The sequence below is a fragment of the Streptomyces sp. NPDC059897 genome (assembly GCF_042730865.1).
Taxonomy (GTDB): Bacteria; Actinomycetota; Actinomycetes; order Streptomycetales; family Streptomycetaceae; genus Streptomyces.
The window spans coordinates 133881-191551 of record NZ_JBHWKQ010000003.1 but is presented as its reverse complement, the minus strand read 5'-3'; the positions used below and the strand labels follow the sequence as shown (position 1 = coordinate 191551).

Below are 57671 nucleotides of genomic sequence, written 5' to 3'. Positions count from 1 at the left end.
CGGCTGAGGCCGTCAGCGGGCTTGAACGCGCCGAACAGGGCGAGCATTTCGCCCCAGAATCCGGCGAGCCCCGGCAGCCCGAGCGAGGCGACGGCGGCGAACGCGAGGAGGCCGCCGAGCCGCGGCGCCTTGCCGTACAGGGCCATGCCGCCCTGCTCGGCGAGGGCGTCGAGGTCGCTGGTGCCGGCCCGGTCCTTGAGGGCGCCGACGAGGAAGAAGAGCAGGCCGGTGATGAGGCCGTGGGCGATGTTGGCGAACAGCGCGCCGTTCACGCCGGTCGGGCTCATCGACGCGATGCCGAGCAGCACGAAGCCCATGTGGCCGACGGAGGAGTACGCGATGAGGCGCTTGAGGTCGCCCCTCGCGCCCTGCTTGGCCAGGTTCAGGCAGGCCAGGGACCCGTAGATGATGCCGATGACGGCGAGGGCCGCGAGGTAGGGCGCGAAGGTCCGCATTCCGTCGGGCGCGATGGGGAGCAGGATCCGGACGAACCCGTACGTACCCATCTTCAGCAGGACACCGGCGAGGAGGACCGAGCCGACGGTCGGGGCGGCGGTGTGCGCATCGGGCAGCCAGCTGTGCAGCGGCCACATCGGGGTCTTCACCGCGAGCCCGATCCCGATCGCCAGAACGGCGATGACCTGCACGGATGTGGTCAGACCCCGGCCGTTGTCAGTGGCGAGTGCCATCATGTCGAACGTGCCCGACTTAACGCCGATAAGGAGGAGGCCGAGCAGCATCACGACCGAGCCGAGCAGCGTGAACAGGATGAACTTCCAGGCCGCCTGCGTCCGTTGCTCGCCGCCCCAGCGGGCGATGAGGAAGTACATCGGGATGAGGACCATCTCGAACGCGAGGAAGAAGAGGAGGAGGTCAAGCACGGCGAAGGTCGCGAGCGTGCCCGATTCCAGGACGAGGATCAGGGCCACGAACGCCTTGGGGGACGGCCCGGCCGGCATGTGGAAGTAGGAGTACAGCGCGCACAGGAACGTGAGCAGTGCGGTCAGGACCAGGAGGGGGAGGGAGATGCCGTCGATGCCGAGGTGGATACGCACGTCGAGCGCGGGGATCCAGCTGATGTCGGTCGTGGCCTGCATCCTCGACGGCTGGTCGTGGTCGAAGCCGAGCGTGAGGACGATCGCGGCGATGAGGATCACGCCGGTCACGGTCACACCGTGGCGGAGCACGGCCTGGTCGGGCGACTTCCCCTTCAGCCCGGGCGGGGCGGGGAGAAAAGCGGCGACGGCGCCGATGAGCGGGCCGACGACGATCAATGCGAGAAGGAACTGCATCACGGATTCGCTGATATCGATCACGGCTGCTCACGCTCCGGCGGTGGCGACGAGGACGACGGCGACCACCAGGACGACGGTGCCTGCGAGCAGTGCGCTGAGGTAGGTCTGCACGTTGCCGGTCTGGGCCCTGCGCACGGCCCAGCCCAGCGCCTTGGGGGCCTCGGCCGCTCCGCGTACGTAGGTGTCGACGACGGCGCGGTCGAGGAAGCGGACCAGCGTGGCGCCGGCCTGTACGGGACGGACGAAGAGCGCCGCGTAGACGGCGTCGAGGTGGAAGCCGACGGCCGCGTGGCGGTGCAGCGGGCCGAGCAGCAGACGGCTCGGGTCGGCCGGGTCGGGGGCGCTCGCGATGTCGCCGTACGCGGCGGCGTGCGTCGCGATGGCCTCGGCCTCGACCAGGCCCGCGTCCCCGGACTCGGTGTCGATCGCGACGGCGCCGATCGGGGTGCGGCGGGCGGCCATCGCGGTGCTGTGCCGCCAGGCCGCGTAGGTGACCAGGCCGCCGACGAGCGCGAAGCCGGTGCCGAGGACGGAGGTGGTCAGTGTCGGGGTGAGGGAGCGGCCGTCGAACCAGTCGGGGAGCACACCCGCGAGCAGTCCGAAGCCGAGGGAGGGGATCGCGAGGACCCACAGGACGACGTTCATCGTGACCGGCTGCTTGCCGTGGTCCGGGGCCTCGCTGCCGCGGCCGTTGAACGCGAGGAGCCACAGGCGGGTCGCGTAGGCGGCGGTGAGGAGGGCCGCGAACAGGCCCGCGACGAGGACGATCCAGCCGGAAGCGGTCGGTGCGGTCAGGGCGCCGTTCTCATGGCCGGTGGCGGTGTGCTCGGCGGCACCGAGGACGGCCTCCTTGGAGAAGAAGCCGCTGAACGGCGGGATCGCGGCGAGCGCGAGCAGCGCCACGGTCATCGTCCAGAAGGCGTCGGGCACGCGGTCGCGCAGGTCCTTCATGCGGGACATCGCGGCCAGTGAGTTGGTGCCGGCGGCGTGGATGATCACGCCCGCCGCGAGGAACAGCAGCGCCTTGAAGGCGCCGTGCGACAGGAGGTGGAAGACGGCGGCGTCACGGTTTCCGACGGCGAGGGCGCCGGTCATGTAGCCGAGCTGGCCGACGGTCGAGTACGCGAGGACCCGCTTGATGTCGTCCTGGGCGAGCGCGGCGAGCGCCGAGCCGAGCATCGTCACGGCGGCCATGACAGCGAGCACGATCAGCGCCGCCTGCGAGGCGGCGAAGACCGGGAGGAGGCGGGCGACGAAGTAGACGCCCGCGGCGACCATCGTCGCGGCGTGGATCAGCGCGGAGACGGGTGTGGGGCCCGCCATCGCGTCGGGCAGCCAGGTGTGCAGCGGGAACTGCGCGGACTTGCCCGCCACTCCGGCCAGCAGCAGGAGGGCGATCAGGGTCGGGTGGTCGAGGCCCGCGTCGCTCGTGACCTTGCCCAGGATCGTCGTGATGCGGAACGAGCCCGTGTCGACGGCGAGCGCGAACAGGCCGATGAGGAAGGGGACGTCGCCGAGCTTCGTGACCAGGAACGCCTTGAGGGAGGCGGCCCGCGCCTCGGGGGTCTCCCAGTAGTGGCCGACGAGGAAGTACGAGCAGATGCCCATGACTTCCCAGCCGACCAGCAGGACCATCAGGTCGCCCGAGTAGACGACCAGGAGCATCGCGGAGGTGAAGAGCGAGACGAGGGCGGCGTACGAGGGGTAGCGCGGGTCGTCGCGCAGATAGCCCGTCGAGTAGATCTGCACGCAGGTCGCGACCAGGCCGACGAGGACGGCGACGAGGGCGGCGAAGCCGTCGATGTGCAGGGCGAGTTCGATCGGCACGGAGCCGGTCGGGGCGAGCTGGGTGTGCGCGTCGAGGGCGGCCGTGCCATTGCCCGTGCCGCCGCCCTGGTCGAGGGCGACGACGGCGGCGAGGGCCAGCGCGGCCAGCGTCGGCAGGACGGCCAGCGGGCGGACGAAGCCGGGGGCCGTGCGGCCGAGGAGCAGTCCCGCGACGGCGCCGAGGAACGGCAGGAGGGGGACGAGGACGGCGAGGTTCGTCGTGGTCACGCGGTGGCCTCGGCCTTCTCGTCCGTGGTGCCGGCGGTGGCTGCCGCCGGGGTCTCGGACGGGTCGTGCGGGTCGTCGTCCGGGTCGTGGGGCTCGGCGGAGTCGCGGAGCTTGTCGATGTCCGACGTGCCGCGGCTGCGGTAGACGGCCAGGACGATCGCCAGGCCGATGCCGATCTCGGCGGCGGCGATGGCGATGGTGAACAGGGTGAGGGCCTGGCCCGCGTGGAGGGTGTCGCGCAGCCAGACGTCGAAGGCGACGAGGTTCAGGTTGACGGCGTTGAGCATCAGCTCGACCGACATCAGGACCAGGATCGCGTTGCGGCGGGCCAGTACGCCGTACAGGCCCGTGCAGAAGAGGAGGGAGGAGAGGACGGCGGGGTAGGCGAGGTGCATCAGCGGGTTCCCTCGCCTTCGGGCGCGCCGGGCTTGCCGGGCTTGCCGGGCGCGTCGGCTGCCGGGGCGGCTTCGGCGTTCTTCTTGCGGGACAGGACGATCGCGCCGACCAGGGCGGCGAGCAGCAGGACCGAGAGGGCCTCGAACGGCAGGACCCAGTGCTTGAAGAGGATCGAGCCGGTCACGGCCGTGCTGCCCTGGACCTCGTCGAGATCGATCCAGGTCGTGCGGAACGCGTCGACGACGACCCACACCAGGGCGGCGGCGGAGGCGACGGCCACGGTCAGGGCGGCCCAGCGGTTGGGGCTGTCCGCGTCCGGTGAGCGGCCGATGGGCGCGCGGGTCAGCATCAGGCCGAACAGGAGGAGGACCACGACGGAACCGACGTAGATGAGGACCTGCACCCAGGCGATGAACTCGGCGGTGAGCAGGAGGTACTCGACGGCGAGGCCGCCGAGGGCGACGACCAGCCACAGGGCGGCGTGCACGAGCTGCTTCGTGGTGACGGTGACGATCGCGGCGGCGAAGGTCACCAGCCCCACGAGCACGAAGGCGATCTCGACGCCCGACGGGGAGAGGAACCCGGGACTGTCGGCTGCCGCTGCCGTGGCGACGACCGCCGGTACGGCGAGGGTCATGCGGTGGGCTCCTCTCCGGTCTCGGTCGGGGCGGGGTTCGGGGGTTCCTGAGCGGCTGCCAGCTTGTCCGCGGTCTTGCGGGCCGCCGCGAGTTCCTTGGGGTCCTCGGCGGCCGGGTCGAGGGCGGGTGGGGACGGGACCGTCCACATCCACTCGCGGAGCTTGTCGCGCTCGTGGGTGAGCTCGCGGATGTCGGTCTCGGCGTACTCGAACTCCGGGGACCAGAACAGCGCGTCGAAGGGGCACACCTCGATGCAGATACCGCAGTACATGCAGAGGGAGAAGTCGATGGCGAAACGGTCGAGGACGTTGCGGCTGCGCTCGCGGCCGCCGGGTGCGGCGGGCGGCACCGTCTCCTTGTGGGAGTCGATGTAGATGCACCAGTCGGGGCACTCGCGGGCGCACAGCATGCAGACCGTGCAGTTCTCCTCGAACAGACCGATCACGCCGCGGGTGCGGGGCGGGAGTTCGGGCTGGGCCTCGGGGTACTGCTCGGTGACGGTCTTGCGCGTCATGGTGCGGAGGGTGACGGCGAGGCCCTTGGCCAGGCCGCTGCCAGGGATCGGAGGCATCAGTTGATCGCCACCTTCACGATTCCGGTGAGCGCGATCTGCGCGAGGGCGAGGGGCACGAGGGTGGTCCAGGCGAGCTTCTGGAGCTGGTCCTCGCGCAGTCGGGGGTACGTGACGCGGAGCCAGATCACGATGAAGGCGAGGACCGCCGTCTTGAGGAGGGTCCAGACCCAGCCGAGGCCGTCCGCGCCCCACGGGCCGTGCCAGCCGCCGAGGAACAGCACCGTGGTCAGGCCGCAGAGCACCACGATGCCCGCGTACTCGGCGAGCAGGAACAGGGCGAAGCGCAGGCCCGTGTACTCGGTGTACGCGCCGAAGATGATCTCGGAGTCGGCGACGGGCATGTCGAAGGGAGGGCGCTGGAGTTCGGCGAGGCCGGCCACGAAGAAGACGAGGGCGCCGACGATCTGCCAGGGCAGCCACCACCACTCGAAGGCGTCGAGGATGCCGGGAAGGGAGACCGTTCCCGCGGCCATCGCGACCGAGGCCGCGGCGAGCAGCATCGGGAGCTCGTACGCCAGGAGCTGGGCCGCCGTGCGCAGGCCGCCCAGGAGGGAGAACTTGTTGGCGCTCGCCCAGCCCGCCATCAGCGAGCCGAGCACGCCGACGCCCATGACCGCGAGGACGAAGAAGATGCCCGCGTCGACGACCGCGCCGACCGCGCCGTCGCCGGGTCCGACCGGGATGGCGAGCAGCACGAGGAGGTACGGGAGGAGGGCGACCGCGGGGGCGAGTTGGAAGACGCGGCGGTCGGCGTCGGCCGGGACCACGTCCTCCTTCTGCGCGAACTTGACGCCGTCGGCCACCAGTTGGGCCCAGCCGTGGAATCCGCCCGCGTACATGGGGCCGAGGCGGCCCTGCATGTGGGCCATGACCTTGTGTTCGGTCTGGCCGACGATCAGGGGCAGCACCAGGAAGGCGACGAAGACGACGACGAGGCGCAGGGCGACGTCGAGGGCGTCGTTCACTCGTTGCCTCCGTTGGTGTCTGTCGGGTTCTCGTCCGGGGTGGCTTCCGGAGCGGTGTCCGGGGTGGTGTCCGGCTTCTTCGGTTCCTCGAGTTCCTCGTCGAACGCGGGCTTGGCGTGGTGCCAAGGTGCGTCGCTCGAACGAGGAGACGGAGCCGGGGCCGGTGCCGGTGTCGGCTCTTGGGGTTCAGTGGGCGTGGCGCGTTGTTGCGAGGCCGAGCCCTGGGAGGCGCTGCGGGAACGCCGTACCGGACGCGGCGCCGCTTCCGGAGCCTGCTCGGCCTCGCCCGCAGGCGCGGCCGCCTGGCTCGCCGAGCCCTGGCTCACGGACCTGGTGCGCCGCGCGGGCCGCTCCCCCGCGGCACCCGTCGCACCCGCCGCACCGGCGCCCGCCGCTCGCGCGCCACGCGCCGGCCGTGCCGGGGCGGGCGGCAACTGCCCCTTCAGCGGGCCCCATTCGTTCGGGTCGGGGACGCCGGGCGGCAGCATCTGGCGGCGCTTGGGGCCGCCGTGCTCGGACTCCCCCGGCTCCTTCGCGCCGGGCCACGCCTTCGCGACGCGGGCCGCGAGCACGAAGTCCTTGCGCAGCGGGTGCCCTTCGAAGCCGTCGGGCAGGAGCAGCGGGTCGAGGCCCGGGTGGTCGGTGAAGTCGACGCCGAACATCTCGTGCGTCTCGCGCTCGTGCCAGGCCGCGCCCGCGTACACGTCGACCGCCGACGCGAGCACGGGGGCCGCGTGCGGAACGGTCGTGCGCAGCAGCAGACGGCGTACGGAACCGGGGGCGACGGCCGCGACGTGCGCGCACACACGGAAGCCGTCGGCCGGTTCGTCGACGGCGCTCAGCCAGTCGAAGTACGTGCACCCCAGGGTCGTACGGGCCGTCTCCAGAGCCTGGATCCACTGCGCGGCCGGGACGTCGACGGTCAGCAGGTCGTACGCCTCCTCGACCGTCGCCTCCGCGCCGAACAGCTCGTCGACGGGTGCCGGGAGCCAGCTCATCGCGCACCTCCGGAGGGCGCGGGCGGCTGGACGAGGCCGCTGCTCAGCGCCGCCGCCGAGGGCCGGCCGGCCGCAGCGTCGGCGGAGGCGTACCGCTCGCCGAGGGACTCGCGGGCGATCTTCTCCTGGAGCTTGAGGATGCCCTGGAGCAGCGCCTCCGGACGGGGTGGGCAGCCGGGCACGTAGACGTCGACGGGGATGATCTGGTCGACGCCCTTGGTCACCGAGTACGAATCCCAGTACGGGCCGCCGCAGTTGGAGCAGGCGCCGAACGAGATGACGTACTTCGGCTCGGGCATCTGCTCGTAGAGCCGCTTGACCGCCGGGGCCATCTTGTCGGTCACCGTGCCGGACACGACCATCAGGTCGGCCTGGCGCGGGCCCGGTGCGAACGGGATGACGCCGAGCCGGATGAAGTCGTGGCGCGCCATGGACGCGGCGATGAACTCGATGGCGCAGCAGGCGAGGCCGAAGTTGAAGACCCACAGGCTGTAGCGGCGGCCCCAGTTGAGGACCACCTTCATCGGCTCGGGGGCGAGCCGCGAGAGCACGCCCAGCTTCTTCGGTTCGGGCAGGAACACCGGCTCCGGCGTCGGCTCCTGCTCCGCGGGGGTCACAGCGCTCACGTCCACGTCACTCACGCCCACGTAAGGACGCCCTTCTTGTATGCGTACAGCAGGCCCACGGTGAGGAAGCCGAGGAAGATGAACATCTCGACGAGGGTCGTCGCGCCGTATCCCGGCGCGGCGAAGACCGTGGCCCAGGGGAAGAGGAAGATCGAGTCGACCGCGAAGATCACGTAGAGGAAGGCGTACACGTAGTAGCGGACCTGGGTGTGCGCCCAGCCGTCCCCGACGGGGTCGACCCCGCATTCGTACGTGAGGAACTTTTCCCTGGTGGGGACCACCGGGCGCAGCAACTTGCCCGAGCCGAAGGCGACGGCGACGAAGAGCACGCCGACGACGGCGAGCAGCCCGACGACCGAGTACGACTGGAAGTAGTCCGCCGCGATGACGGTCCCGTCCGATCCCGTCACGTACCTGCGCCCCTCGCGAGTTCGTTGTGTTCGACGATCTGTACGCACGGGAGTCTAGGCCCTGTTAAAGGGACGGTAAGCAGCCCGGGGCCGAGGGGTTGGGCGAGGCCGGGTTCGTGGCGGGGCTCGTGGTGGGACTCGTGGTGGGGTTAACCCCCGCTCAAGTTGGCGGCCGTCCTCATGGCGCCCCGCCCCGGGCCAGGGCACTCTTGCCGCTATGACCGACCCACTCGACACCTCCGAAGACCAGCCGGTGCTGCCCCCGCCGCGACTCGGGTACGACAGCGCCACGTGGAAGGAGATCGCCTATCTCCTGAGCAGCTTCCCGCTGTCCATCTTCGGATTCGTGTACGCCGTCACGATGGTGGCGCTCGGCGCGGGGCTCACGGTCACGGTGATCGGGCTGCCGCTGATCGCGGGCGGGCTGCGGGGCGCGCGGCTGCTCGGCAAGGCGGAGCGCGGGCGGGCGCGGGCGCTGCTCGGCGTGCGCATCGAGGAGCCGAGCCCGCTGCCGGTCAAGCGCGCGGGCGGCTTCTTCGGCTGGCTGTGGACCGGGCTCAAGGACCCGGTGGGCTGGCGCACGGTGCTGTACGAGGTGATCCGGTTGCCGTGGGCCGTACTGACGTTCGCGATCACGCTGGTCGGGCTTTTCGTGCTGTGGCCGGTGCTGCCGTTCATCGCGCGGGGTCTCGGCAACGCGGACCGGGCGATGGTGCGGGCGCTGCTCTCCCCCTCCGACGAGTTGGAGCGGCGGATCGTGGAGCTGGAGTCGGACCGCGGCGTCGTCGTCGACACGGCCGCCGCCGACCTGCGGCGCATCGAGCGCGATCTGCACGACGGAGCGCAGGCCCGCCTGGTCAATCTGGCCATGGGGCTCGGTCTCGCGAAGGAGAAGCTCCTGGAGGGGCAGGCCGACGACGCGGTGGCGGCGATGGTCGACGAGGCGCACGGCGAGGTCAAGCTCGCGCTGCAGGAACTGCGGGACCTGGCGCGCGGCATCCATCCGGCGGTCCTCACCGACCGCGGGCTCGACGCGGCCCTGTCGTCGGTGGCCTCGCGCTGCACGGTGCCGGTGAAGGTGACGACCGAGCTGCCGGCCCGGCCCGCGGAGGCGATCGAGGGCATCGCGTACTTCACGGTCTCCGAGCTGCTCCAGAACGTGAGCAAGCACAGTGGCGCGCGGTTGGCGTCGGTGGACGTGTGGCGCTCGAAGGACCGGCTGCTCATCCAGGTGTACGACGACGGGCGGGGCGGCGCGAGCGTCCACAAGGGCACCGGCATGGCGGGCCTCGCGGACCGGCTGGGCGCGGTGGACGGCCTGTTCGTCGTGATCTCCCCGGAGGGCGGCCCGACCACGGTCACGGCGGAACTGCCGTGGCGCGATCGGACCGAGCCGATCCGGCAGAGGTAGGGAAAACCCCCGGTCGAAGACGCCGACCCGCCACATGGTCGCGGACCCGCCTCGCGAGGAGGCTTGAAGCAGCACCACAGCTCCCCCGGCAGACCCGAGCAGAACGGACGGACACCGATGGCCACGCACCAGTACGGATACGGCGAGGAACGTGACACGCACGCGTACTCGTCCCCGTCCTCGTCCTCCTCTCCGTCCCCGTACTCGTACTCGTACTCCTACGAAGAGGACCGTCGCGGCGGCGGTCCGCGTCCGCCGCGCGGACTGAACCGGCTGCCGGCCGGGCTGCGGGCGCCGATCGAGGGCCGGGCGTGGCGGGAGTTCGGGTATCTGATGCTCAGCCTGCCGCTCAGCATCATCGGGTTCGTGTGGGCCGTGACGATGACCTCGCTCGGTGTGGGCCTGCTGATCACGTTCATCGGGGTTCCGGTGCTCGCGGCGGCGCTCGCCGGGGCACGCGGGCTCGGGGCGCTCGAGCGGGTGCGGGCGCGCCACCTGCTCGGCGTCGAGGTCGGCACGCCGGAGCCGCTGCGGCCGCGCACGGGCGGGCCGATGGGGTGGATCGGGGCGACGCTCAAGAGCGGCGTCTCGTGGCGGCATCTGCTGTACGGGGTGCTGCACATGCCGTGGGCGGTGTTCGGGTTCGCCGTGGGGCTGAGCTTCTGGGCGACCGGCTGGACGATGCTCACGTATCCGGTGTGGCGCTGGGTGTTCCCCACGTACGTGGGGCAGGACGGCATTCAGCTGTACGGGGACTCCGGGCACGCCGTGTACCTGGACAACCCGTTCGAGATAGCGGTGACCGCGGGGCTCGGGCTGCTCGTCACGCTGGCCACGCCGTGGGTGATCCGGGCGCTGACGACGGTGGACCGGCTGATGGTGGTGGGGCTGCTCGGCCCGTCGCGGCTCGCGTCGCGTGTGGTGGAGCTGGAGTCGGACCGGGGCGTCGTGGCCGACACGGCGGCGGCCGACCTGCGGCGCATCGAGCGCGACCTGCACGACGGGGCGCAGGCCCGCCTGGTCAACCTGGCGATGGATCTCGGGGTGGCCAAGGAGAAGCTGAGCGAGGACCCGGCGACGGCGGCGCGCATGGTGGACGAGGCGCACGGCGAGGTGAAGACGGCGCTGCAGGAGCTGCGGGACCTGGCGCGCGGGATCCATCCGGCGGTGCTGACCGACCGGGGGCTCGACGCGGCGCTGTCGGCGGTGGCCTCGCGGTGCGCGGTGCCGGTGCAGGTGGAGGTCGACCTGGCGGAGCGGCCGGCGCCCGCCATCGAGGGCATCGCCTACTTCACGGTCTCCGAGCTCCTGCAGAACGTGAGCGAGCACAGCGGGGCGACGCGGGCGGAGGTCGATGTGTGGCGGTCGCAGGACCGGTTGATGGTGCAGGTGTACGACAACGGGGGCGGCGGAGCGGTGGCCTCCGGCGGGTCCGGGTTGGCGGCGCTGGCCGGGCGTCTCGATGCGGTCGACGGGATTCTGGTGGTCGAGTCGCCGACGGGTGGGCCGACGCGGGTGACGGCGGAGTTGCCGTGGCGGCGGGCGTGACGCGGGGGTGAGCCGGGGGTGGTTGCGCGGCACCGCCCTGCCCCGGCGTACCCGTGGCCGGGGCCCCACCCCGTTCCGCGGCACCGGACCGCCGCGGCCTACCCGTGGCCGGGGCCCCCTCAGCCGTTGCGCGGCACCGGGGGCCGCCTTGCCCACCCTGCCGCCCAAGGCGGCAGATTGCCCAAGGCGGGGCGGCACCCTGCCGTCACGGGTGGGGAGCCGTGGTGGATGGCGGATTGCCCCAGGCGGGGCGGCCCTCAGCGTCACGGGTGGGGAACCGTGGTGGACGGCTGACTGCCCACGGCGGGGCGGCACCCGGCGCCCCGCGACGCCGACGCCCCCGGAGGGGGCGGGTGGGTGGGAAATTGGGCGGGGGCACGGGCCCGTAGCACCACTGCGCAAACCAACCTCACCCCCAGGCCCCACCCCCGGGCCCCACCCCCGGGTCCCACCCCCGGGCCCCGCTCCCAGGACCCACCTCCGGACCCGCCCCAGGCCCCGCCTCCGACCCCACCCCAGACCCCGCCCCCCGAACCCGCCCACCCCCACCCCCCGATCCTGGGATGCTGAAGGCATCAGGATCGATCGATCCCGGCGCGCACCGTGTCGGGGCGTTCGTGCGCTGGGGGGCCGAAGAACGTGGAGGACAAGGTGCGGGTCGTCATCGCCGAGGATTCAGTGCTGCTCAGGGAGGGCCTGACCCGGCTGCTCACGGACCGCGGGCACGAGGTCGTCGCGGGTGTCGGCGACGGGGAAGCGCTGGTCAAGACCATCATCGAGCTGGGGGCGCAGGAGCAGCTGCCGGACGTGGTCGTCGCGGACGTACGGATGCCGCCCACGCACACGGACGAGGGCGTGCGCGCGGCGGTGCGGCTGCGGGCCCGGTTCCCGGAGCTCGGGGTGCTGGTCCTCTCGCAGTACGTGGAGGAGCAGTACGCGACGGAACTGCTCGCCGGGTCGAGCCGTGGCGTCGGGTACCTGCTCAAGGACCGGGTCGCCGAGGTGCGGGAGTTCGTGGACGCGGTGGTGCGGGTCGCCGAGGGCGGCACGGCGCTCGACCCCGAGGTGGTCGCGCAGCTGCTCGGGCGCAGCCGCAAGCAGGACGTGCTGGCGAACCTCACGCCGCGCGAGCGCGAGGTGCTGGGGCTGATGGCGGAGGGGCGTACGAACTCGGCGATCGCCCGGCAGCTCGTGGTGAGCGACGGCGCGGTCGAGAAGCACGTCAGCAACATCTTCCTGAAGCTGGGGCTCTCCCAGAGTGACGGGGATCACCGCCGCGTACTGGCCGTACTGACCTACCTGAACTCCTGATTACCTGACACCCTGTCAGATAACACAGGCGCCGAAGACCGCCGAAGAACCATCGACCGACCGGGCGCGTCCTCCACAAACACAGGGGAATCACCGTACAAATCGGGGCGACCCGCCGTCTCATTTGGCGGTCCACCATGCGAATCGCCTCAGGAAGGCGACCCTTACAGACGTAGGGTGGGCCCTGGGATGGCCGGTGGGACGGCCGTGCCCGCACAGCCGCCTCGAGGGAGGTCCAGTTCAGTGACCAGCCAGGTCAGTAGCACCACCGAGCAGGCCGACGGGACCGACAGCGCTGTCGTTGGTGGGCAGCGCAGGTCGGCGGGACAATCGAGCAAGGACGTACGGCGCGTCGACCGGGTGATCATCCGGTTCGCGGGTGACTCCGGTGACGGCATGCAGCTCACCGGGGACCGCTTCACTTCCGAGACCGCGTCGTTCGGCAACGACCTCTCCACACTGCCGAACTTCCCGGCCGAGATCCGCGCCCCCGCGGGAACACTGCCGGGCGTGTCCTCCTTCCAGCTGCACTTCGCCGACCACGACATCCTCACGCCGGGCGACGCGCCGAACGTGCTGGTGGCGATGAACCCGGCGGCGTTGAAGGCGAACATCGGGGACGTGCCGCGCGGCGCCGAAGTCATCGTGAACACCGACGAGTTCACCAAGCGGGCGATGCAGAAGGTCGGCTACGACGAGAGTCCCCTCGAGGACGGCTCGCTCGACGGGTATCACGTGCACCCCGTGCCGCTGACGACGCTGACCGTGGAGGCGCTGAAGGAGTTCGAGCTCTCGCGCAAGGACGCGGGGCGCTCCAAGAACATGTTCGCGCTGGGCCTGCTGTCGTGGATGTACCACCGGCCGACCGAGGGCACGGAGAAGTTCCTCAAGGCCAAGTTCGCCAAGAAGCCCGAGATCATGAAGGCGAACCTCGCGGCGTTCCACGCGGGCTGGAACTTCGGCGAGACGACCGAGGACTTCGCGGTCTCCTACGAGGTCGCCCCCGCCGCCACCGCGTTCCCGACCGGCACCTACCGCAACATCTCCGGGAACCTGGCCCTCTCCTACGGGCTGATCGCCGCATCGAAGCAGGCGGATCTCCCCCTCTACCTGGGCTCGTACCCGATCACGCCGGCGAGCGACATCCTGCACGAGCTGAGCAAGCACAAGAACTTCGGTGTGCGCACCTTCCAGGCCGAGGACGAGATCGCCGGGATCGGCGCCGCGCTCGGCGCGGCCTTCGGCGGCAGCCTGGGCGTCACCACCACCTCCGGGCCCGGTGTCGCGCTCAAGTCCGAGACCATCGGCCTCGCCGTGAGCCTCGAACTGCCGCTGCTCGTCATCGACATCCAGCGCGGCGGGCCCTCGACCGGGCTGCCGACCAAGACCGAGCAGGCGGACCTGCTCCAGGCCATGTTCGGGCGCAACGGCGAGGCGCCGGTCCCGGTCGTCGCGCCGAAGACCCCGGCCGACTGCTTCGACGCGGCGATCGAGGCGGCCCGGATCGCCGTCACCTACCGCACCCCGGTGATGCTGCTCTCGGACGGCTACCTGGCCAACGGCTCGGAGCCGTGGCGCATCCCCGAGGTCGACGAACTCCCGGACCTGCGCGTCCAGTTCGCGTCGGGCCCGAACCACGCCACCGAGGACGGCGCCGAGGTCTTCTGGCCGTACAAGCGCGACCCGCAGACCCTCGCCCGCCCCTGGGCGATCCCCGGCACGCCGGGCCTCGAACACCGCATCGGCGGCATCGAGAAGCAGGACGGCACGGGCAACATCTCGTACGACCCGGCCAACCACGACTTCATGGTCCGCACCCGGCAGGCGAAGATCGACGGCATCGAAGTGCCCGACATCGAGGTCGACGACGCCACCGGTCAGGCCCGCACGCTGGTCCTCGGCTGGGGCTCGACGTACGGACCGATCACGGCCGCGGTGCGCCGCCTGCGCACCGCCGGTGAGCACATCGCGCAGGCCCATCTGCGCCACCTCAACCCGTTCCCCCGGAATCTGGGCGAGGTCCTGAAGCGTTACGACAAGGTGGTGATCCCCGAGATGAACCTCGGTCAGCTCGCCACGCTCGTACGGGCGAAGTATCTGGTGGACGCGCACAGCTACAACCAGGTCAACGGAATGCCGTTCAAGGCTGAGCAGCTCGCCACCGCTCTCAAGGAGGCCATCGATGGCTGATACGCAGACCAGGGAGTCCCGGGAGGCCGGCGGCCGGGCCGCGGAGGAGACCGCCGGGGAGACCGGGGACGGCGATCAGACGCTTCTGTCGCTGGTTCCCAAGGCCGAGGCCAAGCAGTCCATGAAGGACTTCAAGTCCGACCAGGAAGTGCGCTGGTGCCCCGGCTGCGGCGACTACGCGGTCCTCGCCGCCGTGCAGGGCTTCATGCCCGAGCTCGGCCTGGCGAAGGAGAACATCGTCTTCGTCTCCGGGATCGGCTGCTCGTCCCGCTTCCCGTACTACATGAACACGTACGGGATGCACTCCATCCACGGCCGCGCCCCGGCCATCGCGACCGGGCTCGCCTCCTCGCGCCGGGACCTGAGCGTGTGGGTCGTGACCGGTGACGGCGACGCGCTGTCCATCGGCGGCAACCACCTCATCCACGCGCTGCGCCGCAATGTGAACCTCAAGATCCTGCTGTTCAACAACCGGATCTACGGGCTCACCAAGGGCCAGTACTCGCCGACCTCCGAGGTCGGCAAGATCACCAAGTCGACGCCGATGGGCTCACTCGACGCGCCCTTCAACCCGGTGTCGCTCGCCATCGGCGCCGAGGCGTCCTTCGTGGCCCGCACCGTCGACTCCGACCGCAAGCACCTCACGTCGGTGCTCCGGGCGGCCGCCGACCACCAGGGCACGGCGCTCGTCGAGATCTACCAGAACTGCAACATCTTCAACGACGGCGCCTTCGAGGTCCTCAAGGACAAGCAGCAGGCCGAGGAGGCGGTCATCCGCCTCGAACACGGGCAGCCGATCACCTTCGGGGCCGACGCCTCGAAGGGCGTCGTGCGCGACGCGGCCACCGGCGACCTGAGGATCGTGCCGGTCACGGAGGACAACAAGGCGGACATCCTGGTCCACGACGCCCACGCGGCGTCCCCGACCACCGCCTTCGCGCTCTCCCGGCTCGCCGACCCCGACACGCTGCACCACACCCCCATCGGCGTGCTGCGCGACGTCGAGCGCCCGGTCTACGACGTGCAGATGAGCGACCAGCTCGACGCCGCGATCGAGCGGGACGGCAAGGGCGAGCTCGGCGCGCTGCTGGCCGGGGGCGACACCTGGACCGTCGTGGGCTGAGCACTCCCGTCACGCACCGGCAAGGCCGTCAGGACCGTATGGCGATACGGGCATGACGGACGGGGCCCGGCGGCGCTACCTTCGTGGTGGCCGCCGCCGGGCTGCCGTGCGTTACGAGGAGGGGTCATGCAGGACAGGGCCGGGGCGGAGCCGGGGCTGCGGGGGCAGGGGAAGAACGAGGGGCGCATCGGCCTCCTCAACGGTTTCGCGGCGTACGGGATGTGGGGCCTCGTCCCGCTGTTCTGGCCGCTGCTCAAGCCCGCCGGGTCGGTGGAGATCCTGGCCCACCGGATGGTGTGGTCCCTGGCCTTCGTGGGCGTCGCCCTGCTCTTCGTACGGAGATGGGGCTGGGCGAAGGAGCTGCTGCGCCGGCCGAAGCGGCTCGGGCTCGTCGCCGTCGCCGCGGCCGTGATCACCGTCAACTGGGGTGTCTACATCTGGTCGGTGAACTCCGGCCATGTCGTCGAGGCCTCGCTCGGCTACTTCATCAACCCGCTCGTCTCGATCGCGCTCGGCGTGCTGCTCCTGAAGGAGCGGCTGCGGCCCGCGCAGTGGGCGGCCGTCGGCACCGGCTTCGCCGCCGTCCTCGTGCTCGCCGTCGGATACGGGCAGCCGCCGTGGATCTCGCTCGTCCTCGCGTTCTCGTTCGGCACGTACGGGCTCGTGAAGAAGAAGGTGAACCTGAGCGGGCTCGAATCGCTCGCCGCCGAGACGGCCGTGCAGTTCCTGCCCGCGCTCGCCTATCTGCTGTGGCTCGGGGCGCAGGGCCGGTCGACGTTCGGCGCGGAGGGCGCCGGGCACGGCGTGCTGCTCGCCTCGGCCGGGCTGATCACGGCGGTGCCGCTGGTGTGCTTCGGGGCGGCGGCGATCCGCGTCCCGCTGTCGACCCTGGGACTGCTGCAGTACCTGGCGCCCGTCTTCCAGTTCCTGCTGGGGATCTGGTACTTCCACGAGGCGATGCCGCCGGAGCGGTGGGCCGGGTTCGCGCTGGTCTGGCTGGCGCTGATCCTGCTGACCTGGGACGCGCTGCGCACCGCGCGGGTCAACCGGGCCCGGCTCGCCCGGGCCGAGGCGGAGGCGGACGCGGCCACCGAGGCGGCGCGCCCTGCCCCAACTTCCGCGCCTGCGGACGAAGTTCGGCCTATAACTGGTGCATGACACTGCACTGGAAGCTCGTCGTGGACGCCGCCGACCCGCACGCGCAGGCCGAGTTCTGGGGGGCCACGCTCGGCTATGAGATCGAGGACAACGCCGCGCTGATCGAGCGGCTCCTCGGCTTCGGCGCGGTGAGCGAGGCGGAGACCGTGCCGCGCTGGGGCCGGCGGTCCTTCCGCGACCTGGTCGCCGTGCGCCACCCGGACGACCCGGTGGACGCGGACACCGGCACCGGGCTCGGCCGCCGCATCCTGTTCCAGCGGGTGCCCGAGGCGAAGAGCGGCAAGAACCGGCTGCACATCGACGTGCACGCCGGGTCCGGGCAGCGGGCGACCGAGGCGGAGCGGCTCACCGGCCTCGGCGCGAGCATCCTGGACGAGGTCAAGTCACAGGGCGGGGAGTGGCTGGTGATGGCCGACCCCGAGGGCAACGAGTTCTGCCTCCAGTGACCCGACCGACCCGACCGACCCGACCGACCCGACTGACCCGACTGACCCGACCGACCCGACTGACCCGACCGACCCGACTCGCACGCGGTCACCAACTCTTTGCTGAATCCCCTCCGTTCGCATCTCAGGCCTCCTCCTAACCGCCGGTAACCTGTGTTCGACCCTCCGGGCGGTCGATGCCGTTGTCGCGTCCCGCCCGCGACTGACGCCACTCGTTCTGCTCCTGGAGGAGCCTTGACCTACGGATGCCTCCTGGGCGCCTGCACCGGCCCGCGCCCGGACCACGGGGGAGGTGCCTGATGGGGGCCCTCAACGACGGACTCACCGTCTCCCTGCTGCTGTTCCTGCTCTTCATCGGCGCCTGCCTGTTCCTGTCGATGTGGGCAAGCCCCGACCTCCGCGTCGGCGACGAGTTCTTCCGTGTCAGCGAGACGAACCGGCTCGGGGCCCGCCTGATCGGGTTCGCCTACGCCGGTGACATCGCGAACGCCGCCGCGGTCATGTTCCTCGTCGGGGTCGTGGCCGTGGCCGGCGGCGACGGGGTGGCCGTGGCCACGTGCGCCGCGCTGTCACCGCTCCTGATGCGGCAGTGGCTGGCGAAGCGCCTCGCGGGCATCGGCGGACGGTCGTTCGGCGAGACCGTCACCCGTCATCTGCCCCCGGGGCCCGGCCGCCGCGCCGCCGGCGTCGCCCTGCTCACCGCGACGGTGCCGCTGATCACCGCCCAGTTGCAGCCCATCGGCGACACGGCCCGGATGGTCGGCATCGACGACCTCGCGACCCGGCAGATCCTCATCGTGCTGATGGGCGCCCTGATCGTCGCCTGCGCCGCGATCGGCGCCACCCGGGGCGCGACCGTGCTGCAGCTCGTCAAGATCGGCGGGCTGATGCTCATCGCGCCGATCCTCGGCCTCCTGGTCGTGATCAGGTTCGGCGGGGACTTCGGCGCGATCGTGCACGCCGCCGACCAGCACAGGTCCGGCTCGGCCGGCTTCCTGGAGATGGGCCAGCTCTTCGGCAACGGCCCCATCGGATTCATCGACCTCGCCGCCTTCTGCTCCTGCGTGCTGACGGGCGCGGCTTTCATGCCGTACCTCATCGCGCGCTTCACCGACGCCCCGCATCCGCGCGCCGCCCGCCGCGTCGCGGGCGTGGGCTTCGCCGTCATCGCCCCGCTGTGCGCCATGGCGGCCCTCATCGGCTTCGGCGCGGCGGCCCTCGTGCCCCAGAAGGACCTCGTGTCCCAGGGGCAGTTCGGCGGAAACATCATCACCCGCCTCGCCATCGCCCTGGACGGCTCGGAGGACGGGCTCGGCAAGTGGCTGCTGTTCGGGCTCTGCACCACCTTCCTGACGGTCCTCGCGGCCGCCTCCGTCCTCCTGCTGTCCACGGCCGCCTCCGTCGTCCGCGACCTCGGCGCCGGCGGCCCGGTGGCCAAGCCGGACGGACTCAAGGCCGACGGCACGACGAGCGTCAGCGCGGGCCGCGCCCGCCTCACCATGAGCGTCGTCGGCGGGGTGAGCATTCTGCTCGCCGCGCTCACTCCGGACGTCAGCCCGATGTTCTGGCTGGTCCTGTCCTACACGGTGACGACCTCGTCGGTGCTCCCGCTCGTGATCCACTCGCTGCGCAGCGACCGCCCCATGTCCACGGCGGCCATGAAGCGCTGCGTCTACGGGAGCACGGCGGCGATCCTGGTCGCCACGTTCTTCTCTCCCTCGGTCTCGGGGAACCCGTACGCGGTCTTCCCCGACCTGGACTGGAGCTTCTGGCCGTTCTACTCCTCGGTCCTGGTGAGCGCACCCGTCGGCTTCCTGCTCGCCCGCCCGCGCCGCGGCGACCGCCCGGACCGGGTCGCCGCGGCGGCCGAGGACCGGACGGAGGCCCCGGCGGGCTTCACGCGGTGATGTCCTTCGCCGTGAACCGCGCCCACGCGGCGGTGCCGAACACCGCCGCGTACAGGGCCTGAAGTTCGAGGTTCTCGATCACGTCGTCCCAGTACACCGGCGCTCGCATCAGGTCGGCGAAGGACAGCCACTGGTGGGAGAACAGGTAGGGCTGGATCGCGTGCAGCTGCGGGATCTGGTCGAGGATCTGGACGGTGATCAGCAGGCCCACGGTCGTCGCCATCGCCGCGATGCCGCTGCCGGTCAGCGTCGAGATGAACAGGCCGACGGCGGCGATCCCGACCAGGGACGCGGCGACGACGAGCGCGATCAGGAACGCCCGCCACAGCCCTTCGCCGAAGCCGATCCGGGTGCCGGAGATGGTGACCACGTCGCCCAGCGGGAACAGCAGCGCCCCGGTGAGCAGCGCGGAGACCGCCACCACCAGCGTCGCGAGCAGGCAGAAGGCGAGCACGGTCGCGTACTTGGTCAGCAGCAGCCGGGTCCGGCCCGCGGGGGCGACCAGCAGATAGCGCAGCGTCCCCGCGTTCGCCTCGCCCGCCACCGCGTCGCCCGCGACGACGCCGACCGACATGGGCAGGAAGAACGGGAGCGTCGCGGCGAGCGCCGTGAACACCAGGAACAGGCCGTTGTTCGTGATCTGCGCGATGAACGCGGGGCCCCCGCCACCGCCCCCGTCGGCCGCCCCGTCCCCGCCCGTCTCGATCTTCACGGCGACGCCGATCAGGATCGGCACCCCGGCGAGGACCGCGAGCAGCGCGAGGGTGCGCCAGCGGCGCAGGGTCACGGTCAGCTCGCTGCGCAGCAGGCCGAGCGTCCACAGGGGGTTCGGCCTGGGAGCCGCCGCCGTCTCAGCCATCTCCACCGTCCCAGCCGCCTCCACGGTCTCAGCCCGCGACATCGAACCCCTCCCCCGTCAGCGCGACGAACGCGTCCTCCAGCGAGGCCCGCTCGACGCCGAAGCCGCGCACGCGCACGCCCGCGGTGACCAGTGCCGTGTTGAGATCCGCCAGGTCCGTGTCGGGAGGCGGTGGTTCGGTCGTGACCCGCTCGTCCTCCGTGTCGAGGACGGTCAGCCCGTGCTCCTTGAGGACGCGGGCGGCGTCGGCCGGGTCCGGAGTGGTGACGGCGAGCTTTCCGCGCACCCCCGAGGCCAGTTCGGCGACCGGGCCCTGGGTGAGGAGGCGGCCCTTCGCCATCACCGCGGCGTGCGTGCAGACCTGTTCGATCTCGTCGAGGAGGTGCGAGGAGAGGAAGACGGTGGTGCCGTCGGAGGCCAGTTCACGGACCAGGGTTCTGATCTCGCGCATGCCCTGCGGGTCGAGTCCGTTCGTCGGCTCGTCCAGGACGAGCAGCCGACGCGGTGTCAGCAGGGCGGATGCCAGGCCGAGCCGCTGCTTCATGCCGAGCGAGTACGCCTTGGCCTTCTTGCCTGCGGCGGCCGTCAGACCCACCCGGTCGAGCGCCTGCCCGACCCGCTCCTTGCGGGTGCGGGGGTCGGCGGTCGGATCGGCGGCGTCGTAGCGCAGCAGGTTGTCCCTGCCGGAGAGGAAGCCGTACAGGGCGGGCCCCTCGATCAGCGCGCCCACGTGCGGCAGCACGGTCCGCACCGCGCGCGGCATGGAGTGGCCGAGCACCCGGGCGGACCCCGAGCTCGGCTCGATCAGGCCCATCAGCATCCGGATGGTGGTGGTCTTTCCGGAGCCGTTCGGCCCGAGGAAGCCGAAGACGGCGCCGCGCGGGACGCTCAGACTGAGCCCGTCGACGGCGAGCTGGCCGCCCCGGTACCGCTTACTGAGCTCCCGCGTCTCGATGACCGGCTGCACCGGCTGCTCCTCCATGCCCCTCCTACGCATACGGGTGAGGGGGTGGTGCGCACCACCCCCTCACCGTGAACCACCGCTTGATCAGCCCGCGTTCGCCGCCTTCACCAGCGCGTCCTTGGTGACCGCGCCCGCGTACGCCTTCCCGTCCTCGGTGACCAGTACGTTCACGAGGCGGGTCGAGTAGACGGTGCCGGAGCCGAACTCGCCCTTCACCCGGTCGCCCAGGGAGCTCAGGAACTTCTGCGCGTCGGGCGGCATCTCGGCCGAGCCCTTGCCCGCCGCCAGGCCCGCGGCCTCCTTCGGCAGCTTCAGCTCGGCGACCGAGGTCCAGCCCTTGCCGATGACGTTCAGGTCGTCGAGACCGCCGGCCTTGAGGTCGTCGGCCTTCAGGTCCTCGGGCTTGAGGTTCTCGTGCTTGGCGGCGCCCTCGTGCCGCTGCGCCTTCTTCAGGTCGTCGGCCTCGGTGACCTTCGTGCCCTTCGACGGCTTGAAGTCGAAGGTGGAGGCGGCCGGCTTCGCGAAGTCGACCTTGGTGAAGCCCGCGTCGACGACGGCCGCGCCTCCGCCCGCCGGGGTCAGGCTGAACTTGAGCGGCGTACCGGTCTTCGCGTCCACGGACACGGTGATCGCGCCGACCGTCGAACCCGCCTGCTTGGGCTTGATCTGCAGCCGGTACGCGTCCCGGCCCGCGACCTGCGAGGTGCCGTCGACCGAGAACGACGTGGTGTCGCCGCCGGCCTTGAGGATCTCGTCCGTGAGCTCCTTCGGCGTGGCGGGAACGCCCTTGGGGGCCTTCTTCGCGTCGTCGCCGGAGCCCTTCTCGCTCTGCGCGTGGTACGCCTCGTCCGACTTGCTGTCGTAGGCCCACAGGTCGTCGCCGTTGTGGATCACGCTGTACTCGGACGCGTCGTCGAGGACCGACAGCTTCTGCCGGTCCGGGCCGTCGGCCGCGACGCGCAGCGTGTGCGAGCCGGTGGCCAGCTCGGTCAGCTTCGACTGCGGGTCGGCCGAGGACTTGCCGCCCTCCTGCTCCCCGCCGCCCATGAGTCCGCCGCCACCGGCGCCGCCGACCGAGGGCAGGCCCAGGTCCGTCGAGATCTTCACGGTGCCGGACAGCTGCTGGGTGTCCGACTTCGCGATCTTCTCGATGAGCTGACGTGCGGTGATGTCGGGAAGGTCCGGGTCGCCCGAGCTGGCGAGCGCCGGAACGAGCCCGATGGTCGCCGCGGCCACCCCCACCACGGCGACGGGGACCGCGTATCGCACGGCCTTGCGGCGGCGCGTACCGCTCTCGCTGTCTTCGGATGCGTACGGTGCCATCTTCTTGCCCTACCTCCGTGATCGGCGGCGGCTTACCGTCCTGTGCGCTCGTCCAGTCTGCGTCCACCCCGAGCCGCCATTCTCACCCGGATTGGTCTGGAGTGGTGTACCCAATCTGACCAAACCGGCCACAAGGAAGCGTCAGCCCCCGGGATCAACTCCGCGTACACCTACGGGATGACACACCACGGCGGTGCCACCCCCGACCCGTAGGGGGCGACACCGCCGATCGCGGTACGTGGACCGGGTGCGCTCAGCCGTTCACGAACACGTAGTCAGCCTTGTAGGGCACGCCCACGATGGCCCCGGGGTCACAGCTGCCTGAAGGGGCCACTCCGCCCACGGTGTTGAGGCGCAGGATCTCGGCGGTGTCCGCGAGCAGTCCGCGCGGCTTGCCCGACTGGGTGGCCTTGAGGTCCAGTTCGGCGATGTTGTCCGCGCCGTTCGGCGTGCGGGAGACGACCGCGCCGGTCACGGCGCTGCCGTCGGGTGCCAGCCACTGCGGCACACCGGAGTTGGGCGCGGTGAACGAGTGCCGGATGTGCCCCGCGAGCACGGCGCTCACATCGCGCTGCGCGAAGGCCGCCTTGCCGGTGGCGGGGTCGACCTTGCACTCGTAGATCTGCCGGCCGTGCACGACGGCCGCCTGGAAGTTGTCGAGGGCGCGGCCGAAGTCGGTCGGTTCGGTGACCCGGTGGAGCTGCCCGCGGACCGCGCCGTCGGGGAAGGCGGCCGTGTGCAGATTGGCGTAGAACGCTCCGGGGGTCGTGGTGAGCCGCTGCAGGAGCGCGGCGTCCTTGACGGTGACGGAGCCGGTGGCGCGGTGGCCCTTCGCGCCGCCGAGCACCTTGGTGAAGTCGACCCGTACGCCGCCGTTCGTACCCTTGGCGCCCTCGTGCAGGTGCAGGGCGGTCGGCTTCCCGACGCCCCGCCACTTCACGGCGACGGACACCTGATCGCCCTTGACCTGTACGAACTCCAGGGCGGCGCCGTCCGTGTCACCGCTGGTCACCTCGTTGGCGCCGTTGAGGCTCGCGGCGAGGACGGTCCCGGTGGCCTTCGGCTCCGCGGCGAAGGCCTGCGGCGCGGCGAGCCCGGTCCCTGCGGCGACGCCGACGACAGCCGTGACCGCGAGCATGCGTGTGCCCAATGTGCCCATGTTCAGTTTCCCCCTACCGGCCGACGCCCCCTGCGTCGGCCTTCGGGGGTGGGTACGGCCGGGCCCGGGGGCGGCACTCACCCCGGAAAGGTGACCTGCGTCACACACCCGGCGGACGGTCAACCCGCCCGATGCACCACCGCGTCACACAGCTCCACCAGCGCCGCCTTCGCCTCGCACTCCACCAAAGGAACGAGCGCCGCCCTCGCCTCTTCCGCGAACCGAACCGTGTCCCGCCGCGCCTGCTCCAGCGCGGGATGCGTCCGCAGCCGCGCCACCGCCTCGGCGAGCCGCTCGTCGTCCCCGAGGTCCGAGTCCAGGAGCTCGACCAGCTCCTTGTCCTCGGCGAGCCCGAGCCGCTCGGCCCGCTCCCGCAGCCGCAGGACCGGCAGCGTGGCGATGCCCTCGCGCAGGTCGGTGCCGGGCGTCTTCCCGGACTCGTGCGAGTCGGAGGCGATGTCGAGGACGTCGTCGGCGAGCTGGAAGGCGACGCCGAGCCGCTCCCCGTACTGGGTGAGGACGTCGACGACCGTCTCGTCCGCGCCGGACATCATCGCGCCGAAGCGGCAGGCCACGGCGATGAGCGAGCCGGTCTTGCCGCTGAGCACGTCCAGGTAGTGGTCGACGGGGTCGCGGCCGTCGGCCGGGCCCGCCGTCTCCAGGATCTGGCCGGTGACGAGCCGCTCGAACGCCTCCGCCTGGATGCGCACCGCGTCCGGGCCGAGGTCGGCGAGGATGTGCGAGGCACGGGCGAACAGGAAGTCACCGGTGAGCACGGCCACCGAGTTGCCCCAGCGCTGGTTGGCGCTCGGCACCCCGCGCCGCACGTCCGCCTCGTCCATCACGTCGTCGTGGTAGAGCGTCGCGAGATGCGTCAGCTCGACGACGACGGCGGAGGGCACGATGCCCGGCGCGTACGGGTCGCCGAACTGGGCCGCGAGGGTCACGAGCAGCGGCCTGAACCGCTTGCCGCCGGCCCGCACCAGGTGCTGGGCGGCCTCCGTGATGAAGGGAACCTCGCTCTTGGTGGCTTCGAGGAGTCCCTCCTCGACAGCCGCCAAACCAGCCTGAACATCAGCCTCGAGGGCCTGGTCCCGCACGCTCAGACCGAAAGTCCCGACGACGGTCACGAGAGGTTCTCCTGTCTGCTGACGATCACGACGCTCACATGGCGAACTCGGTCGATCATTCGGTCGATGACACGGTTTGTCGATGTGTCGCTGCCATCACTCAAGTCAGCGTATCCGGTCGCGTTTCGATCACAGGTGGCGCCCGCCCGAACACCCTGGACCAGGCGGCTTCGCGACACCACCGGTATGTTCTTGATCAGCACAGACGACCTGGAGTACGCACTTTGTCCCACACCGAGCACGACACGGACAGCGCCCCGCCGCCCGGCGACGACACGGCCTTCTTCGGCCAGCCGAGGGGTCTGCTGACACTGTCCGGCCTGGAGGTCTGGGAACGCTTCTCGTTCCTCGGCATGCAGGCGATCCTCGTCCTGTACTTCGCCGACACCGTCGCGCACGGCGGCATGGGCATGGACCCCGGCAACGCTGCCTCGGTCTCGGCGGCGTACGGCACGCTCGTCTACCTCGTCTCGGTCGCGGGCGGCTGGCTCGCCGACCGGATCCTCGGCTCGTACCGCGCCGTCCTGTGGGGCGGCATCCTCATCGCCTGCGGACATTACTCGATGGCGGTGCCGACACCCACGATGACGTGGGTCGGGCTCGGCCTGATCAGCGCCGGTACCGGCCTGCTCAAGCCGAATGTCGCCTCGATGGTCGGCAAGCTGTACCGGACCGCCGACGAGCGCCGCGACGCCGGCTTCGCGCTCTACTACATGGGCATCAACATCGGCGCCTTCGCCGGACCGCTGATCACCGGCTGGCTCGGCGACCACAAGGGCTGGCACTGGGGCTTCTCGGCCGCCGCCATCGGCATGACGTTCGGCCTGATCCAGTACGTCGCGGGGCGCCGCCACCTGGCCGGGCGCACCGACGCCGCCGAGTACGCGCTGCCGCCCGAGGGGATGCGCAGGGCGGTACGGCTGATGATCGTGGGCGCGGTCGTGGTGGCCGCCGTCGCGGTCGCCCTGGCGCTGGCCGGGTGGCTGACCATGGGCCGCTTCGTCGACCTCCTCACGTACATCTCGGTGATCGCGCCGGTCGTGTACTTCGTGGTGATGTTCAAGAGCCCCCGGGTCACCGCGGAGGAACGCGGCCGGCTCAAGCCCTACCTGGTGCTCTTCATCGCCTCGGTCGCCTTCAACTTCATCCTGTTCCAGGCGTACTCGACGATGATCCTGCTGGCCTCGACGAACGCCGAGACGACCATCCTCGGCTTCGACTTCCCGGCCGGCTGGTACGCCTCCGCGCTCGGCGCCTTCGAGGTGGCGCTCGCGCCCGTCGTGGCCGCCGTCTGGGCGCGGATGGGCCCGCGCCAGCCGCACGCCTCCAACAAGATCGCGTTCGGTGTGGTCCTGGGCGGACTGTCGTTCCTCCTGATGGTGCTGCCGACGTCCGGGCACAGCGACGACACGTACAAGATGGCGGTCTGGTGGATCGTCGGCTCGTACCTGCTGCTCGGCCTCGGCGACATCCTCGTGGAGACGTCCGGCATGTCCGCGACGACCAAGCTCGCCCCGCAGGCCTTCGCCAGCCAGACCATGGCCCTGTGGTTCCTCTCGCTCGCACTCGCGAACGGGATCCAGGCGCAGGTCGTCAAGCTCTACGGCGAGGTCTCGAACCCCGCCTACTTCGGCGTCAACGGCGCCATCGCGGTCGCGGTCGGTATCGGCGTGATCGCCCTGGCGCCCTGGCTGCGCCGCACCATGCACCCCGTTCACTGAGGTTCTCCCATGACGACGACTCCCACCATCAGGACCGAGTTCCCCTTCGGAACGGTCCGTGAGGACATCCGCGTACCCCTGTCCGACGGGACGACGCTCTTCGCCCGCGTATGGCGCCCGGTGACCGAGGAACCGGTGCCGGTGCTCCTCGAATACCTCCCCTACCGGCTCTCCGACTGGACCGCGCCCCGCGACTGGCAGCGCCACCCCTGGTACGCGGGCCACGGCTACGCCTCCGTGCGCGTGGACGTGCGCGGCCACGGCAACTCCGAGGGCATGCCCGGCGACGAGTACGACGCGCAGGAGCTGGCCGACGGCGTCGAGGTCGTGAACTGGCTCGCCGCGCAGCCCTGGTCGTCCGGCAAGGTCGGCATGTTCGGCATCTCCTGGGGCGGCTTCAACTCCCTGCAGATCGCGGCCCTGGCGCCCGAGCCGCTGAAGGCGATCGTGACGGTCTGCTCGGCGGACGACCGCTACGACAACGACGTGCACTACATGGGCGGCTCCGTGCTCGCCGTGGACATGCACGCCTGGGCGGCGACGATGCTCGCGTTCGTGTCGCGCCCGCCGGACCCGCAGTTCGTGGGCGACGGCTGGAAGGACATGTGGACGGAGCGCCTGGAGGCCGTCGACCCGTTCATCCACACATGGCTCGGCCACCAGACCCGCGACGACTACTGGCGGCACGGCAGCGTCTGCGAGGACTACTCCGCGATCAAGGCGGGCGTGCTCGCGGTCGGCGGCTGGCACGACCCGTACCGGGACACGGTCCTGCGGCTCGCCGAGCACCTTCCGGCCGAGCAGATGCGCGGCATCATCGGCCCCTGGTCGCACCAGTACCCGGACCGCGGCCTGCCGCCGGGCCCGGCCATCGGCTTCCTCCAGGAGACGCTGCGCTGGTGGGACCACTGGCTGAAGGGCGAGGACACCGGAGTCATGGCCGAGCCAAAGCTGCGCTCCTGGATCAGCGACTCGCACCCGCCCGCGACCGTGTACCCGGAGCTGCCGGGCCGCTGGGTCGGCGACCCGTCGTGGCCGTCCCCGAACGTCGAGAAGGTCTCGTACGCGCTCCAGGGCGCGCCCCAGGTCGTGCGCTCCCCGCAGCACACGGGGCTCGACGCGGGCCGCTTCTTCCCGTTCGGGAACGACGCGGACCTGCCGCCCGACCAGCGCGAGGAGGACGCGAAGTCGGCGTGCTTCGAGTTCGAGGTGCCCGACGAGGTGCGGGTGCTCGGCAGACCGCGCGTGACGCTGCGCCTCACGTGCCCGGTGGAGCGCGGGCAGGTCGTGGCGCGGCTGTGCGACGTGGCGCCCGACGGCTCCTCGACGCTCGTGACGCGCGGCGTCCTCAACCTGTCCTCCCGGCACGGCCGTTCCGAGAACGTGCCGTGGACCCCGGACACCACGGAGGACGTCACCTTCGAGCTGAACGGCATCGGCCACGCCTTCCCGGCCGGCCACCGCATCCGGCTCGCGGTCTCGTCCGCGTACTGGCCGTGGATCTGGCCGCAGGCCGGCTCGGAGGCCGGGTTCACGCTCGACCCGGTGGGCAGCGCGCTGGAGCTTCCGGTGCGGGGGCCCGCGGCCGGCGGGGAGATCTCCTTCGCCGAACCGGAGCAGTCGGAGCCGCTCGGCGTCGTCTACCCGGAGACCCTGGAGGGCCCGCGGCCCGAGCGCCTCGTCGTACGGGACGTGGCCAAGGGCGAATGGCGCCTGGAGGTCGACCCTCGCTACGGCGGCACGCGCCTGTACCCGGACGGCCTGGAGTTCACCGAGGACGCGCTGGAGACGTACGTCATCGACGAGGCCGACCCGCTGTCGGCGCGCACCCGCTCCGACTGGGCGATCCGCCTGCACCGCCCTGACCTGGGCTGGGACGCCCGCGTCGAGACCCGCTCCGAGATCACCTGCACGGCGACCGAGTTCCTCACGTCGAGCGAGGTGGTGTGCCGGGACGGCGACGAGGTGGTGTTCCACCGGACGTGGGAGAAGCGGATTCCGCGCACGGCCGGGTAGGCCCCCGGCCGGACCGGGCCGGTCTCCGCACGCTGGTGGGAAGCCCGGCCCCCGCGGGGCTCGCGGCGCTAGGACGAACTGGCTCCCAGGGCCCGGTGGGTGAGCAGTCGCTCGACCACCTCCGCCACCCCGTCCTCCTCGTTCGACGACGTCACCTCGTCGGCGACCGCCTTGAGCTCGGGGTGCGCGTTGGCCACGGCCACCCCGCGCCCCGCCCAGCCGAACATCGGCACGTCGTTCGGCATGTCGCCGAAGGCGATCGTGTCGGCGGCGCCCGCCCCGAGCCGCTCCGCCGCGAGGCTGAGCCCGGTCGCCTTGGTCACGCCGCGCGGCTGCAGCTCGACCGTCCCCGGCCCGGACATCGTGACGGTGGCGAGCGGCCCCACCGCCGCTCTCGCCACCGCGGCCAACTCGTCGTCGGACAGCGACGGGTGGCGCAGCAGCACCTTGCTGATGGGCCGCTCCCACAGCGCGGCGCGCCCCTGGACCCGTACGGCGGGCAGCGTCGGGTGCGGCATGAGGTAGCCGGGCTCGATGAGCGTGAGGCCCTCCACCCCGTCCTGGTCGACGGCCGCGTACACCTGACCGATCTCGGCCTCGATCTTCCCGATGGCCTGCTCGGCGAGTTCCCGGTCGAGCGTCAGCGACCACAACAGCCGGTCCCGCACGCCGTCGTACAGCTGCGCGCCCTGCGCGCACACGGCGAGCCCGCTGCCGCCGAGCTCGTCGAGGATCGGCTTCACGCGGGGCGCGGGCCGCCCCGTCACCACGATGTGCCGGGCGCCCGCGGCGACGGCAGCCGCCAGCGCGTCGCGGGTCCGGTCGGAGACCGTGTCGTCGCCGCGCAGCAGCGTGCCGTCCAGGTCAGTGGCGATGAGTGCATATGCGGGTGCGGGCATGATCCGAAGAATACGGACCGGCCGTGCCCGGGACCCGTCGAGTACCGGCCGCCCTGGCAAGGGATGGCCGGTCACGACGGAGTGATGTCATCTGTTCGGGTTACCTCCCCAGTCGGTCAACCGGGTTGAACTCACTGGTAGTTGCCTGGGCCATGCGGTCACCCGTGCGCCGCCGCCAGATGCCGGGCGAGCCGCGGCGAGGCGAACTCCGTGCCGCAGACGAAGCGCATGACAGGACCGTACGAGGACCCGCCCAGCATGCCCGTGAAGTACAGGCCGGGGACGGACGAGACGTAGCCGGCGCCGAGCCGCGGCGTGCCCCGGCTGGTGGCGAGCCGCGTGCGCAGCCCCTCCCCCAGGAACGGCATCGCCGCCAGGTCGACCCGGTATCCCGTCGCCGCGATGACATGGTCGGCGGACAGGTCGTCGACGCGGCCGCCGAGCGTGCGCACGCCGAGGACGGGCGCGCCCCCGGACACCGTCACCCGCTCGATCCCCGCGACGTCGCGCACCGCGACCTTGCCCTCGAAGCGGTCCTTCAGCCACCACGCGCCCAGCGGCCCGAGCACCCTTCTGACCAGGAAGTGCCGTGCCTGCGGCGGGAGATGACGGTACGGGTGCGGGTAGTACGTCAGCGCGTAGAGCGACCACGCGTTGCCGAACGGGGTCTGCGGGCGCAACCTCGGCTGCTGCCACGGCGGCGCCCCGAAGCGCACCCGGCCCCTGCCGCGCGCGACCACCGTCACGCCCGCGCCCGCCTCCGCCGCGAGCGCCGCCGTCTCCAGGGCGGACTGACCCGCGCCGACGACGATCAGCTCCTTGCCCGCGAACCGGGACAGGTCGTGGTGCTGCGCGCTGTGCGAGACAGGGCCCGTGGGGGCGGGTCCGTCCGGCACGGCCGCGGTGAACTCCCCCGGCACATGTTCAAGGCCCGACAGGCCGGTGGCGACGACCACCGCCCGCGCCGTGAACTGCTCGCCCGAGTCCAGCTTCAGCTCGAACGCCTCGCGCCCGCGCCGGTCCACGGAGACGACCCGCACCCGCTCGAGCTCGGGCACCAGCTTCTTCTGGAACCAGTCGCCGTACGCCACGAACGTCTCGGCGGATATCAGGTCCTCGTCCGTGACGAGCCGCTTGATCCCGGCGACGTCGCAGTAGTCGGCCAGCTTGTGTCCGCGCTGGGGCGCGTCGATGTTCGACGCGGACGGCACGGACTTGAGGATCATGCCTTCGGGCATGTGCGAGCGCCAGCTCACCATGGGTTCCCCGAAGACCCTGACGGGTATCCCGCGCGCCCTCAGGTGCGCCGCGGTGGACAGGCCGTAGGGGCCCGCCCCTATGACTGCTACCGGATGATTCACGAAGCCCCTCCCCAGGACGACGTCGCGTCTCCTACTTCGCTTGCCCCGGCCGGGTCCGGCCGCCGCTGCCGCCGCTGCCGCCCGAACCGGCCGCGCTGCCGCGGCGGTTGCTCCGCCACAGCTGGTACAGATGCTTCGCCCCCGGCCGTACGAACCGGGCGAGCATCGTGAAGAACGGCCGCGGATCGTCGGCCGCCCACCACGCGAGCTCCGTCCCGCTGGCTCGGGGCGGGGCGTGCGGGGTCGTATAGCCGCTGCGCCGGTACGCCAGCAGGGCCGGCAGGTCGATGTTCTCCACGACGTAGCGGTGGCCCGCCCGCTGTTCCCCCTCCGGAACGGTGCGGCCGGTGAGTGCGAGGTGCATGGCGCGGACGACGTCGATCCCCGCCTCGTTCTCGAAGAGGCGGAACTGGGCGCCCATCCGCGGATTGAAGTCGAGCAGCTTGTACTGTCCGTCGCGCCGGTCGAAGCGCAGGTCGAGGTCGATGATCCCCGTGAAGCCGATCTGTTTGATGAAACGGGCGGCGACGTCCGCGAGTTCCGGATTGTCGACCACGTACGCGCTGGCCGTCATGCCCGCGTGCGGCGGCCAGGAGCGGACCTTGACGCCGGTGAACATGGCGAGCGGCGTGGAGTCCTGATCGAAGTACGCGTGCACGATCCAGTCCTCGGCCTCCTCGCGCGGCAGGTACTCCTGGAGGATCACGCCGGGCCTCGCGCCCCAGCCGAGGGCGAGCCTGCGCAGCCCCTCCGCGGTCGCGATCCTCGTGGTCCCGTTGACGGCGGGCCGAGCGCGCCGCGTGAACGCCTCCCGGTTCTTCGCCACCACCGGAAACCGGGCCTTCGCCGCGAACTCCTCGATGTCCGCCGGGCTTTCGGGAAAGGACGCCGTCGGCGAGGGGACACCGTGCTCCACGCACAACTCGTGCAGCCCTTGTTTGCTGGCGAGACGGCGCGGCAACTCCCGCTCCACGCGCGGGAAGAGCAGCCCCGCGGCGCCGAGCGGGCCCTGATGCTCGGCGATGAGGACGGCGGCCTCCTCGTCCGTCGGGATCAGCACCGCGGGACGGCCGATCCGGCGGGCGACGCGCACCAGCCCGTCGACGAGCCGCTCCGGCTCCTCCGTCCCCGTCGTCCGCCACGGGAACGCGCGGCGCAGATAGCGCGACGCCGCCGCGGGTGTGTACCGGTCCTCGGTGATCGCGTACATCGGCACGCCGAGGCGCCCCAGACTGCGGATCGCGCCCACCCCTCCGTGGTGCAGCGGGTAGTCGCCGAACTTCACGATCAGGCCCGGGACATCACGGTCCACGGCGAACGGCATGCTTCCGGCACTGCTGACACTCCCGGCGCTCCTGGCCACGGGTCCCCCCACGTGTCCCCCCTTGGACCCGGACCTTGAATGCGGGGTTCAGCCCCGTCCGTGCCCACCGGACAATGACGCTAAGCCGGAACCCACCACTCCATCAACGGGTCATTCGGACATTACGAACTCTTTAGGCACTGCCGCGAACCGGTACCTCCCACGTAACGTGTGGCGCACCCGAATGGAAAGTGAGGCCCGCAGGCATGGCACGCGCAGCCACCTCCGAGTCCGCGTCCGAGCACACCCCGCTCGACCGTCTCGACCCACTCGACCTTCCCGAAGGCCACCCCTTCGGCCCGCACAACCTTCCGTACGGAGTCTTCTCCCCCGCCTCGTCCGAGAGTGCCGAGCGCCGGGTGGGCGTCCGGATAGGGGACCACGTCCTGGACGCGGGCGGCGCCGCCGCGGCCCTCGGCTCCCCGTACGTCTCGGTCCTGGCCCGCCCGAACCTCAACTCCCTCCTTGCGGCGGGCCGTACGACCTGGTCCGACGTGCGCCGCGCGCTGACGGCCTGGGTCACGGTCCCGGCGCACCGCGAGGTCGTCCGCCCCTTCCTGCACCCCCTGTCCTCGGTCACGCTGCACCTCCCCTTCGAGGTCGCGGACTACGTCGACTTCTACGCCTCCGAGAACCACGCCTCGAACCTCGGCCGGCTCTTCCGCCCCGACGAGGAGCCCCTGAAGCCCAACTGGAAGCACCTCCCGGTGGGTTACCACGGCCGCTCCGGCACGGTCGTCGTCTCCGGCACCGACGTGGTGCGCCCCTCGGGCCAGCGCAAGGCGCCCGCCGACCCGGCCCCGGTCTTCGGCCCGTCCGTCCGCCTCGACATCGAGACGGAGGTCGGCTACGTGGTCGGCGTCCCGTCGCGGCAGGGCACCCCGGTCCCGCTCTCCTCCTACCGGGACCACGTCTTCGGCCTCTGCCTCCTCAACGACTGGTCGGCGCGCGACATCCAGAACTGGGAGACGGTGCCGCTCGGCCCGCACCTCGGCAAGTCGTTCGCCACGTCGATCTCCGCGTGGATCACCCCGCTTGAGGCCCTGGACGCGGCCCGCGTGGGCCCGCCGGAGCGGACGGTGCCGCTCCTTCCGTACCTGGACGACAGCGGCCCCGAGTCCGCCGCCGACCCGGCCGGCTACGACCTGCGCATCACGGTCACCCTCAACGGCCAGGTGATCTCCGAGCCCCCCTTCTCCGGCATGTACTGGACGGGCGCCCAGATGCTCGCCCATATGACGGTCAACGGCGCCTCCCTGCGCACCGGCGACCTCTACGGCTCAGGCACGATCAGCGGCACCGAGGACAACGAGCGCGGCTCCCTGATCGAGATCACCTGGAACGGGCAGCAGCCACTCGACCTCCCCGACGGCAAGCGCGGCTTCCTGGAGGACGGCGACGTCGTCACCCTCTCCGCCTGGGCCCCCGGCCCGGACGGCGCGAGGGTCCAACTGGGCGAGGTCACGGGCCGGATCGTGCCGTCCCCCGCCCAGTAGCGCCTCCTACCAGTCGACATCCTCCGGCACCGGCTCGTCCTCCGGCGGCGGCTCCTGGCCCACATAGTCGGGCCAGGGGGCGTCGTCCCGGCCCGCCCCGGCGGGCCGGGCGGGCGCGGAGGACCCGCCTCTCAGGCCCGCCAGCACACCGAGGACGCCCTCGCCCCACGTCGCCAGCTTCTTCTCGCCGACCCCGCCGATCGTGCCCAACTGCGCCAGCGACGTGGGCTGTTGCTGCGCGATCTCGGCCAGCGTCGTGTTCTGGAAGATGACGTACGCCGGCACCCCGTGCTCCTTCGCCTGCGCGCCGCGCCAGGACCGGAGCGCCTCGAAGACCGGCGCCACCTCCGCCGGAAGCTCGACCGCGGGCGACTTGGCCTTGCGCTCACGGGCCGCCGCCGCACGGGGCGCCGGCTTCGGCTCCTTGCGCAGCCGCACCTCCCGCTGCCGCCCGAGCACGGAGCCGCTCTCCTCGGTGAGCACCAGCGTCCCGTACTCGCCCTCGACCGCGACGAGCCCCTGCGCCAGCAACTGCCGCACCACGCCCCGCCATTCGACCTCGGCCAGCTCCTCGCCGATGCCGAACACGGAGAGCTGGTCGTGGTCGAACTGGATGACCTTGGCGCTGCGCTTGCCCAGCAGGATGTCGATGATCTGGCCCGCGCCGAACTTCTGCCGCCGCTCCCGCTCCAGGCGCACCACGGTCGACAGGATCTTCTGCGCGGCGACCGTGCCGTCCCAGGTCTCGGGCGGCGACAGGCACGTGTCGCAGTTGCCGCAGGACTCGGCGCCCTCCTGCCCGAAGTACGTGAGCAGCTGGGCCCGGCGGCACTGCGCCGTCTCGCACAGCGCCAGCATCGAGTCGAGGTGGGCGGAGGCGCGGCGCCGGAACGCCTCGTCCCCCTCCCCCATGTTGATCAGCTTCCGCTGCTGCACCACGTCCTGCAGCCCGTACGCCATCCACGCCGTCGACGGCATGCCGTCACGCCCTGCGCGGCCCGTCTCCTGGTAGTAGCCCTCGACGGACTTCGGCAGGTCGAGGTGGGCGACGAACCGTACGTCCGGCTTGTCGATGCCCATGCCGAACGCGATGGTCGCGCAGACGACGAGGCCCTCCTCGCGCAGGAACCGCGACTGGTGCGCCGCGCGCGTCCCCGCGTCCAGGCCCGCGTGGTACGGCACCGCCTCGATGCCGTTGCGGCTGAGGAACTCGGCCGTCGCCTCCACGGACTTGCGGGACAGGCAGTAGACGATGCCCGCGTCGCCCTCGTGCTCCTGCTTGAGGAAGCTCAGGAGCTGCTTCTTCGGGTCGGCCTTGCCGACGATCCGGTACTGGATGTTGGGCCGGTCGAAGCTCGCCACGAAGTGCTTGGCGTCCGGCATGCCGAGGCGCTGGGTGATCTCCTGGTGCGTGGCGCGCGTCGCCGTCGCGGTCAGGGCGATGCGCGGCACGTCCGGCCAGTTCTGGCCGAGCACGGACAGCGTCAGGTAGTCGGGGCGGAAGTCGTGACCCCACTGGGCCACGCAGTGCGCCTCGTCGATCGCGAAGAGGGAGATCTTTCCGCGCGACAGCAGCCCGAGCGTGGAGTCGAGGCGCAGCCGCTCCGGCGCCAGATAGAGCAGGTCGAGCTCGCCCGCGAGGAACTCCTGCTCCACCAGGCGGCGCTCCTCGAAGTCCTGCGTCGAGTTCATGAACCCGGCACGCACGCCGAGCGCCCGCAGCGCGTCCACCTGGTCCTGCATCAGCGCGATCAGGGGCGAGACGACGATCCCCGTACCGGCTCTGACCAGCGCCGGGATCTGGTAGCAGAGCGACTTGCCGCCGCCGGTCGGCATGAGCACGACGGCGTCCCCACCGCCCACCACGTGATCGATGATCGCTTCCTGCTCACCGCGGAAGGCGTCGTACCCGAAGACCCGGTGGAGCGTGGCTAGCGCCTCGCTCCCGGTCACCTCGCTCATACCCTGTGTCCCGTCCATCGCCCTGCCCCCGTGAGTCCAGCTCGTCTCGACTTCTCCAGTAACGATAGGGGTCCGGACTGACACCCCGGAAAGTTATCCACAGGCTGGGGGCGCGGCCCGGCCCGGATGTCGCGCGGCCCGCGCACGCGAAGGCCCGGCCCCCTCCCAGGGGCCGGGCCTCCACCACGCGCGACGGCGGCGGTACCGCTACCGCACGAACACCCCGGCCTGGCTCGCCAGGTCGAGGAAGTACTGCGGCGCGAGGCCCAGCACGATCGTGACGGCCACGCCCACGCCGATCGTCGTCATGGTCAGCGGCGACGGCACGGCCACGGTCGGACCGTCCGTCTTCGGCTCGCTGAAGAACATGAGGACGATCACACGGATGTAGAAGAACGCGGCGATCGCCGAGGACACGACACCGACGACGACGAGCACGCCCGCGCCGCCCTCGGCCGCCGCCTTGAACACGGCGAACTTCCCCGCGAACCCGGAGGTCAGCGGGATACCGGCGAAGGCGAGCAGGAACACCGCGAAGACCGCCGCCACCAGCGGCGACCTGCGCCCGAGCCCCGCCCACTTCGACAGGTGCGTCGCCTCACCGCCCGCGTCGCGCACCAGCGTCACCACGGCGAAGGCGCCGATGGTCACGAAGGAGTACGCGGCCAGGTAGAAGAGGACGGACGAGATCCCGTCGGGCGTCGTCGCGATGACACCGGCCAGGATGAAGCCGGCGTGCGCGATCGAGGAGTACGCGAGGAGCCGCTTGATGTCGGTCTGCGTGATCGCGACGATCGCGCCGGCGAGCATCGTGACGATGGCGATGGCCCACATGACCGGCCGCCAGTCCCAGCGCATCCCCGGCAGGACGACGTACAGCAGCCGCAGCAGCGCGCCGAAGGCCGCGACCTTCGTGGCGGCCGCCATGAACCCGGTCACCGGCGTCGGCGCGCCCTGGTACACGTCGGGCGTCCACATGTGGAAGGGGACGGCGCCGACCTTGAACAGCAGGCCCATGACGACGAGCGCCATGCCGATGAGCAGCAGCGCGTCGTTGCCCATGGTGTCGGCGAGGGCCGGGTCCACGTTCTGGATCGAGCCGTCGACGACGCTCGCGATCGTGGCGTACGAGACGGAGCCCGCGTAGCCGTACAGGAGCGCGATGCCGAACAGGGTGAACGCGGACGCGAAGGCGCCGAGCAGGAAGTACTTGACCGCGGCCTCCTGCGACATGAGCCGCTTGCGGCGGGCCACGGCGCACAGCAGGTACAGCGGCAGCGAGAAGACCTCGAGCGCGATGAACAGCGTCAGCAGGTCGTTCGCCGCGGGGAAGACCAGCATTCCGGCGATGGCGAACAGCGCCAGCGGGAACACCTCTGTGGTGGTGAACCCGGCCTTTATGGCCGCCTTTTCGCCGTCACTGCCGGGCACGGAGCCGGCCTGCGCGGCGAACGAGTCGACGCGGTTGCCGTGCGCCTCCGGGTCGAGCCGGCGTTCCGCGAAGGTGAAGATCGCGACAAGGCCGGACAGCAGGATGACGCCTTGGAGGAACAGCGCGGGCCCGTCGACGGCGATCGCGCCCATGGCCGCGATGTGCGCCTTCGTCGTCCCGTACCCGCCGGCCGCGAGTCCCACGACCGCCGCGAAGGCGGCCGCGAGCGCGACGACGGCGAGGAACACCTGCACGTAGTAGCGGGACCGGCGCGGCACCAGGGCCTCGACCAGGATCCCCAGGACGGCGGCAGCGATGACGATCAAGGTCGGCGACAATTGCGCGTACTCGATCTTCGGTGCGTCGATCTTGGAGATCGGGTCGGCGGCGGTTGTCCACAGACTGTGGACGGCTGACGTGGTCACTTGTGAGCCGCCTCCACTTCCGGCTTCGGGTCCTTCTTGTGGACGTCGGACAGGGTGTGCTTGACCGCCGGGTTCACCAGCTCGGTGACCGGCTTCGGGTAGACGCCCAGGAAGATCAGTACGCCGATCAGCGGGACCACCACCGCGAGCTCACGCACCCGCAGGTCCGCGATGCCCTCGTTCGACGGCTTCACCGGGCCCGTCATGGTGCGCTGGTAGAGGACCAGCGTGTAGAGCGCGGCGAGCACGATGCCGAACGTGGCGATGATGCCGATCACCGGGTAGCGCGTGAACGTGCCGACCAGGACCAGGAATTCGCTCACGAAGGGCGCGAGACCCGGCAGCGAGAGCGTCGCCAGGCTGCCGATCAGGAACGTACCGGCGAGCACCGGGGCGACCTTCTGCACGCCCCCGTAGTCCGCGATGAGCCGCGAGCCGCGCCGCGAGATCAGGAAGCCGGCGACCAGCATCAGCGCCGCCGTCGAGATCCCGTGGTTGACCATGTAGAGCGTCGCGCCGGACTGGCCCTGGCTGGTCATCGCGAAGATGCCCATGATGATGAAGCCGAAGTGCGAGATCGATGCGTAGGCGACCAGGCGCTTGATGTCGCGCTGGCCGACCGCGACCAGCGCCCCGTAGACGATGCTGATCAGGGCGAGCACCAGGATCACCGGTGTCGCCCACTTGCTCGCCTCCGGGAAGAGCTGGAGGCAGAAGCGGAGCATCGCGAACGTGCCGACCTTGTCGACAACTGCCGTGATCAGTACGGCGACCGGGGCCGTGGCCTCCCCCATCGCGTTCGGCAGCCAGGTGTGCAGCGGCCACAGCGGGGCCTTCACCGCGAAGGCGAAGAAGAAGCCGAGGAAGAGCAGGCGCTCGGTGTTGGTCGCCATGTCGAGCGAACCGCTCGCGCGGGCTTCCGCGATCTCCGAGAGCGAGAAGCTCCCGGCGACGACGTAGAGGCCGATGACGGCCGCCAGCATGATGAGGCCGCCGACGAGGTTGTAGAGGAGGAACTTGACCGCCGCGTACGAGCGTTGGGTCGCGGCCTCCTTCTCGCCGTGCGGGCCCGCCCGGTCCCCGAAGCCGCCGATGAGGAAGTACATCGGGATGAGCATGGCTTCGAAGAAGATGTAGAAGAGGAAGACGTCGGTGGCCTCGAAGGAGATGATCACCATCGCCTCGACGAGGAGGATCAGGGCGAAGAAGCCCTGAGTCGGCCGCCACCGCGTGTTTCCGGTTTCCTGCGGGTCGGCGTCGTGCCAGCCCGCGAGGATCACGAACGGGATCAGCAGCGCGGTCAGCGCGATGAGCGCCACCCCGATGCCGTCCACACCCAGCTCGTAACGGACCCCGAAGTCGGCGATCCACGCGTGGGACTCGGTGAGTTGGAACCGGCCGCCGCCCGGGTCGAACCGGACCGCGACCACTGCCGCGAGCACCAGGGTGGCGAGCGAGAACAGCAGCGCGAGCCACTTGGCCGCGGTGCGCTGCTTCGCCGGCACGGCGGCCGTGGCGATCGCGCCCACGGCCGGCAGTACCGCCGTCGCTGTCAGCAGAGGAAAGGACATCGGTATCAGACCGCCCTCATCAGCAGGGTCACCGCGGCGATGACCGCCGCGCCGCCGAACATCGAGACGGCGTACGAGCGCACGTAGCCGTTCTGGAGTTTGCGCAGCCGACCGGACAGGCCCCCGACCGAGGCCGCCGTCCCGTTGACCACCCCGTCGACCAGGGTGTGGTCGACGTAGACGAGCGAGCGCGTGAGGTGCTCGCCGCCGCGGACGAGGACGACGTGGTTGAAGTCGTCCTGGAGCAGGTCGCGGCGGGCCGCCCGGGTGAGCAGCGAGCCGCGCGGGGCGACGACGGGAACCTCGCGGCGCCCGTACTGGAGCCAGGCGAGCCCCACACCGATGACGAGGCACACCACCGTGGCCCCGGTGACCACGCCCGCGCTGATGGGCGCGTGCCCGTGGTCGTGCCCGGTGACGGGCTCCAGCCAGTGCAGGAATCGGTCCCCGATGGAGAAGAAGCCACCGGCGAAGACCGAGCCGACCGCGAGCAGGATCATCGGGATCGTCATGGAGGACGGGGACTCGTGCGGGTGCGGCTCATGTCCTTCGGCGTCCGGTTGCCAGCGCTTCTCGCCGAAGAAGGTCATGATCATCACGCGGGTCATGTAGAACGCCGTGATGGCCGCGCCGAGCAGGGCCACGGAGCCGAGGATCCAGCCCTCGGTGCCGCCCTTCGCGAACGCCGCCTCGATGATCTTGTCCTTGGAGAAGAAGCCGGACAGGCCCGGGAAGCCGATGATCGCCAGATACCCGAGCCCGAACGTCACGAAGGTGACCGGCATGTACTTGCGCAGTCCGCCGAACTTCCGCATGTCGACCTCGTCGTTCATGCCGTGCATGACCGAACCGGCGCCGAGGAAGAGGCCCGCCTTGAAGAAGCCGTGCGTCACCAGGTGCATGATCGCGAAGACATAGCCGATGGGGCCGAGGCCCGCGGCGAGGATCATGTAGCCGATCTGCGACATCGTCGAACCGGCGAGCGCCTTCTTGATGTCGTCCTTCGCGCAACCGACGATCGCACCGAAGAGGAGCGTGACCGCGCCGACGATGGTGACCACCAACTGCGCGTCGGGCGCCGCGTTGAAGATCGCTCCGGAGCGGACGATCAGGTAGACGCCCGCGGTCACCATGGTCGCGGCGTGGATGAGGGCCGAGACCGGGGTCGGGCCCTCCATCGCGTCCCCGAGCCAGGACTGCAGCGGCACCTGCGCCGACTTGCCGCACGCGGCAAGCAGCAGCATCAGACCGATCGCGGTGAGCTTGCCCTCGCTGGTGTCCCCGGTGGCCTCCAGGACGGGCCCGAAGGCGAAGGTCCCGAACGTCGTGAACATCAGCATGATCGCGATGGACAGACCCATGTCGCCGACACGGTTGACCAGGAACGCCTTCTTGGCCGCCGTGGCCGCGCTCGGCTTGTGCTGCCAGAAGCCGATCAGCAGGTACGAGGCGAGGCCCACTCCCTCCCAACCGACGTACAGCAGCAGGTAGTTGTCGGCGACGACGAGGAGCAGCATCGCCGCGAGGAACAGGTTCAGATAGCCGAAGAAGCGGCGGCGCCGCTCGTCGTGCTCCATGTACCCGATCGAGTACAGGTGGATCAGCGTGCCCACACCGGAGATCAGCAGGACGAACGTCATCGACAGCTGGTCGAGGTGGAACGCGATGTCCGCCTGGAAGCCCTCGACGGGGATCCAGCTGAACAGGTGCTGGCTGAGTGTGCGGTCCTCCGGGCCCTTGCCGAGCAGGTCGGAGAAGAGCACGACGGCGATCACGAAGGAGACGGCCGCGAGCAGCGTGCCGAGCAGATGGCCCACCCGGTCCAACGCCCGCCCGCCGCACAGCAGTACGGCCGCTCCGAGCAGGGGCGCCGCTACCAGCAGCGCAATGAGATTCTCCACTGGTTACGACCCCTTACAGCTTCATCAGGCTGGCGTCGTCGACCGAGGCCGAGTGGCGGGAACGGAACAGCGACACGATGATCGCGAGCCCCACGACGACCTCGGCGGCGGCGACGACCATCGTGAAGAACGCGATGATCTGGCCGTCGAGATTGCCGTGCATACGGGAGAACGCGACGAACGCGAGGTTGCACGCGTTCAGCATCAGCTCGATGCACATGAACACGACGATCGCGTTGCGCCTGATGAGCACGCCGGTGGCGCCGATCGTGAACAACAGGGCGGCGAGATACAGGTAGTTGACCGGATTCACTTCGACGCCTCCTCGGCCCGCTCGGCGTCCGAACGCTCCAGGCGGTCCGAGGACCGCTGCTCCAGAGCCTTCAGGTCGCTCATCGCCTCACCGGAGACGTCCCGGATCTGACCGCGCTCGCGCAGTGTCTGCATGACCGTGAGCTCCGACGGCGTGCCGTCGGGCAGCAGGCCGGCGATGTCCACCGCGTTGTGCCGGGCGTAGACACCCGGGGCCGGCAGCGGCGGCAGGTGCTTGCCCTCGCGCACCCGCTCCTCGGCCAGCTCGCGCTGCGTCTTGGCCCGCTCGGTGCGCTCGCGGTGCGTGAGCACCATCGCGCCGACAGTGGCCGTGATCAGCAGGGCGCCGGTGATCTCGAAGGCGAAGACGTACTTGGTGAAGATGAGGGACGCGAGTCCCTCCACGTTCCCCCCGGCGTTCGCCTTGCCCAGGCCGTTGAACTGCTTCAGCGAGGCGTTGCCGATCCCCGCGATGAGCAGCACCCCGAAGCCGAGCCCGCACAGGGCGGCGAGCCAGCGCTGCCCCTTGATGGTCTCCGTCAGGGAGTCGGCCGCGGTGACGCCGACGAGCATCACCACGAAGAGGAACAGCATCATGATCGCGCCGGTGTAGACGACGATCTGCACGATGCCCAGGAAGTACGCCCCGTTGGCCAGGTAGAAGACCGCCAGGATGATCATGGTGCCGGCCAGGCACAGGGCGCTGTGCACGGCCTTCTTCATCAGGATCGTGCACAGGGCGCCGATGACGGCGACCGTGCCGAGGATCCAGAACTGGAAGGCCTCACCGGTGGAGGTGTTCGCGGCGAGCGTCGTCGCGAGCTGCGCGCTCATGCGTCCACCCCCTCTTCCTTCCCGGAAACCGCCTCGTCGGGCTTCTCGCCCCTGGAGACGGCCACTTGGCGCTCCGTGCCGGGCGCGGCCTCGGTCACGAGCCCCCGGTAGTAGTCCTGCTCGTCCATGCCGGGGAAGATCGAGTGCGGGCTGTCGACCATGCCCTCGTCGAGCCCGGCGAGCAGCTGCTCCTTGGTGTAGATGAGGTTGGTGCGGCTGCTGTCCGCCAGCTCGAACTCGTTCGTCATCGTCAGCGCGCGCGTGGGGCACGCCTCGATGCACAGTCCGCACAGAATGCAGCGCGCGTAGTTGATCTGGTAGACGCGGCCGTAGCGCTCACCCGGCGAGTAGCGCTCCTCCTCCGTGTTGTCCGCGCCCTCCACGTAGATCGCGTCCGCCGGGCAGGCCCAGGCGCACAACTCGCAGCCGACGCACTTCTCCAGGCCGTCCGGATGGCGATTGAGCTGGTGCCGACCGTGGAAGCGGGGAGCAGTGGTCTTCGGTTGCTCCGGGTACTGCTCGGTCAGCCGCTTCTTGAACATGGCCTTGAAGGTCACGCCGAAGCCGGCGACGGGGTTCTGGAACCCCGGCTCGGTGTCCTTCTGCGGGCCGGACTCTGTCTCGTCAGCCATCGGACGCCTCCTTTCCTTCGCGAGATCCGCCAAGCGACTCGTCACTCTGAGTATCGGGGCCGCCACTGACAATCAGCTCCCGCTCCCGCCGGGAGCGCCTGCGCGGAACGGGCGGCAATGTCTGTCCGGGCAGCGGCGGCACGGGGAATCCGCCCGCCATCGGGTCGAACGCGGCGGGCTCTTCGGCGGCCTCGCGCTGCTTGGCCCCGCGGTCGCGGAAGATGTCCACGACGAACGACAGGAGCAGAACCACAAGGATCGCGGCCCCGACGTACAGCGCGATCGAGGCGAAGTCGTAGTTCTCGTTGCGCAGCGTCCGCACCGTCGCCACCAGCATCAGCCACACCACGGAGACCGGGATGAGGACCTTCCAGCCGAGCTTCATCAGCTGGTCGTAGCGCACCCGAGGGAGCGTGCCGCGCAGCCAGATGAAGAAGAACAACAGCAGCTGGACCTTGATGACGAACCAGAGCATCGGCCACCAGCCGTGGTTCGCGCCCTCCCAGAACGTGGAGACCGGCCACGGTGCGCGCCAGCCGCCCAGGAAGAGCGTCACGGACACCGCGGAGACCGTCACCATGTTCACGTACTCGGCGAGCATGAACATCGCGAACTTGATGGACGAGTACTCGGTGTTGAAGCCGCCGACGAGGTCGCCCTCGGACTCCGGCATGTCGAACGGGGCGCGGTTGGTCTCGCCGACCATCGTCACGACGTAGATCAGGAACGACACCGGCAGCAGCACGATGTACCAGCGGTCGTGCTGCTGGGCGACGATCTCCGAGGTCGACATCGAGCCCGAGTAGAGGAACACCGAGGCGAACGCGGCGCCCATCGCGATCTCGTACGAGATCATCTGCGCGCAGGAGCGCAGGCCGCCGAGCAGCGGATACGTCGATCCGGACGACCAGCCCGCGAGGACGATGCCGTAGATGCCGACGGAGGCGACCGCGAGGATGTAGAGCATCGCGATCGGCAGGTCGGTGAGCTGCATCGTCGTGCGCTGGCCGAAGATCGAGATCTCGTTGCCCGCCGGGCCGAACGGGATCACCGCGATCGCCATGAACGCGGGGATCGCCGCGACGATCGGCGCGAGGATGTAGACCACCTTGTCCGCGCGCTTGACGATGAGGTCTTCCTTGAGCATCAGCTTGATGCCGTCGGCGAGCGACTGGAGCATGCCCCAGGGGCCGTGCCGGTTCGGGCCGATGCGCAGCTGCATCCAGGCGACGACCTTGCGCTCCCACACGATGGAGAACAGCACGGTCACCATCAGGAAGGCGAAGCAGAAGACCGCCTTCACGACGACGAGCCACCAGGGGTCGCGCCCGAACATCGAGAGGTCTTCGGCGGCCAGGGGGCTCAGCGCCACCTGGCTCATTCCGAGTGAGTTCATGACTGCACCTCCGGGGATCCGGCGGCGACGGCCGGGCCGATCTTCACCAGGTCGCCGGGCACGGCCCCCGTGTCCGAAGCGACGCCGCCGCCCTCGGAGTTGAGCGGCAGCCACACGACGCGGTCGGGCATCTCGGTGACCTGGAGCGGGAACGCGACGCTGCCCAGCGCCCCGGTGACCGTCAGTACGTCGCCGTCCTTCACGCCCGCCTCCGAAGCGGTCGCGGCGGACACGCGCGCGTGGGCGGCGTGCCGGGTCCCGGCGAGCGCGTCGTCGCCCTCCTGGAGGCGGCCCTGGTCGAGCAGCAGCCGGTGTCCGGCGAGGACGGCCTCTCCGGCGGAGGGCCGCGGCAGCTGACCCGCCGTGTCCAGGGGCTCGGTCGCGTGCGGCCCGTCCCAATTGCCCAGGCGGTCCAACTCGCCGCGCAGCGAACGCAGATCCGGCAGCCCCAGGTGGACGTCCATCGCGTCCGCCAGCATCTGCAGCACGCGCGCGTCCGTGGGCGCGACGCGCCGCGTCATCTGGTCGGGCTTCAGCGCCGCCTCGAACATCCGGGCACGGCCCTCCCAGTTGAGGAACGTGCCCGCCTTCTCGGCGACCGCGGCCACCGGAAGGACGACGTCGGCGTGGTCGGTGACCTCGCTGGGCCGCTGCTCCAGGGAGATCAGGAAGCCCACCTCGTGAAGAGCTTCACGCGCGCGTGCCGGGGCCGGCAGGTCGGCGACCTCGACGCCGGCGACGACCAGCGCCCCCAGTTCGCCGGTGGCCGCGGCCTCCACGATCTGCCCGGTGTCCCGGCCGAAACGGTGCGGCAGTTCGGCCACACCCCAGGCGGCGGCGACCTCGTCCCGCGCGCGCGGGTCCGTCGAGGGCCTGCCGCCCGGCAGCAGCGACGGCAGCGCGCCCGCCTCGACGGCACCGCGCTCACCGGCCCGGCGCGGCACCCACACCAGCTCGGCCCCGGTCGCGGAAGCGGCCCGTACGGCGGCGGTGAGACCACCGGACACGGCCGCGACCCGCTCACCGACGACGATCACGGCGCCTTCGCCGCGCAGCGCCTGAGCGGCGTCCGCTCCCCCGCCTTCGAGGCCGACACCGGAGGCGAGCGCGTCCAGCCACTCGGGCTCGGTGCCGGGAGCGGCGGGCAGCAGCGTGCCGCCCGCCTTCTCCAGGCCGCGCGTCTCGTGGGTGGCCAGCGAGTAGACCTTCTGGCCGTGTCCCCGCCAGGCCTTGCGGAGCTTGAGGAAGACGCCGGGCGCCTCCTCCTCCGACTCGAACCCGACGAGGAGAACGGCCGGGGCCTTCTCCAGCTTCGTGTACGTGACGCCGCTGCCGTCCAGGTCACGACCGCGACCGGCGACACGCGCCGCCAGGAAGTCGGCTTCCTCGCTGCTGTGCACGCGCGCGCGGAAATCGATGTCGTTCGTGTCGAGGGCGACCCGCGCGAACTTGCTGTACGCGTAGGCGTCCTCGACGGTGAGGCGGCCACCGGTGAGCACCCCGGTCCTGCCGCGGGCCGCGGCGAGCCCGCGCGCGGCGGTCTCCAGCGCCTCCGGCCAGGAAGCGGGCCGCAGTTCACCGCTCTCCGCGTCCCGTACGAGGGGGTGGGTGAGCCGGTCGGGCTTCTGCGCGTACCGGAAGCCGAAGCGGCCCTTGTCGCAGATCCACTCCTCGTTGACCTCGGGGTCGTTGGCCGCGAGGCGGCGCATGACCTTGCCGCGCCGGTGGTCCGTGCGCGTCGCGCAGCCACTGGAGCAGTGCTCGCACACGCTCGGCGACGACACGAGGTCGAAGGGCCGGGAGCGGAACCGGTACGCCGCCGAGGTCAGCGCGCCGACCGGGCAGATCTGGATGGTGTTCCCGGAGAAGTACGACTCGAAGGGGTCGCCCTCACCCGTGCCGACCTGCTGGAGCGCGCCGCGCTCGATCAGCTCGATCATCGGGTCGCCCGCGATCTGGTTGGAGAACCGGGTGCAGCGCGCGCACAGCACGCACCGCTCGCGGTCGAGCAGCACCTGCTTGGAGATCGGTACCGGCTTCTCGTAGGTGCGCTTCTTGCCCTCGAAGCGCGAGTCGGCCTGGCCGTGCGACATCGCCTGGTTCTGCAGCGGGCACTCGCCGCCCTTGTCGCAGACCGGGCAGTCGAGGGGGTGGTTGATGAGCAGCAGCTCCATGACCCCCTTCTGCGCCTTCTCGGCGACCGGGGAGGAGAGCTGGCTCTTGACCACCATGCCGTCGGTGCAGGTGATGGTGCAGGACGCCATCGGCTTGCGCTGGCCCTCCACCTCCACGATGCACTGCCGGCAGGCGCCGGCCGGGTCGAGCAGCGGGTGGTCGCAGAAGCGCGGGATCTCGATGCCGAGCAGCTCGGCGGCCCGGATGACCAGGGTCCCCTTGGGGACGCTGATCTCGATGCCGTCGATCGTCAACGACACGAGGTCCTCGGGCGGAGCCGCCGCCTCACCGCCCCCGGAGGGAGCGCCAGCGGTCACAGTCATGCGTTCACCTCCGTGCGGTGCTTGTCGGCCCGGTCGGCCCAGAGCGTGGACCTGGCCGGGTCGAAGGGGCAGGCCTTGCCCGTGATGTGCTGCTCGTACTCCTCGCGGAAGTACTTGAGCGAGGAGAAGATCGGCGAGGCGGCGCCGTCGCCGAGGGCGCAGAACGACTTGCCGTTGATGTTGTCGGCGATGTCGTTCAGCTTGTCGAGGTCGGACATGGTGCCCTTGCCTGCCTCGATGTCCCGCAGCAACTGCACGAGCCAGTACGTTCCTTCACGGCACGGCGTGCACTTGCCGCAGGACTCGTGGGCGTAGAACTCGGTCCACCGCGTGACCGCGCGCACGACGCAGGTCGTCTCGTCGAAGCACTGCAACGCCTTGGTGCCGAGCATCGATCCGGCGGCGCCGACACCCTCGTAGTCGAGGGGGACGTCGAGGTGCTCCTCGGTGAACATCGGCGTCGAACTGCCGCCCGGGGTCCAGAACTTGAGGCGGTGGCCCGGCCGCATGCCGCCGCTCATGTCGAGGAGCTGGCGCAGCGTGATGCCGAGCGGGGCCTCGTACTGGCCGGGGCTCGCGACATGGCCGCTGAGCGAGTACAGCGTGAAGCCCGGGGACTTCTCGCTGCCCATCGATTTGAACCAGTCCTTGCCCCGATTGATGATGGCGGGAACCGACGCGATGGACTCGACGTTGTTCACCACAGTGGGGCAGGCGTAGAGGCCCGCGACGGCAGGGAAGGGGGGACGGAGTCGCGGCTGACCACGGCGGCCTTCGAGCGAGTCCAGGAGTGCGGTCTCCTCACCACAGATGTACGCGCCCGCGCCGGCGTGCACGGTGAGTTCGAGATTGAGACCGCTGCCCAGGATGTTCTGCCCGAGATACCCCGCGGCGTAGGCCTCGCGCACGGCCTCGTGCAAGCGCCGCAGTACGGGGACCACTTCACCGCGCAAGTAGATGAACGCGTGCTCGGAACGGATCGCGTAACAGGCGATCACGATGCCCTCGATGAGGCTGTGCGGGTTCGCGAAGAGGAGCGGGATGTCCTTGCAGGTCCCCGGCTCCGATTCGTCGGCGTTGACAACTAGATAGTGCGGCTTGCCGTCTCCCTGCGGGATGAACTGCCACTTCATCCCCGTCGGGAATCCGGCGCCACCACGCCCGCGGAGCCCCGCGTCCTTCACATACGCGATCAGGTCGTCCGGTGCCATGGCGAGGGCCTTGCGCAGCCCCTCGTATCCCTCGTGCCGGCGGTACACATCCAAAGACCAGGACTTGTCCTGGTCCCAGAAGGCCGACAGGACCGGAGAGAGCAGCTTCTCCGGGCTGGTGTCGTTGTTGTCGATCTCGGCTGCCAAGGTCATCACTCCCCCTCCTCGGCGGTCGGTCCCGCTGGGTGCTGCGGGTCGGAGGCCGACGTGTCCTGCGGCGCGTCGTGCGAGCTCAAGTGCTCGGTGGGCGACGGGTCGTGGGGCGGCTCGCCCTCGGTGCCCCCGCCTCGCGGGTGGACCACGCGCGCGGGCTCCGTCTCGCCCTTGGCCAGGCGGAGCCCGATCAGCGAGGCGGGCCCCGCACTGCCGCCGGCCTCGACGGCCCCCGCGCGCTCGTCGGGGAACCCGGCCAGGATGCGCGCGGTCTCCTTGAAGGTGCACAGGGGAGCGCCGCGCGTGGGTGACACCTCGGTGCCCGCCCGCAGATCGTCGACGAGCTGCTTGGCGGTCTCGGGCGTCTGGTTGTCGAAGAACTCCCAGTTGACCATCACCACGGGAGCGAAATCACAAGCGGCGTTGCACTCGATGTGCTCCAGCGTGATCTTGCCGTCGTCCGTGGTGCCGTTGTTGCCGACCTCGAGGTGCTCCTGGAGCGACTCGAAGATGGCGTCGCCGCCCATGACGGCGCACAACGTGTTGGTGCAGACACCCACTTGGTAGTCGCCGCTCGGCTTGCGGCGGTACATCGTGTAGAAGGTCGCGACGGCGGTGACCTCGGCCGTGGTCAGGCCGAGCATGTCAGCGCAGAACTGCATGCCGGTGCGCGTGACGTGCCCCTCCTCCGACTGCACGAGGTGCAGCAGCGGAAGCAGCGCCGAGCGGGAGCCGGGGTAGCGGGAGATGATCTCCTTCGCGTCGGCCTCCAGGCGGGTTCGGACGTCGTCCGGGTAGGCGGGCGCGGGCAGCTGTGGCATGCCCAGACTCACGCCCTGCTCCGAAGAACTGGTGGTCACCGGTCGACGCCTCCCATCACGGGGTCGATGGACGCGACGGCGACGATGACGTCGGCGACCTGGCCGCCCTCGCACATCGCCGCCATGGCCTGAAGGTTGGTGAAGGATGGGTCGCGGAAGTGGACCCTGAACGGGCGGGTGCCGCCGTCGGACACGGCGTGCACACCCAGCTCGCCCTTGGGTGACTCCACGGCCGCGTAGGTCTGTCCCGGCGGGACGCGGAAGCCCTCGGTCACCAGCTTGAAGTGGTGGATGAGGGCCTCCATGGAGGTGCCCATGATGTTCTTGATGTGGTCGAGCGAGTTGCCGAGACCGTCCGGGCCGAGGGCCAGCTGGGCGGGCCAGGCGATCTTCTTGTCGCCGACCATGACCGGGCCCGGCTCCAGGCGGTCCAGGCACTGCTCGACGATGCGCAGCGACTGGCGCATCTCCTCCAGGCGGATCAGGAAGCGTCCGTAGGAGTCGCAGGTGTCGGCGGTCGGGATGTCGAAGTCGTAGTTCTCGTAGCCGCAGTACGGCTGCGCCTTGCGCAGGTCGTGCGGCAGGCCTGCGGAGCGCAGGATCGGTCCTGTGGCGCCGAGGGCCATGCAGCCCGCGAGGTCGAGGTAGCCGACGTCCTGCATACGGGCCTTGAAGATGGGGTTCCCGGTGGCGAGCTTGTCGTACTCGGGAAGGTTCTTCTTCATCTTCTTCACGAACTCGCGGAGCTGGTCCACCGCGCCGGGCGGCAGGTCCTGGGCGAGTCCGCCGGGCCGGACGAACGCGTGGTTCATCCGCAGGCCGGTGATCAACTCGAAGACATCGAGAACGAGTTCACGATCGCGGAACCCGTAGATCATGATCGTGGTCGCGCCGAGCTCCATGCCGCCGGTGGCGATGGCCACCAGGTGCGAGGACATCCGGTTCAGCTCCATGAGGAGCACGCGGATGACGCTGGCGCGGTCCGGGATCTCGTCCTCGATGCCGAGGAGCTTCTCGACGGCGAGGCAGTACGCCGTCTCGTTGTAGAAGGGCGTCAGGTAGTCCATGCGCGTCACGAACGTGGTGCCCTGCGTCCACGTCCGGTACTCGAGGTTCTTCTCGATGCCGGTGTGGAGGTAGCCGATGCCGCAGCGGGCCTCGGTGACGGTCTCGCCGTCGATCTCCAGGATCAGGCGCAACACCCCGTGCGTGGAGGGGTGCTGGGGCCCCATGTTGACGATGATGCGCTCGTCGTCGGACTTGGCGGCCGATTCGGCGACCTCGTCCCAGTCACCTCCGGTGACCGTGTAGACGGTGCCTTCGGTGGTTTCGCGGGGGGAGGCAGAAGAAGTGGTCATCAGGAGTACGACCTCCGCTGGTCCGGAGCCGGGATCTGGGCGCCCTTGTACTCGACGGGGATGCCGCCGAGCGGGTAGTCCTTGCGCTGCGGGAAGCCCTGCCAGTCGTCCGGCATCATGATTCGCGTCAGCGCGGGGTGGCCGTCGAAGACGAGCCCGAAGAAGTCGTACGCCTCGCGCTCGTGCCAGTCGTTCGTCGGATACACCGGGACCAGGGACGCGACGTGCGGGTCCGCGTCGGGCGCGGAGACCTCGAGGCGGATCAGCCGATTGTGGGTGATCGAGCGCAGGTGGTAGACGGCGTGCAGCTCGCGGCCCTTGTCCTCGGGGTAGTGCACCACCGAGACCCCCGTGCACAGTTCGAAGCGCAGGGCCGGGTCGTCGCGCAGGGTGCGGGCGACGCGGACCAGGTGCTCGCGCTCGATGTGGAAGGTGAGCTCGTCGCGGTCGACGACCGTCTTGTCGATGGCGTTCTCGGGGACGAGGCCCTGTTCCTCCAGGGCGCCCTCCAGCTCGTCCGCCACCTCGTCGAACCAGCCGCCGTAGGGGCGGGAGGATTCGCCGGGCAGCCGGATCGAGCGGACGAGACCGCCGTAGCCGGAGGTGTCACCGCCGTTGTTGGCACCGAACATGCCGCGCTGGACGCGGATCTCCTCGCCCTGATCGCCGCGCTGCCCCGGGAGGTTGGAAGCGCTGAGGTCCTTTTCGGGGTTGACCCCGTTCGATCCCTTGTCGCTGTTGGCGTCGCTCACCGCAGCAGCCCCTTCATCTCGATCGTCGGCAGGGCCTTGCGCGCCGCTTCCTCCGCCTCACGGGCCGCCTCCTCGGCGTTCACGCCGAGCTTGCCGCCCTGAACCTTCTGATGGAGCTTGAGGATCGCGTCCATCAGCATCTCGGGCCGGGGCGGGCAGCCGGGCAGGTAGATGTCGACCGGGACGACGTGGTCGACGCCCTGCACGATCGCGTAGTTGTTGAACATCCCGCCGGACGAGGCGCAGACGCCCATGGAGATGACCCACTTGGGGTTCGGCATCTGGTCGTAGACCTGGCGAAGGACGGGCGCCATCTTCTGGCTCACCCGCCCGGCCACGATCATCAGGTCCGCCTGGCGGGGCGATCCGCGGAAGACCTCCATGCCGAACCGCGCCAGGTCGTACCGGCCCGCGCCCGTCGTCATCATCTCGATGGCGCAGCAGGCGAGCCCGAACGTGGCAGGGAACATGGACGACTTGCGCACCCAGCCCGAGGCCTGTTCGACGGTGGTCAGCAGGAATCCGCTCGGCAGCTTTTCTTCGAGTCCCATTGGTCTGTGGCTCCTGGTCTCCCCTATACGGGGCTCAGTCCCATTCCAGGCCGCCGCGCCGCCATACGTACGCGTACGCGACGAAGACGGTGAGCACGAAGAGCAGCATCTCTACGAGCCCGAACACCCCGAGGGCGTCGAAGGTGACGGCCCAGGGGTAGAGAAAGACGATCTCGATGTCGAAGACGATGAAGAGCATCGCCGTCAGGTAGTACTTGATGGGGAAGCGCCCGCCACCGGCCGGCGTGGGGGTCGGCTCGATCCCGCACTCGTAGGCCTCTAGCTTGGCCCGGTTGTACCGCTTTGGACCGATAAGCGTGGCCATGACCACGGAGAAGATCGCAAAGCCTGCCCCGAGGGCTCCCAGTACGAGGATGGGCGCATAAGCGTTCACCGCTCCTCGCTCCTCTCAGTCGGCACTGACTGCTGGCGGTTGCATGAGCCCGCGCCCCGCACCCCACGTCCTGCGAACGGTCGAAGATCGCCTACATGTGAAGCGGGTCACAAGCCCAACTTGCCCCGCATCCTATGCCTGCAACTCTGTGATCTGCGACACGGGGTGCGCCAACTACTTTGTGATCTCCACCACCTGACGAAGGATCATGAAGTCGGATGAGCGGTGATCTTCACACGCGAAGCACCTGAGTGATCACCAGTGGTGACAACTTGGCGCGTTACCCCTGGTCGGAGCGGTGCGCCCACTATCAAGAGGTGGCGCATGCAAGCAAATTGGTGCTGGACGGGGTTGGCTGATAGTGGACGTCGTTCACACGTTGGAGGGATGGGTGTGAATGGAAATGGACGCGAGATGTGTTCATCGCGTGTGCACCGCACCCCCTGGGGGTCCACTTGTGACCTGCGTCACGTGGTCGTCACACCGTCAGAAACCGGGCTTGGCCAACGGCCTCAACGGGTGGTAAGCGTGGGGCAATTCGGGCGTATTGCTGAAAACCCGTGCTCAGGACGGTGCGAGAGCTTGTCCAATATGCCCGTTACGGCGTCAATAAAGCCTGTCGGGCCCGGGTTTCGGCTCCCCTCCTCACAACTGTGGCGCACCACACGTTTCTTGAAGGGATCGGGGAGGCCCTGATACCGGTTGGTCTCATGTCCCACACCGCTCACATACCCAGCCACCGGAAGCCCCGTCGCAGCGCCTCGAAGATGGCCCTGCGCGCCGGAGTTACCGGTGGCGTCCTCAGCACCCTGGCAGTCGCTGGTGCGGCCGGCCCGGCCATCGCCGCCGAGCCCGCGACGCAGACCATCGAGATGCCCACGCTCACCACCGACCTCTCTTCTCAGGTCGCCCAGTCCGCGGACGCCACCCAGCAGGCCGCGGCCAACTACCAGGTCCAGGCCGAGCGCGACGCCGCGTTCGACAAGGCCGCGACCCAGGCGAAGAAGGACCAGGTCGCCGCCGAGAAGAAGGCCGAGGCCCAGCGGAAGGCCGAGGCGAAGGCCAAGGCCGAGGCCGAGGCGAAGCGCCAGGCCGAGGCGAAGGCCGAGGCCTCCCGCTCCAGCGAGCGCACCACGCTCCAGGCGACCGCCTCGTCCTCCTCCGACGAGGCCCCCGCGCCGGCCAGCGGCTCCGTCGCCGCGGTCATCGCGTTCGCCAAGGCGCAGATCGGCGACGCCTACGTCTCCGGTGGCACGGGCCCCAACTCGTGGGACTGCTCGGGTCTGATGCAGGCCGCGTTCAAGCAGGCCGGTGTCGACCTGCCGCGCGTCTCGCAGGACCAGTCCGCGACGGGTACCCAGGTCGGCCTGGACAACCTCCAGCCGGGCGACATCCTCTACTGGGGCGGTTCCGGCAGCGCGTACCACACCGCTGTCTACGTGGGCGGCGGCAAGTTCGTCGGCGCGCAGAACCCGTCGACCGGTGTCGTCGAGCAGCCCCTCTCCTACGACCCGCCGACCGGCGCGGTGCGCGTTCTCTGAGCCTCCTGCGAGGTTCCGGTGAACTTCCGGGTCTCCAGGGACCCCTGCGGTCCACAAAGACCGCACACAGCCGCCTGAGGCCCCTCGCGGGCTTCACGGTGGCACGGCCGAAGGCCGCCGCACCCCTTAGGGGGAGCGGCGGCCTTCGGTGTTTGTACGGATAAACCGGGACAGCGCTGCCCGGGAGCGGCGCTGTCCCTCAGCGCTGACCTCAGCGGCGGCTCAGGCCTGCGGGGAGAGCTCGCCCATCGCGCCCCAACCCTCGTTCGGGATGTCGGCGTTGATGATCTCCGGGGTGGCGGCGATCAGCGGCGCCATGGCATCGAGGCCCGCCTTGAAGTGGTCGGAACCGACGTGCGCGGCGCCGGCGTCGCCGTCCCTGAAGCCCTCCAGGAGCACGAACTGGTTGGGGTCCTCGACGCTGCGGGACCAGTCGAAGAAGAGGTTTCCCTCCTCGGCGCGGGTGGCCGCGGTGAACGCGGCGGTCTTCTCGAGCCACGCGTCGGCGTGCTCGGGGCGGACGGTGAACTTCACGGCGATGAAAATCATGGGTCCACCCTCCCCCGAGCCGCCCGGCCCGGCAAAGCCGGGGCCGGGCGAAAGCACCGGGCAAGGGATCCGGGCCAGGCCTTCGGGCCAGGCCATCGGGTCAGGCCTTCGGGGCGACCTTGCTCAGCCCGTTGATGACCCGGTCCATCGCGTCGCCGCCGGTCGGGTCCGTCAGGTTCGCGAGCATCTTCAGCGTGAACTTCATCAGCATCGGATGGGTCAGTCCGCGCTGCGTCGCGATCTTCATGATCTTCGGGTTGCCGATGAGCTTCACGAAGGCGCGGCCCATCGTGTAGTAGCCGCCGTAGGTGTCCTTGAGGACCTTCGGGTAGCGCTGCAGGGCCAGTTCGCGCTGGGCATCGGTGGCACGCGCGTGTGCCTGCACGATGACGTCGGCGGCGATCTGGCCGGACTCCATGGCGTACGCGATGCCCTCGCCGTTGAACGGGTTGACCAGGCCGCCCGCGTCGCCGACCAGGAGCAGGCCCTTGGTGTAGTGCGGCTGGCGGTTGAAGGCCATGGGGAGGGCGGCGCCGCGGATCGGCATCGTCATGTTGTCCGGGGTGTACCCCCAGTCCTCCGGCATCGAGGCGCACCAGGCCTTGAGGACCTCGCGCCAGTCCAACTCGCGGAAGGCCTTCGAGGAGTTGAGGATGCCCAGGCCCACGTTGGACGTGCCGTCGCCCATGCCGAAGATCCAGCCGTAGCCGGGCAGCAGCCGGTCCTCGGCGCCGCGCCGGTCCCACAGCTCCAGCCAGGACTCCAGGTAGTCGTCGTCGTGCCGCGGCGACGTGAAGTACGTACGGACGGCGACGCCCATCGGGCGGTCCTCGCGGCGGTGCAGGCCCATCGCGAGGGAGAGCCGCGTGGAGTTGCCGTCGGCCGCGACCACCAGCGGGGCGTGGAAGGTGACCGGGGTCTTCTCCTCGCCCAGCTTCGCGTGCACGCCGGTGATGCGGCCGGTGCGCTCGTCGGTGATCGGGGCGCCGACGTTGCACCGCTCGTAGAGCCGCGCGCCCGCCTTCTGGGCCTGCCGCGCGAGCTGCTCGTCGAAGTCGTCGCGCTTGCGAACGAGTCCGTAGTCCGGGTACGAGGCGAGGTCGGGCCAGTCCAGCTGGAGGCGGACGCCGCCGCCGATGATGCGCAGGCCCTTGTTGCGCAGCCAGCCGGCCTCCTCGGAGATGTCGATCCCCATGGAGACGAGCTGCTTCGTGGCGCGCGGGGTGAGACCGTCGCCGCACACCTTCTCGCGCGGGAAGGCCGTCTTCTCCAGCAACAGGACGTCGAGACCGGCCTTGGCGAGGTAGTAGGCGGTCGTCGAACCGGCGGGTCCGGCCCCGACGACGATCACGTCCGCGCTGTGCTCGGAGAGGGGCTTGGGCTGCTCGGTCACGGCGGGTTCTCCCCAGGCTCGAAAACGGTGTGCCGTCCGGCACGGACATGGGCAGTCTATTCAGCGGTACCGATCACTCAGCCGAAGGGCCAGCCCATGAGTCGAGTTCTGCCCGCCGTGGATCTGCGTGTCCCCACCCATGAGGACGCGCTCGCCTGGCACGGGGTGTTCGACCACCCCGATGTCATGGAGTTCCACGGAGGCGCGTCGGCGGATCTCTCCGTGTACGAGGAGCTGACCGCGCGGCAGCGCAGGCACGAGGCGGAGCGCGGATTCTGCCTGTGGACGATGACCGACGCCGCCGGCGACGTCATCGGGTTCACGGGCGCGCAGCCGTGGGAGCGGGAGTGGGGGCCGACCGGCGAGATCGAGATCGGCTGGCGGCTCGGGCGCGCGTACTGGGGGCAGGGGTACGCGACGACGGCCGCGCACCTGACGCTGGAGCGGGTCCGGGCGGCCGGGATACCGAGCGTCGTGGCGATGGTCGACGCCCGCAACGAGCGCTCGATCGCGGTGACGCGGCGCCTCGGCATGGAGCTGGCCGAGACGTTCGTGACGCCGACCGGGAAGCAGGGGCACTGCTTCCGCCTGGAGTTCTGACCCCGCCCGCCGGGGCGCTGACCGGACCTTCCGGACACTACACCCCAGGAGCTACCCTTCCGGTACCTCCTGGGGGTGACATCTATGGTGAATACACCCAAGACGCCCAAGACGCCGGATGGCGGGTCGCCGGACGTGCCCGTGCCGAAGCTCGTCGGCCTGATGGCGGTCGACGCGCGGCAGGCGGCCCGCGAGCACGGCGTGCTGATCGTGGCGGCGGACCGGGACGACTTCGACCGGGTGGCGGTGGAGTACGTGGTGCGCCAGTACCCGCTGCCCGGCGTCGAGGTGCCGCGGGACGCGGTCGTCACGGTCTGGTTCGACCTCGGTGAGGGCGGGGGCGGTGGCGGCGGGGCCGGGGTGCGTGTGCCGCGGGCGCCGGGGCCCCGGGGTGGCGGGATGCGCAGGGAGATCGACGAGCCCGGCGAACCTCCTGCGCGCAGCGAGTCGTTCAGCCCTTGTCCGTGAGGGTGAGCGTGAGCGGTGGGGGGGGCAACGCGCGTGCTGTCGGGCGCGGTTGAGCTGGGGTTGAGTCGCGGTTAGTCGCTACGCGTGCGTGGTCAGGCCTTCTTGTAGCCCCGGTGCAGCGTGACGATGCCGCCGGTGAGGTCCCGCCAGGCCACCCGCTGCCAGCCGGCGTCCTGCATCAGCGCCGCCAGTTCGGGCTGCGTGGGCCAGGCGCGGATGGACTCGGCGAGATAGACGTACGCGTCCGGGTTCGAGGACACCGCGCGGGCGACCGGCGGCAGGGCGCGCATCAGGTACTCGGTGTAGACGGTGCGGAAGGGGGCCCACGTCGGGTGGCTGAACTCGCAGATGACGACGCGGCCGCCGGGCTTGGTGACGCGGTGCAGCTCGCTCAGCGCCGTCCCGGTCTCCTGGATGTTGCGCAGCCCGAAGGAGATCGTCACGGCGTCGAACGTGTCGTCCTTGAACGGCAGCTTCGTTCCGTCGCCCGCCGTGAACGGCATCCACGGGTGGCGCTCCTTGCCCACGCGCAGCATGCCGAGGGAGAAGTCGCAGGGCACGACGTACGCACCGGCCTGGACGAAGGGCTGCGAGGAGGTGGCGGTGCCGGCGGCGAGGTCGAGGACCTTCTGCGCGGGGCGGGCGTCGACGGCCTTGGCGACTTCCTTGCGCCACAGCCGGGTCTGTCCCAGGGACAGCACGTCGTTGGTGAGGTCGTACTTCTCCGCCACGTCGTCGAACATCGAGGCGACTTCGTGGGGCTGCTTGTCCAGGGATGCACGGGTCACCGTGTCATTGTGTCAGGCGCGGTGGGGCCTTCGGCGGTGGGCCGGGGCGGGGCGGGGGCCGGCGTGAGGGTTCGGCTGGGCCGGGGGGGGGCTTGCCGGGGCGGCGGCTGTCGTGAGGGCTCGGCAGAACCGGGGGCGCCTTGCCGGGGCGGTGCCTGTCGTGAAGGTTCGGCGGAACCGGGGGCGCCTTGCCGGGGCGGCGCCTGTCGTGAAGGTTCGGCGAGGCCGGGGTAGCGCTCTGCCGAGGTGACGCCTCTCGTGAGGTTCGGCGGAGCCGAGGTGGCGTCTTGCCGGGGTCACGCCTGTCGTGAGGGTTCGGCGAGGCCGGGGTGGCGCCCTTCCGAGGTGACGCCTGTCGTGAGGGTTCGGCGGAGCCGGGGTAGCACCCTGCCGAGATGACGCCCGCCGTGAGGATTGCGCGGGGCCGGGGCGGCACCTCGCCGGGGTCGACGCCTGTCGTCAACGTTCCGCGGAGCCGCCGACTGCGTCGGATCCCGCCCATCTCCCACCCGCCCGCCCCCTCCGGGGGCTCGGCCCCCGTGGGAGCGGGGCTGTGCCGGGGCGGCGCTCGTCGCTTCCGTCACGCGGCGGCGAAGACCGGACTCGGCCCCGCACCATCGTTACGCGGCACCGATGCTTGTGACCCGTACCGGGTCGATGCCCGACCCTTACGTTGCGCTGCACCGGGGGCCGCCTTGCCCACCCTGCCGCCCAAGGCGGCAGATTGCCCAAGGCGGGTGGGGCCGTGCGCCCCCGGGGGGGGGGGCGGGCGGGGGGGGGGTGGCCC

49 protein-coding genes (1 of these 49 only partly in view) are annotated in these 57671 nt (G+C 70.6%); 14 read left to right on the top strand and 35 right to left on the bottom strand.

The features are described from left to right. The 9 genes in view from ACFV9W_RS05315 to ACFV9W_RS05275 are tightly spaced (at most 11 nt apart) and all read right to left on the bottom strand, a layout consistent with a single transcriptional unit that may run on beyond the window. Nucleotides 1–1316: the 5' portion of a NuoM family protein gene (locus ACFV9W_RS05315; RefSeq protein WP_385755805.1), read on the bottom strand. The gene continues 277 nt to the left of window position 1, outside the view; the window shows 1316 of its 1593 coding nt (coding positions 1–1316); the start codon lies at nt 1314–1316; its stop codon lies beyond the left edge, outside the window. Between the two features lie 6 nt (nt 1317–1322). Then, the gene (locus ACFV9W_RS05310) at nt 1323–3350 is read right to left on the bottom strand and encodes an NADH-quinone oxidoreductase subunit L (protein ID WP_385755803.1); all 2028 of its coding nucleotides are present in this window, start codon (nt 3348–3350) and stop codon (nt 1323–1325) included. Further along, nucleotides 3347–3745 carry an NADH-quinone oxidoreductase subunit NuoK gene (gene nuoK, locus ACFV9W_RS05305; protein ID WP_385755801.1) on the bottom strand — a complete coding sequence of 133 codons (399 nt, stop codon included), beginning with the start codon at nt 3743–3745 and terminating at the stop codon, nt 3347–3349. The genes ACFV9W_RS05310 and nuoK (ACFV9W_RS05305) overlap by 4 nt, the downstream gene beginning before the upstream one ends. Continuing rightward, nucleotides 3745–4383 carry an NADH-quinone oxidoreductase subunit J gene (locus ACFV9W_RS05300; protein WP_385755799.1) on the bottom strand — a complete coding sequence of 213 codons (639 nt, stop codon included), beginning with the start codon at nt 4381–4383 and terminating at the stop codon, nt 3745–3747. The genes nuoK (ACFV9W_RS05305) and ACFV9W_RS05300 overlap by 1 nt, the downstream gene beginning before the upstream one ends. Beyond that, nucleotides 4380–4955 carry a NuoI/complex I 23 kDa subunit family protein gene (locus ACFV9W_RS05295; RefSeq protein WP_385755797.1) on the bottom strand — a complete coding sequence of 192 codons (576 nt, stop codon included), beginning with the start codon at nt 4953–4955 and terminating at the stop codon, nt 4380–4382. The genes ACFV9W_RS05300 and ACFV9W_RS05295 overlap by 4 nt, the downstream gene beginning before the upstream one ends. Further along, nucleotides 4955–5923 (bottom strand): NADH-quinone oxidoreductase subunit H, encoded by a 969-nt coding sequence (locus tag ACFV9W_RS05290; RefSeq protein WP_385755795.1) that lies wholly within the window; start codon nt 5921–5923, stop codon nt 4955–4957. The genes ACFV9W_RS05295 and ACFV9W_RS05290 overlap by 1 nt, the downstream gene beginning before the upstream one ends. Continuing rightward, nucleotides 5920–6921 carry an NADH-quinone oxidoreductase subunit C gene (locus ACFV9W_RS05285; RefSeq protein WP_385755793.1) on the bottom strand — a complete coding sequence of 334 codons (1002 nt, stop codon included), beginning with the start codon at nt 6919–6921 and terminating at the stop codon, nt 5920–5922. Before ACFV9W_RS05285 ends, ACFV9W_RS05290 begins: the two co-directional genes overlap by 4 nt. Then, complete coding sequence (locus ACFV9W_RS05280; RefSeq protein ID WP_385755791.1) at nt 6918–7547, bottom strand: NADH-quinone oxidoreductase subunit B; 630 nt, start codon at nt 7545–7547, stop codon at nt 6918–6920. The genes ACFV9W_RS05285 and ACFV9W_RS05280 overlap by 4 nt, the downstream gene beginning before the upstream one ends. Nucleotides 7548–7558: 11 nt before the next feature. Further along, nucleotides 7559–7957: an NADH-quinone oxidoreductase subunit A gene (locus tag ACFV9W_RS05275; RefSeq protein WP_385755789.1), complete on the bottom strand. Its 399-nt coding sequence runs from the start codon at nt 7955–7957 to the stop codon at nt 7559–7561. A gap of 217 nt (nt 7958–8174) precedes the next feature. On the opposite strand from ACFV9W_RS05275, the gene ACFV9W_RS05270 reads away from it, so the two are divergent. The 8 genes from ACFV9W_RS05270 to ACFV9W_RS05235 all read left to right on the top strand — a co-directional run bounded on the left by ACFV9W_RS05270 (nt 8175) and on the right by ACFV9W_RS05235 (nt 19051). Beyond that, nucleotides 8175–9368: a sensor histidine kinase gene (locus ACFV9W_RS05270; RefSeq protein WP_385755788.1), complete on the top strand. Its 1194-nt coding sequence runs from the start codon at nt 8175–8177 to the stop codon at nt 9366–9368. Between the two features lie 117 nt (nt 9369–9485). Then, nucleotides 9486–10916 (top strand): sensor histidine kinase, encoded by a 1431-nt coding sequence (locus ACFV9W_RS05265; protein WP_385755786.1) that lies wholly within the window; start codon nt 9486–9488, stop codon nt 10914–10916. 651 nt (nt 10917–11567) lie between these two features. Then, nucleotides 11568–12227 (top strand): LuxR C-terminal-related transcriptional regulator, encoded by a 660-nt coding sequence (locus ACFV9W_RS05260; RefSeq protein ID WP_385756045.1) that lies wholly within the window; start codon nt 11568–11570, stop codon nt 12225–12227. Between the two features lie 243 nt (nt 12228–12470). After that, a complete protein-coding gene (locus ACFV9W_RS05255) occupies nt 12471–14417 on the top strand; it encodes a 2-oxoacid:acceptor oxidoreductase subunit alpha (RefSeq protein ID WP_385755784.1) in 1947 nt (648 codons plus the stop codon). Further along, nucleotides 14410–15540 (top strand): 2-oxoacid:ferredoxin oxidoreductase subunit beta, encoded by a 1131-nt coding sequence (locus tag ACFV9W_RS05250; RefSeq protein WP_385755783.1) that lies wholly within the window; start codon nt 14410–14412, stop codon nt 15538–15540. The genes ACFV9W_RS05255 and ACFV9W_RS05250 overlap by 8 nt, the downstream gene beginning before the upstream one ends. Before the next feature lie 126 nt (nt 15541–15666). Then, nucleotides 15667–16698, top strand: a complete 1032-nt coding sequence (gene rarD, locus ACFV9W_RS05245) for an EamA family transporter RarD (protein WP_385755781.1) — start codon at nt 15667–15669, stop codon at nt 16696–16698. Further along, nucleotides 16695–17144, top strand: coding sequence for a VOC family protein (locus ACFV9W_RS05240; protein WP_385755779.1), 450 nt, complete (start codon nt 16695–16697; stop codon nt 17142–17144). Before rarD ends, ACFV9W_RS05240 begins: the two co-directional genes overlap by 4 nt. 299 nt (nt 17145–17443) lie before the next feature. Next, entirely contained in the window at nt 17444–19051 is a 1608-nt protein-coding gene (locus ACFV9W_RS05235; protein WP_385755778.1) for a hypothetical protein, read from the top strand. Here the strand turns inward: ACFV9W_RS05235 and ACFV9W_RS05230 are convergent. From ACFV9W_RS05230 to ACFV9W_RS05210, 5 genes are all read right to left on the bottom strand, one after another. Continuing rightward, on the bottom strand, nt 19041–19952 hold the full coding sequence (locus ACFV9W_RS05230; RefSeq protein WP_385755776.1) for an ABC transporter permease: 912 nt from the start codon (nt 19950–19952) through the stop codon (nt 19041–19043). The two genes, ACFV9W_RS05235 and ACFV9W_RS05230, sit on opposite strands and share 11 nt — an antisense overlap. Next, nucleotides 19939–20892, bottom strand: coding sequence for an ABC transporter ATP-binding protein (locus ACFV9W_RS05225; protein WP_385755774.1), 954 nt, complete (start codon nt 20890–20892; stop codon nt 19939–19941). Before ACFV9W_RS05225 ends, ACFV9W_RS05230 begins: the two co-directional genes overlap by 14 nt. A 66-nt stretch (nt 20893–20958) precedes the next feature. After that, on the bottom strand, nt 20959–22197 hold the full coding sequence (locus ACFV9W_RS05220; RefSeq protein ID WP_385755772.1) for an outer membrane lipoprotein carrier protein LolA: 1239 nt from the start codon (nt 22195–22197) through the stop codon (nt 20959–20961). A gap of 253 nt (nt 22198–22450) precedes the next feature. Next, the gene (locus ACFV9W_RS05215) at nt 22451–23356 is read right to left on the bottom strand and encodes a CHRD domain-containing protein (protein WP_385755770.1); all 906 of its coding nucleotides are present in this window, start codon (nt 23354–23356) and stop codon (nt 22451–22453) included. Nucleotides 23357–23475: 119 nt separating this feature from the next. Continuing rightward, nucleotides 23476–24486 carry a polyprenyl synthetase family protein gene (locus ACFV9W_RS05210; protein ID WP_385755768.1) on the bottom strand — a complete coding sequence of 337 codons (1011 nt, stop codon included), beginning with the start codon at nt 24484–24486 and terminating at the stop codon, nt 23476–23478. Nucleotides 24487–24710: 224 nt separating this feature from the next. Here ACFV9W_RS05210 and ACFV9W_RS05205 point away from each other — a divergent pair, with 224 nt between their 5' ends. Together ACFV9W_RS05205 and ACFV9W_RS05200 are read left to right on the top strand one after the other, a co-directional pair. Continuing rightward, nucleotides 24711–26207: a peptide MFS transporter gene (locus ACFV9W_RS05205; RefSeq protein WP_385755766.1), complete on the top strand. Its 1497-nt coding sequence runs from the start codon at nt 24711–24713 to the stop codon at nt 26205–26207. Between the two features lie 9 nt (nt 26208–26216). Continuing rightward, entirely contained in the window at nt 26217–28223 is a 2007-nt protein-coding gene (locus ACFV9W_RS05200; RefSeq protein ID WP_385755764.1) for a CocE/NonD family hydrolase, read from the top strand. Nucleotides 28224–28291: 68 nt separating this feature from the next. Here the strand turns inward: ACFV9W_RS05200 and ACFV9W_RS05195 are convergent, their stop codons facing one another. The 3 genes from ACFV9W_RS05195 to ACFV9W_RS05185 all read right to left on the bottom strand — a co-directional run bounded on the left by ACFV9W_RS05195 (nt 28292) and on the right by ACFV9W_RS05185 (nt 31807). Continuing rightward, nucleotides 28292–29122: an HAD family hydrolase gene (locus ACFV9W_RS05195; RefSeq protein ID WP_385755762.1), complete on the bottom strand. Its 831-nt coding sequence runs from the start codon at nt 29120–29122 to the stop codon at nt 28292–28294. A gap of 158 nt (nt 29123–29280) precedes the next feature. After that, nucleotides 29281–30483: an FAD-dependent oxidoreductase gene (locus tag ACFV9W_RS05190; RefSeq protein WP_385755761.1), complete on the bottom strand. Its 1203-nt coding sequence runs from the start codon at nt 30481–30483 to the stop codon at nt 29281–29283. A 31-nt stretch (nt 30484–30514) separates the two neighbouring features. Next, complete coding sequence (locus tag ACFV9W_RS05185; protein ID WP_385755759.1) at nt 30515–31807, bottom strand: ATP-grasp domain-containing protein; 1293 nt, start codon at nt 31805–31807, stop codon at nt 30515–30517. Between the two features lie 245 nt (nt 31808–32052). Here ACFV9W_RS05185 and fahA point away from each other — a divergent pair, with 245 nt between their 5' ends. Beyond that, nucleotides 32053–33342 (top strand): fumarylacetoacetase, encoded by a 1290-nt coding sequence (gene fahA / locus ACFV9W_RS05180; protein ID WP_385755758.1) that lies wholly within the window; start codon nt 32053–32055, stop codon nt 33340–33342. 6 nt (nt 33343–33348) lie between these two features. Here fahA and recQ read toward each other — a convergent pair whose 3' ends face one another. The 15 genes from recQ to ACFV9W_RS05105 all read right to left on the bottom strand — a co-directional run bounded on the left by recQ (nt 33349) and on the right by ACFV9W_RS05105 (nt 51545). After that, nucleotides 33349–35304 carry a DNA helicase RecQ gene (gene recQ, locus ACFV9W_RS05175; protein WP_385755757.1) on the bottom strand — a complete coding sequence of 652 codons (1956 nt, stop codon included), beginning with the start codon at nt 35302–35304 and terminating at the stop codon, nt 33349–33351. Nucleotides 35305–35511: 207 nt separating this feature from the next. After that, nucleotides 35512–37161 carry an NADH-quinone oxidoreductase subunit NuoN gene (nuoN, locus tag ACFV9W_RS05170; protein WP_385755755.1) on the bottom strand — a complete coding sequence of 550 codons (1650 nt, stop codon included), beginning with the start codon at nt 37159–37161 and terminating at the stop codon, nt 35512–35514. Further along, nucleotides 37158–38732, bottom strand: a complete 1575-nt coding sequence (locus tag ACFV9W_RS05165; RefSeq protein ID WP_385755754.1) for an NADH-quinone oxidoreductase subunit M — start codon at nt 38730–38732, stop codon at nt 37158–37160. Before ACFV9W_RS05165 ends, nuoN begins: the two co-directional genes overlap by 4 nt. A gap of 5 nt (nt 38733–38737) precedes the next feature. Then, nucleotides 38738–40633: an NADH-quinone oxidoreductase subunit L gene (gene nuoL, locus ACFV9W_RS05160; protein ID WP_385755752.1), complete on the bottom strand. Its 1896-nt coding sequence runs from the start codon at nt 40631–40633 to the stop codon at nt 38738–38740. A gap of 13 nt (nt 40634–40646) precedes the next feature. Further along, on the bottom strand, nt 40647–40946 hold the full coding sequence (gene nuoK, locus ACFV9W_RS05155; RefSeq protein ID WP_003974374.1) for an NADH-quinone oxidoreductase subunit NuoK: 300 nt from the start codon (nt 40944–40946) through the stop codon (nt 40647–40649). Next, nucleotides 40943–41779: an NADH-quinone oxidoreductase subunit J gene (locus ACFV9W_RS05150; RefSeq protein ID WP_385755751.1), complete on the bottom strand. Its 837-nt coding sequence runs from the start codon at nt 41777–41779 to the stop codon at nt 40943–40945. The genes nuoK (ACFV9W_RS05155) and ACFV9W_RS05150 overlap by 4 nt, the downstream gene beginning before the upstream one ends. Next, complete coding sequence (gene nuoI / locus ACFV9W_RS05145) at nt 41776–42411, bottom strand: NADH-quinone oxidoreductase subunit NuoI (protein ID WP_385755749.1); 636 nt, start codon at nt 42409–42411, stop codon at nt 41776–41778. The genes ACFV9W_RS05150 and nuoI overlap by 4 nt, the downstream gene beginning before the upstream one ends. Beyond that, nucleotides 42404–43777 carry an NADH-quinone oxidoreductase subunit NuoH gene (gene nuoH, locus ACFV9W_RS05140; RefSeq protein WP_385756043.1) on the bottom strand — a complete coding sequence of 458 codons (1374 nt, stop codon included), beginning with the start codon at nt 43775–43777 and terminating at the stop codon, nt 42404–42406. Before nuoH ends, nuoI begins: the two co-directional genes overlap by 8 nt. A gap of 26 nt (nt 43778–43803) precedes the next feature. Continuing rightward, nucleotides 43804–46305, bottom strand: coding sequence for an NADH-quinone oxidoreductase subunit G (locus tag ACFV9W_RS05135; RefSeq protein ID WP_385755747.1), 2502 nt, complete (start codon nt 46303–46305; stop codon nt 43804–43806). Further along, complete coding sequence (gene nuoF / locus ACFV9W_RS05130) at nt 46302–47669, bottom strand: NADH-quinone oxidoreductase subunit NuoF (protein WP_385755745.1); 1368 nt, start codon at nt 47667–47669, stop codon at nt 46302–46304. Before nuoF ends, ACFV9W_RS05135 begins: the two co-directional genes overlap by 4 nt. After that, on the bottom strand, nt 47669–48529 hold the full coding sequence (gene nuoE / locus ACFV9W_RS05125) for an NADH-quinone oxidoreductase subunit NuoE (protein WP_385755743.1): 861 nt from the start codon (nt 48527–48529) through the stop codon (nt 47669–47671). Before nuoE ends, nuoF begins: the two co-directional genes overlap by 1 nt. Then, nucleotides 48526–49848 (bottom strand): NADH-quinone oxidoreductase subunit D, encoded by a 1323-nt coding sequence (locus ACFV9W_RS05120; protein ID WP_385755741.1) that lies wholly within the window; start codon nt 49846–49848, stop codon nt 48526–48528. Before ACFV9W_RS05120 ends, nuoE begins: the two co-directional genes overlap by 4 nt. Then, nucleotides 49848–50600 (bottom strand): NADH-quinone oxidoreductase subunit C, encoded by a 753-nt coding sequence (locus ACFV9W_RS05115; RefSeq protein ID WP_385755739.1) that lies wholly within the window; start codon nt 50598–50600, stop codon nt 49848–49850. The genes ACFV9W_RS05120 and ACFV9W_RS05115 overlap by 1 nt, the downstream gene beginning before the upstream one ends. Further along, the gene (locus ACFV9W_RS05110) at nt 50597–51151 is read right to left on the bottom strand and encodes a NuoB/complex I 20 kDa subunit family protein (protein ID WP_385755738.1); all 555 of its coding nucleotides are present in this window, start codon (nt 51149–51151) and stop codon (nt 50597–50599) included. Before ACFV9W_RS05110 ends, ACFV9W_RS05115 begins: the two co-directional genes overlap by 4 nt. A gap of 34 nt (nt 51152–51185) precedes the next feature. Further along, nucleotides 51186–51545, bottom strand: a complete 360-nt coding sequence (locus ACFV9W_RS05105) for an NADH-quinone oxidoreductase subunit A (RefSeq protein ID WP_007383963.1) — start codon at nt 51543–51545, stop codon at nt 51186–51188. 710 nt (nt 51546–52255) lie between these two features. Between ACFV9W_RS05105 and ACFV9W_RS05100 the strand changes: the two genes are divergently transcribed. Next, nucleotides 52256–53086 (top strand): C40 family peptidase, encoded by an 831-nt coding sequence (locus tag ACFV9W_RS05100; protein ID WP_385755737.1) that lies wholly within the window; start codon nt 52256–52258, stop codon nt 53084–53086. 222 nt (nt 53087–53308) lie between these two features. Here ACFV9W_RS05100 and ACFV9W_RS05095 read toward each other — a convergent pair whose 3' ends face one another. Next, nucleotides 53309–53635, bottom strand: coding sequence for a putative quinol monooxygenase (locus ACFV9W_RS05095; protein WP_385755735.1), 327 nt, complete (start codon nt 53633–53635; stop codon nt 53309–53311). A gap of 100 nt (nt 53636–53735) precedes the next feature. Continuing rightward, nucleotides 53736–55028: a geranylgeranyl reductase family protein gene (locus tag ACFV9W_RS05090; protein WP_385755734.1), complete on the bottom strand. Its 1293-nt coding sequence runs from the start codon at nt 55026–55028 to the stop codon at nt 53736–53738. Nucleotides 55029–55124: 96 nt separating this feature from the next. Here ACFV9W_RS05090 and ACFV9W_RS05085 point away from each other — a divergent pair, with 96 nt between their 5' ends. Beyond that, on the top strand, nt 55125–55628 hold the full coding sequence (locus tag ACFV9W_RS05085; RefSeq protein WP_385755732.1) for a GNAT family N-acetyltransferase: 504 nt from the start codon (nt 55125–55127) through the stop codon (nt 55626–55628). An 84-nt stretch (nt 55629–55712) separates the two neighbouring features. Further along, nucleotides 55713–56096, top strand: coding sequence for a PASTA domain-containing protein (locus ACFV9W_RS05080; protein WP_385755730.1), 384 nt, complete (start codon nt 55713–55715; stop codon nt 56094–56096). Nucleotides 56097–56188: 92 nt separating this feature from the next. On the opposite strand, the gene ACFV9W_RS05075 is transcribed toward ACFV9W_RS05080, so the two are convergent. After that, entirely contained in the window at nt 56189–56884 is a 696-nt protein-coding gene (locus ACFV9W_RS05075; protein WP_385755728.1) for a demethylmenaquinone methyltransferase, read from the bottom strand. Between the last annotated feature and the right edge of the window lie 787 nt (nt 56885–57671).

Bases quoted from the DNA above. Each gene is read 5' to 3' on its own strand.
- nuoK (WP_385755801.1), bottom strand. From the start codon at position 3,745: ATGCACCTCGCCTACCCCGCCGTCCTCTCCTCCCTCCTCTTCTGCACG.
- ACFV9W_RS05300 (WP_385755799.1), bottom strand. From the start codon at position 4,383: ATGACCCTCGCCGTACCGGCGGTCGTCGCCACGGCAGCGGCAGCCGAC.
- ACFV9W_RS05295 (WP_385755797.1), bottom strand. From the start codon at position 4,955: ATGCCTCCGATCCCTGGCAGCGGCCTGGCCAAGGGCCTCGCCGTCACC.
- ACFV9W_RS05285 (WP_385755793.1), bottom strand. From the start codon at position 6,921: ATGAGCTGGCTCCCGGCACCCGTCGACGAGCTGTTCGGCGCGGAGGCG.
- ACFV9W_RS05270 (WP_385755788.1), top strand. From the start codon at position 8,175: ATGACCGACCCACTCGACACCTCCGAAGACCAGCCGGTGCTGCCCCCG.
- ACFV9W_RS05265 (WP_385755786.1), top strand. From the start codon at position 9,486: ATGGCCACGCACCAGTACGGATACGGCGAGGAACGTGACACGCACGCG.
- ACFV9W_RS05250 (WP_385755783.1), top strand. From the start codon at position 14,410: ATGGCTGATACGCAGACCAGGGAGTCCCGGGAGGCCGGCGGCCGGGCC.
- rarD (WP_385755781.1), top strand. From the start codon at position 15,667: ATGCAGGACAGGGCCGGGGCGGAGCCGGGGCTGCGGGGGCAGGGGAAG.
- ACFV9W_RS05240 (WP_385755779.1), top strand. From the start codon at position 16,695: ATGACACTGCACTGGAAGCTCGTCGTGGACGCCGCCGACCCGCACGCG.
- ACFV9W_RS05235 (WP_385755778.1), top strand. From the start codon at position 17,444: ATGGGGGCCCTCAACGACGGACTCACCGTCTCCCTGCTGCTGTTCCTG.
- ACFV9W_RS05230 (WP_385755776.1), bottom strand. From the start codon at position 19,952: ATGTCGCGGGCTGAGACCGTGGAGGCGGCTGGGACGGTGGAGATGGCT.
- ACFV9W_RS05225 (WP_385755774.1), bottom strand. From the start codon at position 20,892: ATGGAGGAGCAGCCGGTGCAGCCGGTCATCGAGACGCGGGAGCTCAGT.
- ACFV9W_RS05220 (WP_385755772.1), bottom strand. From the start codon at position 22,197: ATGGCACCGTACGCATCCGAAGACAGCGAGAGCGGTACGCGCCGCCGC.
- ACFV9W_RS05215 (WP_385755770.1), bottom strand. From the start codon at position 23,356: ATGGGCACATTGGGCACACGCATGCTCGCGGTCACGGCTGTCGTCGGC.
- ACFV9W_RS05200 (WP_385755764.1), top strand. From the start codon at position 26,217: ATGACGACGACTCCCACCATCAGGACCGAGTTCCCCTTCGGAACGGTC.
- ACFV9W_RS05195 (WP_385755762.1), bottom strand. From the start codon at position 29,122: ATGCCCGCACCCGCATATGCACTCATCGCCACTGACCTGGACGGCACG.
- ACFV9W_RS05185 (WP_385755759.1), bottom strand. From the start codon at position 31,807: ATGCCGTTCGCCGTGGACCGTGATGTCCCGGGCCTGATCGTGAAGTTC.
- fahA (WP_385755758.1), top strand. From the start codon at position 32,053: ATGGCACGCGCAGCCACCTCCGAGTCCGCGTCCGAGCACACCCCGCTC.
- recQ (WP_385755757.1), bottom strand. From the start codon at position 35,304: ATGAGCGAGGTGACCGGGAGCGAGGCGCTAGCCACGCTCCACCGGGTC.
- ACFV9W_RS05165 (WP_385755754.1), bottom strand. From the start codon at position 38,732: ATGTCCTTTCCTCTGCTGACAGCGACGGCGGTACTGCCGGCCGTGGGC.
- ACFV9W_RS05150 (WP_385755751.1), bottom strand. From the start codon at position 41,779: ATGAGCGCGCAGCTCGCGACGACGCTCGCCGCGAACACCTCCACCGGT.
- nuoI (WP_385755749.1), bottom strand. From the start codon at position 42,411: ATGGCTGACGAGACAGAGTCCGGCCCGCAGAAGGACACCGAGCCGGGG.
- ACFV9W_RS05135 (WP_385755747.1), bottom strand. From the start codon at position 46,305: ATGACTGTGACCGCTGGCGCTCCCTCCGGGGGCGGTGAGGCGGCGGCT.
- nuoF (WP_385755745.1), bottom strand. From the start codon at position 47,669: ATGACCTTGGCAGCCGAGATCGACAACAACGACACCAGCCCGGAGAAG.
- ACFV9W_RS05120 (WP_385755741.1), bottom strand. From the start codon at position 49,848: ATGACCACTTCTTCTGCCTCCCCCCGCGAAACCACCGAAGGCACCGTC.
- ACFV9W_RS05110 (WP_385755738.1), bottom strand. From the start codon at position 51,151: ATGGGACTCGAAGAAAAGCTGCCGAGCGGATTCCTGCTGACCACCGTC.
- ACFV9W_RS05100 (WP_385755737.1), top strand. From the start codon at position 52,256: ATGTCCCACACCGCTCACATACCCAGCCACCGGAAGCCCCGTCGCAGC.
- ACFV9W_RS05095 (WP_385755735.1), bottom strand. From the start codon at position 53,635: ATGATTTTCATCGCCGTGAAGTTCACCGTCCGCCCCGAGCACGCCGAC.
- ACFV9W_RS05085 (WP_385755732.1), top strand. From the start codon at position 55,125: ATGAGTCGAGTTCTGCCCGCCGTGGATCTGCGTGTCCCCACCCATGAG.
- ACFV9W_RS05080 (WP_385755730.1), top strand. From the start codon at position 55,713: ATGGTGAATACACCCAAGACGCCCAAGACGCCGGATGGCGGGTCGCCG.